The sequence below is a fragment of the Bradyrhizobium sp. 172 genome (assembly GCF_023101065.1).
In the GTDB taxonomy this organism is placed as follows: Bacteria; Pseudomonadota; Alphaproteobacteria; order Rhizobiales; family Xanthobacteraceae; genus Bradyrhizobium; species Bradyrhizobium canariense_D.
On the sequence record NZ_CP064701.1, the window covers coordinates 5,929,580 to 5,987,250 of the forward strand.

48 protein-coding genes (2 of these 48 running past the window's edge) are annotated in these 57,671 nt (G+C 65.0%); 22 read left to right on the forward strand and 26 right to left on the reverse strand.

Going from position 1 to position 57,671, the window contains the following annotated elements; all coding sequences use genetic code 11:
* From IVB07_RS28540 to IVB07_RS28560, 5 genes are all read left to right on the forward strand, one after another.
* On the forward strand, positions 1-248 hold the final stretch of the coding sequence (locus IVB07_RS28540) for a DNA-3-methyladenine glycosylase I (protein WP_085361347.1). The gene continues 379 nt to the left of window position 1, outside the view; only the last 248 of its 627 coding nucleotides appear in the window; its start codon lies beyond the left edge, outside the window; the stop codon is at positions 246-248.
* Positions 245-859 carry an HD family hydrolase gene (locus tag IVB07_RS28545; protein WP_247766780.1) on the forward strand — a complete coding sequence of 205 codons (615 nt, stop codon included), beginning with the start codon at positions 245-247 and terminating at the stop codon, positions 857-859. The genes IVB07_RS28540 and IVB07_RS28545 overlap by 4 nt, the downstream gene beginning before the upstream one ends.
* Before the next feature lie 144 nt (positions 860-1,003).
* Positions 1,004-1,510: a protein-tyrosine phosphatase family protein gene (locus tag IVB07_RS28550; protein ID WP_007607206.1), complete on the forward strand. Its 507-nt coding sequence runs from the start codon at positions 1,004-1,006 to the stop codon at positions 1,508-1,510.
* A 205-nt stretch (positions 1,511-1,715) separates the two neighbouring features.
* Entirely contained in the window at positions 1,716-2,684 is a 969-nt protein-coding gene (locus IVB07_RS28555) for an NAD regulator (protein WP_247363573.1), read from the forward strand.
* A 49-nt stretch (positions 2,685-2,733) separates the two neighbouring features.
* A complete protein-coding gene (locus tag IVB07_RS28560) occupies positions 2,734-5,442 on the forward strand; it encodes a DUF2339 domain-containing protein (protein ID WP_247363575.1) in 2,709 nt (902 codons plus the stop codon).
* A gap of 3 nt (positions 5,443-5,445) precedes the next feature.
* Here the strand turns inward: IVB07_RS28560 and IVB07_RS28565 are convergent, their stop codons facing one another.
* From IVB07_RS28565 to IVB07_RS28600, 8 genes are all read right to left on the reverse strand, one after another.
* Entirely contained in the window at positions 5,446-7,134 is a 1,689-nt protein-coding gene (locus IVB07_RS28565) for a methyl-accepting chemotaxis protein (protein ID WP_018458833.1), read from the reverse strand.
* 281 nt (positions 7,135-7,415) lie between these two features.
* Positions 7,416-9,386 carry a HAMP domain-containing methyl-accepting chemotaxis protein gene (locus tag IVB07_RS28570; protein WP_247766781.1) on the reverse strand — a complete coding sequence of 657 codons (1,971 nt, stop codon included), beginning with the start codon at positions 9,384-9,386 and terminating at the stop codon, positions 7,416-7,418.
* Between the two features lie 206 nt (positions 9,387-9,592).
* Positions 9,593-11,749, reverse strand: coding sequence for a methyl-accepting chemotaxis protein (locus IVB07_RS28575; protein WP_247374553.1), 2,157 nt, complete (start codon positions 11,747-11,749; stop codon positions 9,593-9,595).
* Between the two features lie 329 nt (positions 11,750-12,078).
* The gene (locus IVB07_RS28580) at positions 12,079-13,812 is read right to left on the reverse strand and encodes a HAMP domain-containing methyl-accepting chemotaxis protein (protein WP_240543332.1); all 1,734 of its coding nucleotides are present in this window, start codon (positions 13,810-13,812) and stop codon (positions 12,079-12,081) included.
* A gap of 206 nt (positions 13,813-14,018) precedes the next feature.
* A complete protein-coding gene (locus tag IVB07_RS28585) occupies positions 14,019-14,270 on the reverse strand; it encodes a hypothetical protein (RefSeq protein ID WP_007594936.1) in 252 nt (83 codons plus the stop codon).
* A gap of 159 nt (positions 14,271-14,429) precedes the next feature.
* A complete protein-coding gene (locus IVB07_RS28590; RefSeq protein ID WP_026233672.1) occupies positions 14,430-15,029 on the reverse strand; it encodes a hypothetical protein in 600 nt (199 codons plus the stop codon).
* A gap of 112 nt (positions 15,030-15,141) precedes the next feature.
* Positions 15,142-16,128, reverse strand: a complete 987-nt coding sequence (locus IVB07_RS28595; RefSeq protein ID WP_085352604.1) for an MDR family oxidoreductase — start codon at positions 16,126-16,128, stop codon at positions 15,142-15,144.
* A gap of 40 nt (positions 16,129-16,168) precedes the next feature.
* Complete coding sequence (locus IVB07_RS28600) at positions 16,169-17,422, reverse strand: MFS transporter (RefSeq protein WP_018458839.1); 1,254 nt, start codon at positions 17,420-17,422, stop codon at positions 16,169-16,171.
* Between the two features lie 327 nt (positions 17,423-17,749).
* Between IVB07_RS28600 and nadA the strand changes: the two genes are divergently transcribed.
* From nadA to nadC, 3 genes are read left to right on the forward strand one after another with little or no spacing between them, the layout of a single operon-like run.
* Positions 17,750-18,856, forward strand: a complete 1,107-nt coding sequence (gene nadA / locus IVB07_RS28605; protein WP_247766782.1) for a quinolinate synthase NadA — start codon at positions 17,750-17,752, stop codon at positions 18,854-18,856.
* Between the two features lie 9 nt (positions 18,857-18,865).
* On the forward strand, positions 18,866-20,467 hold the full coding sequence (locus IVB07_RS28610; protein WP_247766783.1) for an L-aspartate oxidase: 1,602 nt from the start codon (positions 18,866-18,868) through the stop codon (positions 20,465-20,467).
* A gap of 11 nt (positions 20,468-20,478) precedes the next feature.
* Positions 20,479-21,357 (forward strand): carboxylating nicotinate-nucleotide diphosphorylase, encoded by an 879-nt coding sequence (gene nadC / locus IVB07_RS28615; RefSeq protein ID WP_085352608.1) that lies wholly within the window; start codon positions 20,479-20,481, stop codon positions 21,355-21,357.
* 4 nt (positions 21,358-21,361) lie between these two features.
* On the opposite strand, the gene IVB07_RS28620 is transcribed toward nadC, so the two are convergent.
* The 3 genes from IVB07_RS28620 to IVB07_RS28630 all read right to left on the reverse strand — a co-directional run bounded on the left by IVB07_RS28620 (position 21,362) and on the right by IVB07_RS28630 (position 26,514).
* Positions 21,362-22,816 (reverse strand): cell wall hydrolase, encoded by a 1,455-nt coding sequence (locus IVB07_RS28620; protein WP_018454891.1) that lies wholly within the window; start codon positions 22,814-22,816, stop codon positions 21,362-21,364.
* Positions 22,817-23,295: 479 nt separating this feature from the next.
* On the reverse strand, positions 23,296-26,262 hold the full coding sequence (gene ppdK, locus IVB07_RS28625) for a pyruvate, phosphate dikinase (RefSeq protein ID WP_018454892.1): 2,967 nt from the start codon (positions 26,260-26,262) through the stop codon (positions 23,296-23,298).
* A gap of 96 nt (positions 26,263-26,358) precedes the next feature.
* The gene (locus IVB07_RS28630; RefSeq protein ID WP_007594951.1) at positions 26,359-26,514 is read right to left on the reverse strand and encodes a DUF3096 domain-containing protein; all 156 of its coding nucleotides are present in this window, start codon (positions 26,512-26,514) and stop codon (positions 26,359-26,361) included.
* Positions 26,515-26,735: 221 nt separating this feature from the next.
* Here IVB07_RS28630 and IVB07_RS28635 point away from each other — a divergent pair, with 221 nt between their 5' ends.
* On the forward strand, positions 26,736-27,089 hold the full coding sequence (locus tag IVB07_RS28635; protein ID WP_018454893.1) for a DUF1236 domain-containing protein: 354 nt from the start codon (positions 26,736-26,738) through the stop codon (positions 27,087-27,089).
* A gap of 267 nt (positions 27,090-27,356) precedes the next feature.
* On the opposite strand, the gene glyS is transcribed toward IVB07_RS28635, so the two are convergent.
* The 6 genes from glyS to IVB07_RS28665 form a co-directional block, all read right to left on the reverse strand.
* Positions 27,357-29,468, reverse strand: coding sequence for a glycine--tRNA ligase subunit beta (gene glyS, locus IVB07_RS28640; protein ID WP_026232838.1), 2,112 nt, complete (start codon positions 29,466-29,468; stop codon positions 27,357-27,359).
* Positions 29,468-30,403 (reverse strand): glycine--tRNA ligase subunit alpha, encoded by a 936-nt coding sequence (locus IVB07_RS28645; protein ID WP_085352612.1) that lies wholly within the window; start codon positions 30,401-30,403, stop codon positions 29,468-29,470. Before IVB07_RS28645 ends, glyS begins: the two co-directional genes overlap by 1 nt.
* A gap of 195 nt (positions 30,404-30,598) precedes the next feature.
* The gene (locus IVB07_RS28650) at positions 30,599-30,790 is read right to left on the reverse strand and encodes a hypothetical protein (protein WP_018454896.1); all 192 of its coding nucleotides are present in this window, start codon (positions 30,788-30,790) and stop codon (positions 30,599-30,601) included.
* 118 nt (positions 30,791-30,908) lie between these two features.
* Positions 30,909-31,817: a S49 family peptidase gene (locus IVB07_RS28655; RefSeq protein ID WP_018454897.1), complete on the reverse strand. Its 909-nt coding sequence runs from the start codon at positions 31,815-31,817 to the stop codon at positions 30,909-30,911.
* A gap of 211 nt (positions 31,818-32,028) precedes the next feature.
* On the reverse strand, positions 32,029-32,799 hold the full coding sequence (locus IVB07_RS28660; protein WP_204513854.1) for a methyltransferase: 771 nt from the start codon (positions 32,797-32,799) through the stop codon (positions 32,029-32,031).
* Entirely contained in the window at positions 32,792-33,019 is a 228-nt protein-coding gene (locus IVB07_RS28665) for a DUF2007 domain-containing protein (RefSeq protein WP_007607161.1), read from the reverse strand. Before IVB07_RS28665 ends, IVB07_RS28660 begins: the two co-directional genes overlap by 8 nt.
* Before the next feature lie 131 nt (positions 33,020-33,150).
* On the opposite strand from IVB07_RS28665, the gene IVB07_RS28670 reads away from it, so the two are divergent.
* The 5 genes from IVB07_RS28670 to IVB07_RS28690 all read left to right on the forward strand — a co-directional run bounded on the left by IVB07_RS28670 (position 33,151) and on the right by IVB07_RS28690 (position 37,917).
* A complete protein-coding gene (locus tag IVB07_RS28670; RefSeq protein ID WP_007594965.1) occupies positions 33,151-34,158 on the forward strand; it encodes a polyprenyl synthetase family protein in 1,008 nt (335 codons plus the stop codon).
* Positions 34,159-34,569: 411 nt separating this feature from the next.
* Positions 34,570-35,085 (forward strand): helix-turn-helix domain-containing protein, encoded by a 516-nt coding sequence (locus IVB07_RS28675; RefSeq protein ID WP_018454901.1) that lies wholly within the window; start codon positions 34,570-34,572, stop codon positions 35,083-35,085.
* A gap of 1 nt (position 35,086) precedes the next feature.
* Positions 35,087-36,343 carry a beta-ketoacyl-ACP synthase II gene (gene fabF, locus IVB07_RS28680; RefSeq protein ID WP_026232839.1) on the forward strand — a complete coding sequence of 419 codons (1,257 nt, stop codon included), beginning with the start codon at positions 35,087-35,089 and terminating at the stop codon, positions 36,341-36,343.
* Between the two features lie 58 nt (positions 36,344-36,401).
* A complete protein-coding gene (locus tag IVB07_RS28685; RefSeq protein ID WP_018454903.1) occupies positions 36,402-37,034 on the forward strand; it encodes a LysE family translocator in 633 nt (210 codons plus the stop codon).
* Positions 37,035-37,041: 7 nt separating this feature from the next.
* The gene (locus IVB07_RS28690; protein ID WP_039799260.1) at positions 37,042-37,917 is read left to right on the forward strand and encodes an alpha/beta hydrolase; all 876 of its coding nucleotides are present in this window, start codon (positions 37,042-37,044) and stop codon (positions 37,915-37,917) included.
* A gap of 27 nt (positions 37,918-37,944) precedes the next feature.
* On the opposite strand, the gene IVB07_RS28695 is transcribed toward IVB07_RS28690, so the two are convergent.
* From IVB07_RS28695 to IVB07_RS28705, 3 genes are all read right to left on the reverse strand, one after another.
* Positions 37,945-38,829: a 4-(cytidine 5'-diphospho)-2-C-methyl-D-erythritol kinase gene (locus IVB07_RS28695; RefSeq protein ID WP_018454905.1), complete on the reverse strand. Its 885-nt coding sequence runs from the start codon at positions 38,827-38,829 to the stop codon at positions 37,945-37,947.
* 28 nt (positions 38,830-38,857) lie between these two features.
* Entirely contained in the window at positions 38,858-40,660 is a 1,803-nt protein-coding gene (locus tag IVB07_RS28700; protein WP_026232840.1) for a tetratricopeptide repeat protein, read from the reverse strand.
* 331 nt (positions 40,661-40,991) lie between these two features.
* Entirely contained in the window at positions 40,992-42,653 is a 1,662-nt protein-coding gene (locus IVB07_RS28705; RefSeq protein WP_018454907.1) for an electron transfer flavoprotein-ubiquinone oxidoreductase, read from the reverse strand.
* Positions 42,654-42,788: 135 nt separating this feature from the next.
* On the opposite strand from IVB07_RS28705, the gene IVB07_RS28710 reads away from it, so the two are divergent.
* The gene (locus IVB07_RS28710) at positions 42,789-43,598 is read left to right on the forward strand and encodes a uracil-DNA glycosylase (RefSeq protein WP_018454908.1); all 810 of its coding nucleotides are present in this window, start codon (positions 42,789-42,791) and stop codon (positions 43,596-43,598) included.
* Positions 43,599-43,722: 124 nt separating this feature from the next.
* Here IVB07_RS28710 and IVB07_RS28715 read toward each other — a convergent pair whose 3' ends face one another.
* The 4 genes from IVB07_RS28715 to IVB07_RS28730 form a co-directional block, all read right to left on the reverse strand.
* Positions 43,723-45,231 carry a glycosyltransferase family 39 protein gene (locus IVB07_RS28715; RefSeq protein ID WP_018454909.1) on the reverse strand — a complete coding sequence of 503 codons (1,509 nt, stop codon included), beginning with the start codon at positions 45,229-45,231 and terminating at the stop codon, positions 43,723-43,725.
* 98 nt (positions 45,232-45,329) lie between these two features.
* Positions 45,330-46,187: a ribonuclease HII gene (locus tag IVB07_RS28720; RefSeq protein ID WP_026232841.1), complete on the reverse strand. Its 858-nt coding sequence runs from the start codon at positions 46,185-46,187 to the stop codon at positions 45,330-45,332.
* A 77-nt stretch (positions 46,188-46,264) separates the two neighbouring features.
* Entirely contained in the window at positions 46,265-46,720 is a 456-nt protein-coding gene (locus IVB07_RS28725; RefSeq protein ID WP_018454911.1) for a VOC family protein, read from the reverse strand.
* Between the two features lie 23 nt (positions 46,721-46,743).
* Positions 46,744-47,907, reverse strand: coding sequence for a PA0069 family radical SAM protein (locus tag IVB07_RS28730; RefSeq protein ID WP_247766784.1), 1,164 nt, complete (start codon positions 47,905-47,907; stop codon positions 46,744-46,746).
* 211 nt (positions 47,908-48,118) lie between these two features.
* On the opposite strand from IVB07_RS28730, the gene IVB07_RS28735 reads away from it, so the two are divergent.
* From IVB07_RS28735 to IVB07_RS28750, 4 genes are all read left to right on the forward strand, one after another.
* Positions 48,119-50,533 (forward strand): phosphoketolase family protein, encoded by a 2,415-nt coding sequence (locus IVB07_RS28735; protein WP_039799262.1) that lies wholly within the window; start codon positions 48,119-48,121, stop codon positions 50,531-50,533.
* Between the two features lie 8 nt (positions 50,534-50,541).
* A complete protein-coding gene (locus IVB07_RS28740) occupies positions 50,542-51,726 on the forward strand; it encodes an acetate/propionate family kinase (RefSeq protein WP_018454914.1) in 1,185 nt (394 codons plus the stop codon).
* 338 nt (positions 51,727-52,064) lie between these two features.
* On the forward strand, positions 52,065-52,640 hold the full coding sequence (locus IVB07_RS28745; protein WP_018454915.1) for a glycosyl transferase: 576 nt from the start codon (positions 52,065-52,067) through the stop codon (positions 52,638-52,640).
* Between the two features lie 63 nt (positions 52,641-52,703).
* Positions 52,704-53,630, forward strand: coding sequence for a helix-turn-helix domain-containing GNAT family N-acetyltransferase (locus IVB07_RS28750; RefSeq protein WP_018454916.1), 927 nt, complete (start codon positions 52,704-52,706; stop codon positions 53,628-53,630).
* A 244-nt stretch (positions 53,631-53,874) separates the two neighbouring features.
* Here IVB07_RS28750 and moaB read toward each other — a convergent pair whose 3' ends face one another.
* Together moaB and IVB07_RS28760 are read right to left on the reverse strand one after the other, a co-directional pair.
* On the reverse strand, positions 53,875-54,438 hold the full coding sequence (gene moaB / locus IVB07_RS28755; protein WP_018454917.1) for a molybdenum cofactor biosynthesis protein B: 564 nt from the start codon (positions 54,436-54,438) through the stop codon (positions 53,875-53,877).
* 134 nt (positions 54,439-54,572) lie between these two features.
* A complete protein-coding gene (locus IVB07_RS28760) occupies positions 54,573-55,508 on the reverse strand; it encodes a neutral zinc metallopeptidase (protein ID WP_018454918.1) in 936 nt (311 codons plus the stop codon).
* 400 nt (positions 55,509-55,908) lie between these two features.
* Here IVB07_RS28760 and IVB07_RS28765 point away from each other — a divergent pair, with 400 nt between their 5' ends.
* From IVB07_RS28765 to IVB07_RS28775, 3 genes are all read left to right on the forward strand, one after another.
* On the forward strand, positions 55,909-57,039 hold the full coding sequence (locus IVB07_RS28765; RefSeq protein ID WP_026232842.1) for a site-specific DNA-methyltransferase: 1,131 nt from the start codon (positions 55,909-55,911) through the stop codon (positions 57,037-57,039).
* A 121-nt stretch (positions 57,040-57,160) separates the two neighbouring features.
* Positions 57,161-57,487 carry a hypothetical protein gene (locus IVB07_RS28770; RefSeq protein WP_018454920.1) on the forward strand — a complete coding sequence of 109 codons (327 nt, stop codon included), beginning with the start codon at positions 57,161-57,163 and terminating at the stop codon, positions 57,485-57,487.
* Between the two features lie 132 nt (positions 57,488-57,619).
* Positions 57,620-57,671 carry the start of a glutathione S-transferase family protein gene (locus tag IVB07_RS28775; RefSeq protein ID WP_018454921.1) on the forward strand. 635 nt of this gene lie beyond the right edge of the window, so the window shows 52 of its 687 coding nt (coding positions 1-52); its start codon is at positions 57,620-57,622; its stop codon lies beyond the right edge, outside the window.

Consider the following 57,671-nt stretch of genomic DNA (forward strand, 5'->3'; position numbering starts at 1 on the left):
TGTGGGACTTCATGGACGGAAGGCCCAAGGTCAATCATTTCAAGACCACCGCGAGCGTGCCTGCCTCGACGCCGCTCTCCATGCAGATCTCCAAGGAGCTGGCCTCGCGCGGCTTCAAATTCGTCGGCCCGACCATCGTCTATGCCTTCATGGAGGCGACCGGCATGGTCAACGATCATCTCGTCGACTGCCATTGTCACGCGAGCTGCGGCAAGTCGCAGCGCAAGCCGCGCCTCAAGGCCAAATGAGCGCGAAGAAGACGGACCGCGGCGCCGACACCCGCGCCTGGCAACGCATGCTGTCGGGCCGGCGGCTCGATTTGCTCGATCCCTCCCCGCTCGATATCGAGATCGCCGACGTCGCGCATGGGCTGGCGCGTGTTGCCCGCTGGAACGGCCAGACCATCGGCGCACACATCTTCTCTGTCGCGCAGCATACGCTGCTGGTCGAAACCGTGATGCGGCACGAGAATCCCCGCGTGGATCAGCGCATGCGGCTTGCCGCGCTGCTGCATGACGCGCCCGAATATGTGATCGGCGACATGATCTCGCCGTTCAAGGCCGTGCTCGACGGTCATTACAAGGCGGTCGAGAAACGTCTGCTCGGCGCGATTCACATCCGCTTTGGCCTGCCGCCGGTACTGCCGGACGAGATCACGCTGGCGATCAAGGCCGCCGATCGCGGCGCGGCCTATCTGGAGGCAACGATGCTTGCCGGCTTCAGCGAGAGCGAGGCCAAGCGCCTGTTCGGCAAGGATCCCGGCCTGTCCGACAGCGTCCGGCGCGACTATCTCACCCCCTGGACGGCTGCCCGGGCCGAGAAGCAGTTTCTGGAGCGGTTTGGCGCCGTGTTTGCGTGATCGTTGTCGTGGGTTAGAGTCCTGCAGGGCGGGCAAAGGGGCCCTTGCCGCCCACTGTTTTGCGCAATGAGACGAAAGTGGTGGGTACGCTTCGCTTTGCCCACCCCGCCAACGCTCGCTATAATCTGCGGAAAAAGGTCCGCCATGATCCACGTCTGCTCCCTCGCCGCCCTTCCCGAAACCGTCCGCCTCACCAAGGCCAGCCACGTGCTGACCGTGATGGCCAATGTCGAACAGGTGGCGCGGCCGGTGTCGGTGCTGCCGGCCAACCATCTCAAGGTGTCGATGGACGACATCACCGAGGAGATGGACGGCTTCGTCGCGCCGTCGGAAACGCATATCGAGCAGGTGCTGAACTTCGTGCGCGGCTGGGACCGCGATGCGCCGCTGGTGGTGCATTGCTATGCCGGCATCAGCCGCTCCACCGCGAGCGCCTTTGCCGCCGTGTGCGCACTCAATCCGAATCGCGACGAGACCGAGATCGCGAAGAAGATCCGGGCGGCGTCCCCGATCGCCTCACCGAACCGCCGCATCGTCGGCCTTGCCGACCGTGCGCTGGGGCGCAACGGCCGCATGCTGCGCGCACTCGACGAGATGGGCCCGGGCGCGATGATGGTCGAGGGCCGCCCCTTCGTGATCGAGCTCGAATGACAGTTGCGCACCACAGCACAGGTGTGCCCCCTCTCCCGCTTGCGAGCAGAGCAATCGCATGCGAGCCTTTACGCAGACGCCTCCACATCGTCATGGCCGGGCTTGTCCCGGCCATCCACGACCTTTGCTGCGGCACGAAGAACGTGGATGCCCGGGACAAGCCCGGGCATGACCAGTTCACGGCCGCACCGGCGATCGCCATCGCATGAGCGAAAAGCTGCTGACGCCGATCGAGATCGGCCTGACCGCCGCGATCGTCGCGATCGAGGATCACGAACCGCTGATCCTCACCGCGCGCGACAGTGACGGCCTGGCCGGCCTGCCGTTCGGCCCGTTCGATGCGCCTAGCCATCGCACTTTCGAGATCGGGCTGCGGGCGTGGGTCGAGAAACAGACGGGCCTGCGGCTCGGCTATGTCGAGCAGCTCTACACGTTCGGCGATCGCGGCCGGCATGCCGAGGCTGGCGACACCGGCGCGCACATGGTGTCGATCGGCTATCTCGCACTGACGCGCGCCTTCGGCGGCGAACTGGCAGCCACGAGTGCGAGCTTCGCGCCGTGGTATCGCTTCCTGCCTTGGGAGGACTGGCGCGAGGGGCCGCCCGCGATCATCGCGGACGACATCATCCCGGCATTGACCGGCTGGGCCGAAGAGGAGACGCCGGAGACGACGCGCGCATTGCCGCGCAAGGATCGGATGCGGTTCTATTTCGGTCTCGACGGCGCGTCCTGGGACGAGGAGCGCGTGCTCGACCGCTACGAGCTCCTGTACGAGGCAGGGCTGGTCGAGGAAGCGCGGCGCGATGGTCGCCCTGCGGCATTAGCGCGCAAGGCGCTGTCCGCGCTCGGCACATCCATGCGCTTCGACCACCGCCGGATTCTTGCGACAGCGGTCGCGCGACTGCGTGCAAAACTGAAGTATCGTCCTGTGGTCTTTGAACTTTTGCCCGCCGAGTTCACACTTACCGAATTGCAGTATACGGTGGAGGCGATCTCCGGCCGACACCTGCACAAACAAAATTTCCGCCGCCTGGTCGAAATGGAAGCCCTGGTCGAACCGACCGGGGTGATGTCGACACAGACGGGCGGACGTCCGGCGGCGCTCTACCGCTTCCGTCGCGACGTGCTTCAGGAGCGACCCGCGCCGGGCTTGCGCGTACGCTCCCGGCGCTAACCCGAGATATGCGTGATCGGCCCCTGCCCGCCGGTTGCCTGGAGGCTTTATGTCTGACGGCCCGTTTGACGTCTTCGCGCTGATCATTGCGATCATCGCCTTCATCATCGCGATCAAGGCTTCCAGCCAGGCGGCTGAACTGCGACGACGGCTAAGCTCGCTCGAAGAGATGTTCCGCGCGCAACGGCCCGTGCAGCCGCCGCTGATCCCCGCAGATGTGTGGGCTGACGCGCCCCCCACAACTTCCGCAGCGCCGCCGCCGCTTGTGCCCCAAGCCGAAGCCAGAGCCGAGGCGCCGCCCCCGCTCGTCACCGAAGATATTTCACCGCCTCCGCTCGAAGCGAGCACCGAGGCCGACGCGACGCCGCCGCTGCCCGCACCCGCGCCCGGGTTCGAGGAACGGCTCGGCACGCGCTGGGTAGTCTGGATCGGCGGCCTGGCGCTCGCGCTCGGCGGCTTCTTCATGGTGCGCTATTCGATCGAGGCTGGCCTCCTTGGCCCCGGCGTGCGCGTGTTCCTTGGCGGCGTATTCGCGCTGGCGCTGCTGGGCGCCGGCGAATGGTCACGGCGCAAGGAGAGCATCTCCAACATCGCCGCGCTGCCGATCGCCAACATTCCCGCTATCCTCACCGCAGCCGGTACGGCGGTGGCATTTGCGACCATCTACGCGGCGTACGCGCTCTATGGCTTCCTCGTGCCCGCGACCGCCTTCGTGCTGCTCGGCCTCGTCGCGCTCGGCACGCTGGCTGCCGCGCTCCTGCACGGACCCGCGCTCGCCGGCCTCGGCGTGGTCGGCGCCTTCGTGACGCCGATCCTCGTCTCCAGCGACAAGCCGGACTATTGGGCGCTCTACATCTATCTCGCCATCGTCACCGCCGCGAGCTTCGGCCTTGCCCGTATCCGGCTGTGGCGTTGGCTTGCGGTCACGACAATCGCCTTCGCCGTGCTCTGGATCTTTCCGGGGCTCGATGCCGGCGACCTGCAGGTCGCGCCGCACGCTTTCCATGTGATCGCAGGGTTCGTTCTTGCCGCTCTTCTCGTGGTCTGCGGCTTCATGTTCGGCCCGACGATCGAGGACGGTGAGATCGAGCCGGTCTCGTCGGGCTCACTCGGTGCCTATCTGTTCGGCGCGATGTTGATCGTGCTGTCGAGCGCGCATGCGGATCTGGCGCTGATCGCCTTCACGCTGCTGGTCGGCGCGACGCTGCTGGTCGCCTGGCGCGCGCCTGCGGCGACCGGCGCACTCGGTGCCGCCGCCGCGACCGTCTTCGTCGTGTTCGCCGAATGGGCGGTGCGCGCCAATCCCGACATGCTCGTGCTGCCGAGCGGTCCCATGGCCGGCATCGCACCGACGGCGATCGATAGCGCGGTGACGCTGCATCTGGTGATGGCGGCGATCTTCGCCGCCGGCTTCGGCATCGCGGGCTTCCTCGCGCAGGGACGTTCGAACTCGGCGATCATTCCGGTGGTGTGGTCGGTCGCGGGGGTCGCGACGCCGATCGCGATCCTGGTCGCGCTCTACGCACGCATCGCGCATCTCGATCGCTCGATCCCGTTCGCCATCCTCGCGGTGCTGCTCGCCGCCGCCTTCGGCGCCGCCACCGAAGCGCTTGCGCGCCGCGAGACCCGGCCGGGCGCCATGATCTCCACGGCCTTGTTCGCGACCGGCACGCTCGGTGCGCTGGCGCTGGCGCTGACGTTTGCGCTGGAGAAGGGCTGGCTCACGATCGCACTGGCGCTGATGTCGCTCGGCACCGCCTGGATCTCGATGCAGCGGCCGATCCCGTTCCTGCGCTGGCTGGCCGCGATCTTCGCAGGCCTCGTCACCGCTCGGATCGGCTATGACCCGCGCATCGTCGGCGACGCCGTCGGAACCACGCCGATCTTCAACTGGCTGTTGTGGGGCTACGGCCTGCCGGCGGCATCGTTCTGGGCGGCGAGCCTGTTCCTGCGCCGCCGCGGCGACGACGCCCCGCTGCGCATGGTCGAGAGCGCCGCGATCCTGTTCACCGCGCTGCTCGCCTTCATGGAGATCCGCCATTTTGCGACCGGCGGCGACGTGACGTCGGCGCCGTCGCTGCTCGAATGCGCGCTCCAGGCCTGCGTGACGCTCGCCATGGCGATCGGGCTGGAGCGCCTGCGGCTGCGCAGCCGCAGCGTCGTGCACAATGTCGGCGCGGTGGTGCTCACGGTGATCGCCGGGCTCGTCAGCGTGTTCGGTCTCTTGATCCTGGAGAACCCGCTGCTGTGGCGCACCGACGTCGGCGGCGCCGTGTTCAACCTGCTGCTGCTCGGCTACGCGCTGCCGGCAGTGCTGATGCTGCTCTTGTCCTATGCCGTGGCCGGCGAACGCGGCAAGGCCTACGCCAACACGATTGCAGGCGGCGCGCTGCTGTTCGCGCTGATCTATGTCACGCTGGAGATCCGCCGCTTCCATCACGGCCCGATCCTCTCCTCCGGGGCGACGACGGGCGCCGAGCAATATACCTATTCGATCGGCTGGCTCGGCTTCGGCGTGGTGCTGCTCGGCGTCGGCATTCTCGTCAAGTCGGAGCGGGCGCGGCTGGCATCGGCCGTCGTGATCGCGTTGACGATCCTCAAGGCCTTCGTCATCGACATGTCGACGCTGACGGGCGTCTACCGCGCGCTATCGTTCATGTGCCTCGGCATCGTGCTGGTCGCGATCGGCTGGCTCTACCAGCGTATCCTGTTCCGGCGGCAGATCGCACCGCCGCCGGCTCCGCAGACGAGCACGTGAGCGTCAGGCCGCGCGAACCGATTCCAGGAACTGCGCGACCTCGACCTTGAGACGGGTGCTGTCGGTCGCCAGCGATTTCGCCGCCGACAATACCTCGGTCGAAGCCTCGCCGGTCTCGATCGCACCGCGCTGCACGTTGGTGATGTTCGACGAGACCTCCTGCGTGCCGACCGAGGCCTGCTGCACGTTACGCGAGATTTCCTGCGTGGCCGCGCCCTGCTCCTCGACGGCGGCGGCAATGGCCGCAGCCACCTCGGAGAGCCGCTCGATGGTGCCGCCGATCTCCTGGATGGCACTGACCGATTCCTGCGTCGCCGCCTGGATACCCGAGACCTGCGCCCCGATCTCACCGGTCGCTTTCGCGGTCTGCTCGGCCAGCGCCTTGACCTCGGAGGCGACGACCGCGAATCCGCGGCCCGCATCGCCGGCACGCGCGGCCTCGATGGTCGCGTTCAGCGCCAGCAGATTGGTCTGGCCCGCGATGGTGTTGATGAGCTCGACGACGTCGCCGATGCGGGACGCCGCCTGCGACAGCGCATTGACACGGTCGTTGGTCCGCGCCGCTTGCTCGACGGCCTCCGCCGCCATCCGCGCCGAATCCTGCACGCGGCGGCTGATCTCGGTGATGGAGGACGACAGCTCCTCCGAAGCGGATGCCACCGCCTGGACGTTGGTCGAGGCTTCCTCGGAGGCGGCTGCGACGACGGTCGCGAGTTCCTGTCCGCGCTGCGCGGTGTTGGTCAGCGTCGAGGCGGAGGCCTCGAGCTCGGTCGAGGCCGAGGAGACGGTCCCGACCACCTCGCCGATCATGGCTTCGAACTTGCGGGTGATGGCATCGACGCGGCGACCGCGTTCGATCTTGACTTCGGCGTCGCGCGCAGCGGCCTCGTCGGCGGCCTTCTTGGCGATCAGCGCCTCCTTGAAGATCTGCAGCGCATCTGCCATCGAACCGATTTCGGTCTTCTCGCCGCGATGCGGAACGTCGGCCGAGAGGTCGCCCTCGCCGAGGGACTGCATCGGGCGGATGATTGAGGCAATGCCGCGAGAAACGTCGCGCACGAGGTAATAGGCGGCGCCGATCGCGATCACGACCGAGAGCACGATGATGCCGACCAGCACGCGGAAGATCATGGCGTAGCTGTCGGCGGCCTGCTTCGTCTCAAGCTCGGCGCCCCGGTTGTTGAGTTCGATGCCCTTCTGAAGCAGGGGATCGGCGGCCTGGGCCATCTTCGCAACCTTGGTCTGCAGCAGCTCGTTGGCGTCGGCCGGGAAACGGCCAACGCCCTTGCGCGACAGTGCCATCACGTCCTGCACGCCGTTCAGATACTCGGCCCACGCCGTGCTCCATTGCCCATAGAGCGAGCGCTCCTCGGCCGAAGTGATCAGCGGCTCGTAGACCTTGCGGGTCTGGTCGATGCGCGCGCGCAGCGAGGCCAAGCGCTTCTCGGCGGCGTCCTTTCCCTCAACGCTGTCCTGCATCAGATGCAGACGGAGCGCGACGCGCAGCTCGTTGATGTCGGCGCGAAGCGAGCCGAGCGCGCGCACGCTGGGCAGCCAACTCTCCGCGATCTCGACCGTATGGGAATTGATGTTCTGCATGGTGCCGATCGCCGTCACGCCAACGCCGGCGAGCGAAAGGACCAGGACCGACAACACGGCCAGAAGCTTGAAGACGATCGACAATTTCGACATCACGACAAATCCCGATGTTACCTGGCAACGCGCAAATTGTCCGCGCCGCAAACCGCCACGAAGATGGCGAGACGGAGGTCAGTTCAACAATGCTGGCTGGTTCTTGTCCCGTGAGATTGCACACATAGTCGCAAGCAGGCGTTAACAGGGCCCTACGTAAAATTACGGGACAGCGCTGACGGTCGTTATTTCTCCTGCAACCAACTGTGCAGCTGCACAGCCACCTGATGCTGCGACGCGACCTGTCCACTTGCGACGCAATGTGCGGAAGGCGACGGCTGTCACGCCGCCCGTACCGAATCCAGGAAGCGCGCGACCTCGCTCTTCAGCCGATGGCTCTCCTGCGACAGCGATTGCGCAGCCGAATGCACCTGCGCCGAGGCCGCCCCGGTTTCGCCTGCGCCACGCTGGACATCGCCGATATTCGCCGAGACTTCGGAGGTGCCATTCGCGGCGTGCTGGATGTTGCGGGAGATCTCTTGCGTGGCGGCACCCTGTTCCTCGACCGCGGCGGCGATGGTTGACGAGATCTCCGACATCCGCGCGATGGTGTCGCCGATCTCCTTGATCGCACCGGCGGAATCTTCCGTCGCGGTCTGGATCGCGCCGATGTGCTGGCCGATCTCGCCCGTGGCCTTCGCAGTCTGCTCGGCGAGCGCCTTCACTTCGGAAGCGACCACGGCAAAGCCGCGGCCGGCCTCGCCGGCACGCGCCGCCTCGATCGTCGCGTTGAGCGCCAGCAGGTTGGTCTGGGCGGCGATGGTGTTGATCAGTTCGACCACGTCGCCGATGCGGGCGGCGGCCTTCGACAGTTCGGCGACGCGTGCATTGGTGCGCTGGGCCTGCCCGACCGCCACGTCGGCGACACGGGCCGATTCCTGCACCTGACGGCTGATCTCGGAGATCGAGGAGGTCATTTCCTCGCTCGCTGCAGACACCGACTGCACGTTCGCGGAGGCCTCTTCGGAGGCGGCCGCCACGACCGTGGCAAGCCCGTTGCCGCGCTCGGCAGCCTGCGTCAGCGTATTTGACGAGGCCTCCAGCTCGGTTGCCGCCGACGAAACAGTATCGATGATCTCGCCGACCGCGCCTTCGAAAGTATCGGCGAGCCGGTGCATGTCGGCCTTGCGCTGCTGGCGCCCGCGCGCCTCAGCTTCGACCTGCTCGGTGCGCAGCCGCTCGGCCTCCGCCATATTGGTCCTGAACACCTCGACGGCACCGGCCATCTCGCCGATCTCGTCTTTGCGCCCGATGCCCGGAACGGATATCGAAAGCTCGCCGCGCGCAAGCCGCGTCATCGCGCCGACCATGCCGGCAAGCGCCTTCGAGATCGAACGTCCCAGAAGGAAGCCCACCGCGGCGAGCACGACGACGGCAATGGCGAAGGCGACCATCATCCACATGCGCACGGCATCGCGGGTCGCAGCTTCCGCAACGTCGGCCTTCCTGTAGAGGTCTTCGACTGTGTTGCGCACCTCGATCATGCTCGGTTCTAACCCACGGAACGTTTTCATCATGCTGGCGTCGAGGGCCGCAGTTTGCTGCGCCGTCTCCACCCACGCCGTGAACTCGGATTGATATTTCTGCAGCTTGGCTGTGATGTCGTTCATCACTGCCGTAGGGATTGCGACGACCTCTATCGCCTTGGAGAATTCGACCGCGGCCTTCTTCATCTCGGCGATGTATTTTGGGTCGCGCCGCAGCATGAAGTCCTTCTCGTGCCGGCGCATCATCAGCATCCAGCTCGTGGACCTGGGATCGTCGATCTCCTTGAGCTTGGCCTCAATGTCGTGCACGGCGGCGCGGAGCGAGCCGGAGAGGCCCAGAGTCTCGTTTAAGCCGAGCCGGGTCTCCGCGGCCACCAATGCGCCGAAGTCCGACGCGTATCGCTTGAAGCCGTCCTGGGCCTGCTTCATCCGGTCGGACAGCGCGCCCAAGCCGCCGGCCGACATCAGCCGCTCCACCTCGTCGAAGTCGCGATTGATCGGCACGATCAATTCGGCATGTGCCTTGGCGTAGCTCTCGTTGCGGCGCTGCTGAAAGTTCTTCTCGTTGCGGCGGGCCTCCAGCATCTCGATCGAGAGCTGCTTGTCGAGGTCAGCGATCGCACGAGCGCGGTTGGCAATCTCGCGGGAGGCGTCCTGGGAGAGACTGCCGATCTCGTAGATCGCGCCGAAGGCGACGAGACCCAACAATCCGAACAGTCCGATCGCCATGACCTTATGGGTGAGACGAATGGAAGGGCCACTCATGGAATGTGCTCCAATACGATTGATACGCAATACGAGGAGGGCGACTCGGCACCCGGAATATTGCGGGGATCATGACTGCATCGGTTTTCCGGAAGGTTAACCGTGCGGCTCATCGCGCCGCGACATCCAACTGCGAACGCATGCGAACCACCGCGCGTCTTCGCGCGGCGGTTGTAGTCGATCGATGATTGGTGACGGCGACCGCGTCATGCTGCGCGCACGGTATCGAGGAAGTTGCCGACCTCGAGCTTGAGGCGGTTGCTGTCGCCAGAGAGCGACTGGGCCGCCGCCAGCACCTGCGACGACGCCGAGCCGGTCTCGTTCGCGCCGCGCTGCACATCGGTGATGTTGGCCGAGACCTGATGGGTGCCTTCCGCCGCCTGCTGCACGTTGCGGGAGATTTCCTGTGTCGCCGCGCCCTGCTCTTCCACGGCAGCCGCGATGGTAGAGGAAATCTCCGAGAGCTTCTCGATAGTGCCGCTGATGTCCTTGATTGCGCCGACCGAATGCTCGGTCGCGGTCTGGATGCTGGCGATCTGCTGCCCGATCTCGCCAGTGGCCTTTGCGGTCTGTTCGGCGAGTGCCTTGACCTCGGAGGCCACAACCGCAAAGCCGCGACCGGCTTCGCCGGCGCGCGCGGCCTCGATGGTCGCGTTGAGCGCCAGGAGATTGGTCTGACCCGCGATGGTGTTGATCAGTTCGACCACGTCGCCGATCCGCGTCGCCGCCCTGGACAATTTGCTGACGCGCTCAGTGGTGACACGCGCTTGGCCGACAGCTTCGTTGGCCACGCGGGCCGATTCCTGCACCTGCCTGCTGATCTCGGTGATAGAAGACGACAGCTCCTCGGTGGCCGACGCCACCGCTTGCACGTTGGTGGACGCCTCCTCGGAGGCCGCAGCAACCATGGTCGTGAGCTGCTGCCCTCGCTCCGCGGTCGATGTGAGGGTCGACGCCGAGGCTTCGAGCTCGGTCGCTGCCGAGGAGACGGTGTCGACGATCTCCCCGATCGCGGCTTCGAAGCCGTCGGCCAGCTTCCGCATCTCCGCCTTGCGCTGCTCGGCTGCCCGGCTCTCGGCCGCAGCGTGATCGCCGCGCATGCGTTCGACTTCGAGGCCGTTTTGCTTGAAGACTTCAACGGTCCGCGCCATCTCGCCGACCTCGTCACCTCGGCAGGTGCCAGGCACGACCGTCGTGAAGTCGCCATTGGCGAGCCCACGCATCGCAACCGAAATGGCTGAAAGCGGCTTGAGGATCCGGCCAAAGGTGATCCAGAAACTGAGGCCAGCGAGCATCACCGAGGCGCAGAGCAACACAACTGTGAAAACAAAATTACGAGTGCTGACCTCTGCCTGCATCGTGGCTTCGCGGTCAGCGGCCGCGCCAATGGCTTCACCGAGCTTCAGCACTGCATTGATGCCGGCGGTGGCCCGCGTGAAGTACTCGGGTCCCGTGATTCTGTAGTCCCCGCCTTCGCCACCGGCGAGCACAGTCACCCGCGTTTCACCGTAGGCACCAAAATAGGATTTCTCGACCTCCGTCATCGCCTCGCCGATCTGCAGGGCGAGGTCCGAACGCAGCCGCACCGGCAATACCGTGTCCCATGCGAGTTCGACCTTGGCCCGCAGCGCCGAAAGGCGCTCATAGCCCTCCATCCCGAGCTTCGCGCGCGCACCGACGACCCCAGCCAGCAGGGCCCGCTCCCTTCCAGCATTCTCGACCATCTGAGCTGTCAGATGTCGCAAGCCGATGAGCTGGGCCAGCCTTGCCACGGGCGGGCTGGTGAGTGTTTCGAGCGTCAGCCGCAAGCGGTTGCTCGCGACGTCGATCACCTCCGTAATCGTTGGCGCGAAGCCATCTACGAGGTCAGGCTCGCGTTCGACGCGCGAGCGCGACATTCCCGCGTCGGCTTTCTCACGCAGGAGACGCAGCGCCTCGAATTTCGTCGCTGCGTCCGCAATCTGTCTTTGCCCCGCCGTCATTTCGGAAATCGCGCTGATATCGAGGACGGCTTGGCGAAAGGCCTCGTCGGCCGTCGCGCGCGCCTTTGCGATTTCCGCACGGCGCTCGGCACTGACGACATCAGGAGACTTCAGCACGGCGTTGGTCAGCCCGCGTTCAATCGCCCAATGTCCTGCGCTGCGCAGCAGCAGTTGCGCAACTGCATTGACCTTCAGGAATGCCTCGGACTCTCGCCTCTTGAGGACGGCCTCATAGGCGATGAATCCGGCCGAGGCCAACCCAAGAACGACCAGGGCAGAGATGATGATCGGCAAGATCGTGCCGATCCGAACATGTCCGAGCCGACTCCACGCGCTGGCGGACTGAGTTCGGACCTGCTGATGATGAGCAGGGCTCAACATGGTACGTTTCCCCCAAAGGAAACACGCAGCCAAGTCCTTGCCGGCTGCATGGACGTTGATCGCCCTTGCCGGAGAATCTATTCCTTAGGGTTACTCATTCTGGTTAACGGGAGGGCTCGGAGAAATACTGAGATTTCAACCCAAACAGTTGAAATGGAAGAGATAATCTCGCCAGAAAGTTGTAAATTTCAGCTTGAGGTCGCCACTGTTTGCTTTTGCAGCCGACGTTCGCCGAAGTCATGCGCGAGACGTTCGCGGCGAAGATCAGGATGCAAAAACGCCCCGCCTGAGGAGGCAGGGCGTCTTCCGAACTGTCTGGAACGAGGTTCTTAGGCGGCGCGCACGGTGTCGAGGAACTTGCCGACCTCGAGCTTGAGGCGGTTGCTGTCGCCGGACAATGACCGCGCGGCTGCCAGCACCTGCGACGATGCCGAGCCGGTTTCGCCTGCACCGCGCTGCACGTCGGTGATGTTGGACGAGACCTGATGGGTGCCTTCGGCCGCCTGCTGCACGTTGCGCGAGATCTCCTGCGTCGCCGCGCCCTGCTCCTCGACGGCCGCCGCGATCGTGGACGATATCTCGGACAGCTTTTCAATGGTGTTGCTGATGGCGCTGATGGCGGCGACGGAGTCCTGCGTCGCGGCCTGAATGCCGGAAATCTGCTGGCCGATCTCGCCGGTCGCCTTCGCGGTCTGCTCGGCAAGCGCCTTCACTTCGGAAGCCACCACGGCAAAGCCGCGACCGGCCTCGCCGGCGCGTGCCGCCTCGATGGTGGCATTAAGCGCCAGCAGGTTGGTCTGGCCGGCGATGGTGTTGATCAGCTCGACCACGTCGCCAATGCGAGCCGCCGCCTTGGACAATTCTCCGACACGGTCGGTCGTGGTTCGGGCTTGGGTAACCGCCTCGCTCGCGACCCGCGCCGATTCCTGCACCTGGCGGCTAATCTCCGTAATTGAAGACGACAGCTCTTCCGTGGCCGACGCCACCGATTGCACGTTGGTCGACGCCTCCTCGGAGGCCGCAGCCACAACTATCGTCAGTTCCTGTGCCCGCTCCGCCGTCGAGGTCAACGTCGAGGCCGAAGCCTCGAGCTCCGTCGCGGCCGACGACACCGTATCGACGATCTCGCCGACGGCGCCTTCGAAACTATCAGCAAGCTTGCGCATATCGGCCTTGCGCTGCTCGGCCGCCACCTGGTCCTGCCGCATCTTGGCTTCCGCTTCCTGGCGCGCCTTCTGCTCCGACACGACCTTGAATTTCTCGACGGCCGCGGCGACACCGCCGACCTCGTCCTTGCGGCCGAGACCCGGCAGGACAACAGAGAAGTCACCACCAGCGAGCTTGTCCATGGCAACCGTGAGCGCGCGGATCGGCCGCGCGATGGTCAGGAAGGACATCAGCCACGAACCGATGAGGACGAGCACGGCGCACGCACCGACCACCATGCCGAGACGCTCGCTCACGGCCATCTCCTGGCTCGCGGCAGCGATTTCTTCATCGCTCTTGTGCTTGGCGAAATCGGCAATCTCGCTGGTCAAATTGTCCAGCTGTGTGGCAAGCGGCAGCGTCACCTCGCGGATCTGGCGCGCGCCTTCCTCGGAAATCTTGGCGGCGCGGACGGGGTCCGTGGCCGCAACCGCAATGGCCTCGCTGCGAACAGAGGCGTTCTGCTGCGCGCCCTTCAGGTAATCGGCCGACGTAGACTTGAGCTTCTCCATCCGCGCGCGGTTTTCCGGGGCGTGCGACAACCTGAGCATGGAATCGACAACGCCGTTCAGTGCTTTCGACCGCTCCAGCAGAAGCTCGCTCGCCTTTTGCAAGTCACCCTGATTGTTGGCGAGACGCATGTCCCGTACGGCGAGTTGCAAGCCGCGTATCCCAAGCTTGGCTTCGGTAGCCTCGCGCACCAATTCCTGCTGCGCAAGCGCGGCCTGGTTGGAATGCCGCACGTTGTTGTTGCCGATGACCTGGCTCGCGATCATGGCGCCGACGAGAACAACGCCGAACGCCGAAGCGAGCGCGAGCTTGGTACCGATTTGCAGATTCTGGATGAGTCTCGACATGAGGGCGTTTCCCGGGTTGCGCGGCCAAGTCATTGTCGGCCGCCCTCGGCGTTGATCGCCCTTGCCTAAAAACTGAGCTTCAGGTGTGGTGATCTGGTTAACGATCGCCCCCGGACAAATACCGGACTTATCGGAAAATCCCTTGAAAACGGCACGGTCCGCGCGCTTAACAGGTTAACCACACGCGGCGGTAGGATGCCCGATTTCTAGCCAGTGCGACCAAGGGCCTTTTGGCTCTCGCCAATCAAGCTGATCCGGAACACCGGCTCCTTGTTCTCGTCGAGCAGCTCCATGCGCCATTCGGCGTCCTGTTTCAGGCCGCGCGAGATGCCGCCGAGCAAATTGGCACAGACTTCGGTCATCTCGGTCCAGGCCGCGGCGCGGTCCTCGAACTCATATGGCTGGTCGGCAGCACCGGAATAGCGGCCCGTGCTGATACGGAAGAAGTACAGCGACATCGTTGAACCCTTTTATCGGGCCGCGCCCCCGGCCGTACCTAAACTGGGGCGCGAACAGCTACCAACGCATGAAAGCCGCCGTCCGTATGACTACGGCGCGGCGGCTTCGTGTCTGATGGCAGCTCTCAACGACAAAGTGCGCGGACGCGCGCAGCCAACTCACTGGGTCGAGCGGCGCAGCTCCAGCGGGGCGTCGTCCCTGGCGGGCTCCGATTTAACTTGCGGCTTCACCGGCTCGAGCCGGCTACTCTCGACGCGCGGGGTCTCGACACGCGCGGCGACTTCGGTGTTGGGCGTGCCGACCGAACCCGTGTGTTCCGAGGTGCGCAGCGAGCGCGGCCGCGCGACGGCCCGCGCCATCAGCATCTGGTTGCCGCCCTGGTGATGGAAGTCGCAATAGGCGAAGCCCATCCCCGATACCGAGCCGCGGAAACTGCGATCGTCGGTCTTTTCAAGGTTGAAACAGGGCTCGAACGGAATGCCCTTGATCGAGGCGCAGACGTTCTGGCCGCGGATCTGCAGCGTGTTGCCGGGCAGGCGGAGATGTTTCACCGGACCTGCACCCGAGAACTGCACTGCGCCAGCGGCGCCGAGGTCGTCCATGATGCGGCCAGCGCCGCGGGTGCCGTCAAAACAGGTGAAAGCAAACACCTTCCCGGCGACGAAGCGGCGCGCCTCATCGGCGTTCATGCTTCCAGCAATGGCCGGCGTAAGCGTCGCTACCGCCGTGACCGCCCCCAACACAATACGCGCAAGCATGCTCAACTCCGAACCAACCCCGCAGCGGGCTATGCCTTATCTCTTTACCTGCTGCTTACCATACTAACCATGGCGACATTGAAGCAGCATGGTTGGTAAAGTCTGAACGCCGTTAGACAATTTTTACAACGGTGCGACCGCGGACCTGGCCGGCGAGGATTTTCGCGCCCCACTCCGGAACTTCAGAAAGCGGAATTTCGTGAGTAATTTCAGCTAGTTTTGACCGGTCCAGATCGGACGCCAGGCGTTGCCAGGCAGCTTTCCGCGGCTCGATCGGGCACATCACGGAATCGATGCCGAGAAGGCACACCCCGCGCAAAATGAAGGGTGCGACGGAAGACGGCAGGTCCATGCCGGCAGCCAAGCCGCAGGCCGCGATCGCGCCGCCGTACTTCGTCATCGACAGCAGGTTTGCGAGCGTGGTCGAGCCGACGCTGTCGACGCCACCCGCCCAGCGCTCCTTGGCGATGGGCTTGGCGGCCGCCGACAATTCGTTGCGGTCGATCACCTCAGCCGCGCCGATCTCTTTCAGATAGTCCGCTTCGGACGCACGTCCGGTGGAGGCGATGACGTGATAGCCGAGCTTCGAGAGCACGGCGGTCGCAACCGAGCCGACGCCGCCTGCAGCCCCCGTCACCACGACCGGACCGCTGTTCGGCGACACTCCGTGCTTCTCCAGCGCCAGCACGGACAGCATCGCGGTGAAGCCGGCAGTGCCGATCGCCATGGCGTCGCGCGCCGATAGGCCCTGCGGAAGAGCGACCAGCCAGTCGCCTTTCACCCGCGCCTTCTCGGCATAGGCGCCAAGATGGGTCTCGCCCATGCCCCAGCCGGTGCAGACAACCTTATCGCCCGCCTTCCATTGCGGATGCGAGGACTGCTCGACGGTGCCGGCGAAGTCGATGCCGGCAATCATCGGGAAGCGGCGCACCACCGGCGCCTTGCCGGTGAGCGCAAGGCCGTCCTTGTAGTTCAACGTCGACCATTCCACGCGGACGGTGACGTCGCCCTCCATCAGTTCGGCTTCGTCGAACTGCGTGAGCTGCGCGGTGGTGCCCTTGTCCGCCTTGTCGATCCGGATCGCCTTGAACGTCGCCACAGCAAAACTCCCTGACTTGTTTCAGGGGATGTTTAGCCGATCAGGCAGGCTGCGCAACCGCCCGCTGGACCGGTTTCTCCACGATCGGAAGATTGATCAGCGCCGAGAGCACGCCGAACAGGATCGAGAGCCACCAGATCGGCGTGTAGGAACCGAACCGCTCAAACACGATGCCGCCGAGCCAGACGCCGAGGAAGCCGCCGACCTGATGGCTGACGAAGGCGAAGCCATAGAGCGTGGCGAACCAGCGCGTGCCGAACATGATCGCGACCAGTGCCGAGGTCGGTGGCACGGTCGACAGCCAGGTCAGGCCGGAGACCGCGCCGAACGCAATCGCCGAGAACGGCGTGATCGGAAACGAGATGAAGGCAAGCGTCGCAAGCGCGCGGGTGAAATAGATGGTCGAGAGGATGTAGCGCTTGGGCAGGCTGTTCTGGAGATAGCCGACGCTGAGCGATCCCATGATGTTGAACAGGCCGATCGCCGCGATCACCCAGCCGCCGATCTGCGTGGAGATGCCGCTATCGACCAGGAAGGCCGGCAGATGCACCGTGATGAAGGCAAGCTGGAAGCCGCAGGTGAAGAAGCCGAGCACCAGCAGCACGTAGGAGCGATGGCCGAAGGCTTCCGCGAGCGCTTTGGTGAAGGTCTGCTGGTCCGCAGGCGCCGCGTTTGCCGTGCTTGCGACCGGCGGCGTCGAGAGCGCCAGCGACAACGGAATGATCAGCAGCATTAGGAAGCCGAACACGGTGAGCGCCTGCTGCCAGCCGAAATTGTCGATCAGGGCCACACCGATCGGCGCGAACAGGAATTGCCCGAACGATCCCGCCGCAGTACCGGCGCCGAGCGCAAGGCCGCGCTTCTCGGCCGGCAAGAGCTTGGTGAAGGCCGAGAGCACCAGATTGAACGAGCAGCCGGCGAGACCGAAGCCGACCATGACACCAGCGCCGATGTTCAGTGACAGCGGCGTCGATGAGTAGCGCATCAGGAGCAAGCCCCCGGCATAGAGCAGAGCGCCGACGCACATCACCCGAAACAGGCCGAAGCGATCGGCGACCGCGCCGGCGACGGGCTGGCCCAGTCCCCACAGCAAATTCTGAAACGCGATCGCGAGGCCGAACACGTCGCGGCCCCAGGCATATTCATGGCTCATCGGCTGTACGAAGAAGCCCAGCGCCGAGCGCGGGCCGAACCCGAGCATCCCGATCGCGCAGCCGCAGAGAATGATGATCGCCGGCGTGCGCCAGGAGGAGGAACGGGAGACCGAACCGAGCTCACCCATCTGTATCGACATGCTGTTCCTCGTGCGTGGTCGCGGATTCGCAAATGGCGGCCGCGAGCCAGCTCGTTTAATGCATCTGCATGGAAACCCCAAGTCAAAAACGATTGCATTCCGCGAAGAGCTGGCGCGGGAGCATTGCATTTCCTCGCGGCCTCAGCCGACGCGCCGGGCGCGACTTAACGGAAACGTGTGCGGCAAGATCTGGCGGCTCCCAACACGACGTGTTATTTTATATTTGCTCATATCGAGCATATCGAATGATCCCCGGCCTGTCGGCCGGATTTCTCAGGCTTTATATATGCTCAAAATGAGTACAAATGACATGCACGGGAGGCTTGGATGCCGCTAACTGGAATTTACGGCCCCGACGACTTTGCCAACCGGCCGCAGGGCCACGTCATCACCCCGGCACAGGCCAAGCAGTCGCGAACCGGACCTTCGCTGCCGATGCCTTCACTGGAATGGACGCCGGAGGTCGAGCGAGCCACCGCACCGCTTTACGAGCGCGTGAAACGTGTCATCCCGCCGATCGAATGGCCGCTGATGGCCCCGACGATCAAGGCGATCAACGAGCTGAAGCAGGCCCGGGGCGCGGTGATCCTCGCGCACAATTACCAGACGCCGGAGATCTTCCACTGCGTCGCCGACATCGGCGGTGATTCGCTCCAGCTCGCGGTCGAAGCCACCAGGGTGAAGGCCGGCATCATCGTCCAGTGCGGCGTGCACTTCATGGCGGAGACGTCGAAACTGCTCAATCCGGACAAGACGGTGCTTATTCCTGATACGCGCGCCGGCTGCTCGCTCGCTGCCAGCATCACCGGCGCCGACGTCCGCCTGCTCCGCGAAAAATTCCCCGGCGTGCCTGTCGTTGCCTATGTCAACACCTCCGCGGAGGTGAAGGCCGAGGTCGATATCTGCTGCACCTCGTCGAACGCGGTGCAGGTGGTCGAAAGCCTCGGCGCACCAAGCGTGATCTTCCTGCCCGACCGCTATCTCGCCACTTACGTGGCCTCGAAGACCGACGTGAAGATCATTGCCTGGAAGGGCGCCTGCGAGGTGCACGAGCGTTTCACTGGCGCCGAGCTGCGCAGCTACCGCGAGGCCGATCCCTCCGTGCAGATCATCGCTCATCCCGAATGCCCGCCGGACGTGCTGGCCGAGGCCGACTTCACGGGCTCGACCGCGCACATGATCAACTGGGTGCGCGAGCGGCGGCCGCGACGGCTGGTGATGATCACGGAATGCTCGATGGCCGACAATGTGCGCGCCGAGCTGCCCGATGTGGAGATGCTGCGCCCCTGCAACATCTGCCCGCACATGAAGCGCATCACGCTCGCCAACATTCTGGAGAGCCTGCTGACGCTTCGCGAAGAAGTGACGATCGATCCCGCGCTCGCGGACCGCGCAAGGCGCTCGGTCGAGCGGATGATCAATTTGAAGAACTGAGATAAAGCCATGACAAACAACATCAACACCCTCCCCCGCTCCGACGACGTCGTCATCGTCGGCGGCGGCCTTGCCGGATTGTTCTGCGCGCTCAAGCTCGCGCCGCGGCCGGTAATATTGATCTCGGCGGCGCCGCTCGGACAGGGCGCGTCGTCCGCATGGGCGCAAGGCGGCATCGCCGCGGCAATGGCTGAAGGGGATACGCCGGAAGCGCACGCCGCGGACACGGTTGCAGTTGGCTGCGGCATCGTCGACGAAGCTGTCGCACTCGGGATCGCGCGCGAGGCCGCACCGCGGATTCACGACCTTCTCGCCTATGGCGTGCCGTTCGACCGCGATCTCGAAGGCAGGCTCGCAGTCGGGCGCGAGGCCGCACACTCGGCGCGGCGTATCGTACATGTGCGTGGCGATGGCGCGGGCGCCGCCATCATCGCGGCGCTGAGCGAAGCCGTGCGGCGCACGCCGTCGATCCGGCTGATCGAAGGTTTCGTCGCCGAAGCGCTGTTGACCGAGGACGGCGCGGTCGCCGGCCTACGATTGCGCGAAGCTGGCGACGCGGCAGCACAGCCGATCCTGCTCGCCGCGCGGATGGTGGTGCTCGCGACGGGCGGCATCGGCCATCTCTATGCCGTCACCACCAATCCGCGCGAGGCCAGCGGATCCGGCCTTGCGATCGCCGCACGCGCCGGCGGGGTGATTGCAGATCCCGAGTTCGTGCAATTTCACCCGACCGCCATCATGGTCGGTCGCGATCCCGCGCCGCTCGCCACCGAAGCGCTGCGCGGTGAAGGCGCGACGCTGATCAACGGCCGTGGCGAGCATTTCATGGCGGCGCGCCATCCGCTCGCCGAGCTCGCTCCGCGCGACATCGTGGCCCGCGGCGTGTTCGCGGAGATCTCGGCCGGGCGCGGCGCCTTTCTCGATGCGCGGCAAGCGCTGGGCGCACGTTTTGGCGACAGATTCCCGACGGTTCATGCAAGCTGCATGGCCGCTGGCATGGATCCCGCCACGCAGGCCATCCCGATCGCACCGGCGGCGCACTACCACATGGGCGGCATCGCCGTCGACCATCGCGGCCGCAGCTCGATCGACGGGCTGTGGGCCGGCGGCGAGGTGTCGTCCACCGGCGCGCATGGCGCGAACCGGCTTGCGTCGAATTCGCTGCTCGAGGCCGTGGTCTACGCCGCACGCATCGCCGATGACATCGCCGGCCGCACCAGCCCCTCGCCCGCCCGCCTTGCGGACGCGGCGACGCCGCGCGGCGGCGCACCGGATGCTGCGGCCGTGAAGCGGCTGCGGATGCTGATGAGCGCGCATGTCGGCGTGATCCGCGACGGTTACGGGCTTGCGGACGCGGTTCGCAGCTTCGCCGCGCTCGAACGAGAGGCCACGAGCATCGCGGTCCGCAACATGGCAACGGCAGCCCTGCTCGTGGCGGCGTCGGCCTGGAACCGGCGCGAGAGCCGCGGCGCGCATTTCCGCTCCGACCATGCCGCGGACGTACCCGCCCTCGCGCAGCGCACGATGACGACGCTCGCAGCAGTACGCGAGGTCGCGGACAGCCTGAGCGAACGCCCGACACCGCGCACCGCACAACCCATGATCGCCTGACGGAGTCTGCCATGATCACCCCGACCTCTCTGCTCTATCCCGACGCCTTTCTCTCCCCGCTCGCGATCGACGAGGCCGTGCTCCGCGCGCTCGATGAGGATCTCGGCCGCGCCGGCGACATTACCTCGCTTGCGACGATCCCCGAGGCAACGAAGGCGCAAGCGATCCTGGTCGCACGGCAGTCCGGCGTGATCGCCGGCTTGCCGCTGGCGCTCGCCACCTTGCAAAAGCTTTCGCCCGACATCGAGGTACGCGCACATGTTCGCGACGCCGCGCGCGTCGCCCGCGGGCAGCAGGTGCTGACGATCTCGGGGCCGGCACGCGCCATCCTCACGGCGGAGCGGACCGCGCTGAATTTCGTCGGCCGGCTGTCGGGCGTCGCGACGCTCACGGCGGACTACGTTGCGCGCGCCGAGGGCACCCGGATGAGAATCTGCTGCACGCGAAAGACCACGCCCGGGCTGCGCGCCTTGGAGAAATACGCGGTACGCTGCGGCGGCGGCTTCAATCACCGCTTCGGGCTCGACGACGCGATCCTGATCAAGGACAACCACATCGCGGTCGCCGGCGGCATCCGTCCCGTGCTGGAGCGCGCCCGCGCCCAGGCCGGCCATCTCGTCAAGATCGAGATCGAGGTCGACACGCTTCCGCAGTTGCGCGAGGTGCTCGACACCGGCCTTGCCGACGCCGTGCTGCTCGACAACATGGATATTGCGACGCTGCGCGAAGCCGTCAGGCTCAACGAGGGACGCCTCAAGCTGGAGGCATCCGGCGGTGTCACCCTGGACTCGATCCCAGCCATCGCTGCGACCGGCGTCGACTACGCCTCATCCGGCGCGCTGACGCATTCGGCGCCAAATTTCGACTGCGCGCTGGATATCGAGGCGTGAGGCGCTACCGCCGCTCGGTCGCGCCCATCTCGGCGGAGCTCTTGGCTTGCTGAGTGAGCTCGGCGGAGAGCGCGGCGGTCTGCGCCGGGGTGCCCCAGCTCGGCTCTTCGCTGCCATCGCCCCAGGCGCGTGGGCGATAGAAGGTGTGGACGCCGGTCTTGTACATCTTCTTCATCTCGGCGACCCAGGACGGGCGCACCCAATAGGCGTGGTAGTGCGTGGACTTGCCGACCTCGGGCAGCCAGATCTGGCCGTCGAGCATGGCCTTCGAGATCTTTTTCGCACGGTCCCACATCTCGGGCTCGCGGATCACGTCGGCATTGTTGTCGCAGGCAAAGGTGAACTGGCAAGCGAGATGGCGGTGCTTGTTCTGATAGACGGCGCCGCACACAGTGTCCGGGTATTTGCCGGAGAACACGCGGTTCATCACCACCTGCGCAACCGCCATCTGACCGCGCACGGCCTCGCCGCGGGACTCGAAATAGACGGCCTCCGCGAGGCATTTTTCGGACTTCGCGCGCGACTTGTCGTCGAGCGCGAGCCGTTCCGCCGGCGATCTGGCGCGCTGATTGTCGACGTTGACCTCACCCTTCGGCGCGACGCTCTCGCCGCTTTCGATATCCTTCGCAATATCCTCCGACGGCGGCGATAGCGACGCCGTCACCTTCATGTCGGGGTCGGGCATCACGATCAGCGGCTCCGCACCGGGTTGCCAGCTCTCGATGCTCTCGACGTTGCCTCCGAGCGAGGAGCTGCCGAAGAACAGGCTCGAGGTCTTGACCCGGAACGGATCGCGCGGCGGTGCAGCCGGAATGGTGGCCTGCTTCAGCGCTTCGAGCGGCTGGAGCGCGAGCGAGCGCGCAGCGTCGCTGGCTTGTGGCGCATTGGTGTATTGCGGCAGCGGCGGCGCACGCAGCGCCTCCGCGAGTTCGGGATCCAGCGCGGCCGCGGATTCCGGCGACATCGCCTGCGGCAGCGCGACGGTCTTGGCGCCGAACACCGAGCTGTTCGACGTCGCGGGATCCTCCTGCGTCGGCGCTGCCGTCGGCGCGCCCGCTTCGGGAGCCTGCGTCGGTGTGACCGTTGCGAGGCGGTCACCCTTCATGGAGCGATCGACCTTGGGAAAATCGGCGGCCTGGTAGCGGGGCGGCGCCTGCAGCGCCGGATTGCGGCTGATCGCGCCGGTGACGTCGCGGCCGTCGAGGCTCGCGAGACGAACCATCGCGCTCTGCGGAGCCGAAGTGCCGATCGGCCGGGAAAAACTGTAAGTGGCCAGTTGTATGGAGGACGCAGCAGAGAAAACCTGCTTCTGCCAACGCTCCGCGACGCCGGGTTGGCGCGCCAGCAGCGAGGCAATGTCCTGATAGCCGGTCTCTCTCGGCATCAATGCGAAGATGCAGAGACCGATGCCGAAGGACGCGAACCGCGCGCCCTTCGGATGGGTACGCAACAAAAACATCGATACGCTCACGCTACGCTTACGCTAGAAAAATCGAGCCGCAGTACATCCGTGCAATTCGATCTTTATCGTGAGTATCTAATTTAGGTTGCTGGGGCGTTAATCGGCGTTGAGCATGCGGCACACGCAAGCAATCGCAGGTGTTTTCACGGGGCGATGATGCGCCTTGGTAAATGCGCCCTCACGCGAAGGGGTAAACAACTGGTCAACGCGAATGGTGAAGGAACTCTTGCGCGCACGTGTCATTACGGGACGCGCGCGGTTCCATCGCCACTTCGACCACAGCCGCCATGCCCGCGAAGGCGGCCCATCCAGTACGCCGCGGCTCCTTCCCTATCACGTCACCGCCTCTGGAATACTGGATCGCCCGCTTACGCGGGCGATGACACTGAATGTGTGGCAAGAACGTCGCCTCAAAAGAAAGAGGCGGGGTTTTGGCCCCGCCTCTTTCGCTCTCAACATTCAACTCGCCGCTTACCTTACGCTTGGCTCGCGATCGCCTTGCCGAGCGCGGCTTGCGCGGCGGCGAGGCGGGCGATCGGGACGCGGTAGGGCGAGCAGGAGACGTAGTCGAGGCCGATCGCGTGACAGAAGGCGACGGAGGCGGGATCGCCGCCGTGCTCGCCGCAGATGCCGACCTTGAGCGAGGGGCGCGTCTTGCGACCGCGTGCGACGCCGATCTTGACGAGCTCGCCGACGCCTTCCTGGTCGAGCGCGACAAAGGGATCGATCGGCAGGATGCCCTTGGACACGTAGGTGCCGAGGAAGCTTGCGGCATCGTCACGGCTGATGCCGTACGTCGTCTGCGTGAGGTCGTTGGTACCGAATGAGAAGAACTCGGCGCTCTCCGCGATCTCGGCCGCGAGCAGGCAGGCGCGCGGCAGCTCGATCATTGTGCCGACCTGATAGGTCAGCTTGGTGTTGGTGTCGCGCATCACCGCCTTCGCGGTGGAATCGATGCGCGCCTTGACGAGGTCGAGCTCCATCTTGGTGGCGATCAGCGGCACCATCACCTCGAGGCCGACGGCCTTGCCGGTGCGCTTCTCGGCCTCGACCGCCGCTTCGAAGATCGCACGTGCCTGCATCTCGGCGATCTCGGGATAGGCTATCGCGATACGGCAGCCGCGGAAGCCGAGCATCGGATTGAACTCCGACAGCTCCCGCGCGCGGTCGGCCAGGCGCCGCGGGTCGGTGTTCATGGCGCGCGCCACTTCCTCGACCTCGGCATGGGTGTGCGGCAGGAACTCGTGCAGCGGCGGATCAAGCAAGCGGATCGTGACGGGCAGGCCCTTCATGATCTCGAACAACTCGACGAAGTCGGCGCGCTGCATCGGCAGCAGTTTTGCCAGCGCAGCGCGGCGCGACTGCTCGTCCTCGGAGAGGATCATCTCGCGCACCGTGCGGATGCGCGTCTCCTCGAAGAACATGTGCTCGGTACGGCAGAGGCCGATGCCTTCCGCGCCGAACTTGATCGCAGTGTGCGCGTCCTCCGGCGTGTCGGCGTTGACGCGCACGCCGATCTTGCGGACCTGGTCGGCCCATTTCATCAGCGTGCCGAACTCGCCGGACAGCTCGGGCTCGATCATCGGCATGCGGCCGGCGAGCACCTGGCCGAGCGAGCCGTCGATGGTGATGACGTCGCCGGTCTTGAAGGTGCGTGAGCCGATGCTCATGGTGCCGCGGCCGTAATCGACGCGGATGGTGCCGCAGCCGGAGACGCAGGGCTTGCCCATGCCGCGCGCGACGACCGCAGCATGCGAGGTCATGCCGCCGCGGGTGGTCAAGATGCCTTCGGCGGCGTGCATGCCGTGGATGTCTTCGGGGCTGGTCTCGATCCGGACCAGAATCACCTTGCGTCCGTCGGCCTGAAGCTTGGCCGCTTCGTCCGAGGAGAACACGATCTCGCCGGAGGCCGCACCCGGCGAGGCCGGCAGGCCGGTCGCGATCACGTCGCGCTTGGCGTTGGGGTCGATGGTCGGATGCAGCAGCTGGTCGAGCGAGGCGGGGTCGATCCGCGTCACCGCTTCCTTCTTGGTGATCAGGCCTTCATTGGCGAGTTCGACCGCGATGCGCAGCGCCGCCTTGGCAGTACGCTTGCCGCCGCGGGTCTGGAGCATCCAGAGCTTGCCCTGCTCGACCGTGAACTCCATGTCCTGCATGTCGCGGTAGTGCTTCTCGAGCAGCGTGTAGATCCGCGTCAGCTCCTTGAACGCCTCCGGCATCGCCGATTCCATCGACGCCTTGTCGGAGCCGGAGTCCTTGCGCGCTTCCTCGGTGATGTCCTGGGGCGTGCGGATGCCCGCGACCACGTCCTCGCCTTGCGCGTTGATCAGGAACTCGCCGTAGAGCTTGCTCTCGCCGGTCGAGGGATTGCGCGTGAAGGCAACGCCGGTCGCCGAGGTCTCGCCCATGTTGCCGAACACCATGGCCTGCACGTTGACCGCGGTGCCCCAGGATTCCGGAATGTCGTGCAGCCTGCGGTAGGTCACCGCGCGGGCGTTCATCCAGGATGAAAACACCGCGCCAATCGCGCCCCAGAGCTGGTCGTGCGGATCCTGCGGAAAATCCTTGCCGGTTTCGCGCGCGACCGCGTCCTTGTACTTGCCGACCAGATCGACCCAGTCGTCGGCGGTGAGATCCGTGTCGAGCGTGTAGCCCTGGCTGTCCTTGAAGGTGTCGAGGATTTCCTCGAAATGATGATGCTCGAACCCGAGCACCACGTCCGAATACATGGTGATGAAGCGGCGATAGCTGTCATAAGCGAAGCGGCGATCGCCTGACAGTTCCGACAGCGCTTCCACGGTCTCGTCATTGAGGCCGAGATTGAGCACGGTATCCATCATGCCCGGCATCGAGGCGCGGCCGCCGGAGCGCACGGAAACGAGCAGCGGATTCCTGGAATCGCCGAAGATCTTGCCGGTCAACTTGCCGACATGGTCGAGCGCCTTCTCAACCTGCGACTTCAATTCCTTCGGGTAGGATTTGTCATGCGCGTAGAAATAGGTGCAGACCGAGGTCGGGATGGTGAAGCCCGGAGGCACCGGCAGGCCGAGATTGGCCATCTCGGCGAGGTTGGCGCCCTTGCCGCCGAGCAAATCGCGCATCTCCGCTTTGCCCTCGGCCTTGCCGTCCCCAAAGGTGAACACCCACCTGCCGGCCTTGGCCGCAACAGGCGCAGCCTTGGTTGAAGCAGTCTTGCTCGGTACCGGCTTCGCGGCGACCTTCGGTGCAACCGGCTTCGTCGGTGCCTTTGCAACAGCCTTGGAAACCGACTTGGCGGCGGGCTTCACAGCCGGCTTGGCCACCGGCTTGGCAGCGCCCTTGGCCATGGGCTTCGGGACGCGCTTGGCAAGTGACTTGCGGGCCGCCGGCGCGGCTTTCGCCTTGGTCGAGGACTTTGATTTCGCTGGCATTTTCGCTGGAGTTTTCGAGGCGGCTTTGGCCATAGCTTGCACACAACCTGCGAGAGGAATGGGTAATTGCGCGCCTTACACCACTTTGGGCAGGTCCGCGCAAGTCGAAGAGTTCCCTAGAATGAAGGCCTAGAGATGGAGCCACTTCAACAATCCGAGCCCGATCGCACCATTTATGATGAGAAAAATCGCGACGATCAGGTTCAGGAGGCGCGGCATGATCAGGATGAGCACACCCGCAAGCAGCGACAGGATCGGCGAGATGTGGGCGACGGTGATGTGCATGAATTTTCTTTCCGTGGGTGGGGCGAATCGCGGCGGGATCATAGCGGACTGGGTTCCGCGGGTAGAGACGCACCGGGGGCGCGCGAGTTCCCGGCTTCGCGAAAACTGCCCGAAAATGCCGCGAATGCGGCGGGCGTTTTCCGGAACATCGCGGAGACGCATGCATTGGCAACCGGTCGCGCCAGTGGCGCTTCCCGAAAACCTTCTCGAAGGAGTTGCCCATGCGGAACAGGATTCTTGCTCTTGCAGCGCTCGCGGCCTCGATCGGCTCGCCCCTTGCGGCGCAGGCGCAAAGCAGCGTCACCGTGGGACGCGCGCCCGTCGTCGTCGAGAGCGGCCCGACCATTGCGGTCGAGCAGCGGCCGGCTTTCCGCGACTATGTCGTCGAACAACGCGTGCCGGCTTTCCGCATTCCGGATCGCGTGGTGGTCGGTGCCACCCTACCTGAAAGCGGTGTCACCTATTATGACGTGCCGCAACGTTTCGGCGCCACCACCTATCGCTACACCGTCGTGAACGGCGAGACCGTGCTGGTCGAGCCGCGCTCGCGGCGCATCGTCGAGGTGATGGACTAGCGTCTTCAGGGATCGACTAGGTGTCCGGCGCGTCACATCAATCAGGCTGACGCGAGCAGTATAGTCGGACATCAGGCCCCGCCCGGTCCTCCCCCCGCCGGGCGGGGCTTTTGTGTGGGCACTCTTCGCGCACAGCAATTGCGGCCACCAACTGCGTCGTCATGGCCGGGCTTGTCCCGGCCATCCACGCGTCTCCACGAGCGAAGAAGAACGTGGATGCCCGGGACAAGCCCGGGCATGACGGTGTCCAGTTGCGCCAAGACGCGCTCAATCCTGGATCTTCGAGAAATCCGCCACCGCACGCGTGGCGCTGCGGATCTCGTTGAGCAGTTTTAGCCGGTTCTCACGCACCTTCGCATCCTCGTCGTTGACGCGAACTTTCTCGAAGAACGCATCGACCGGCGGACGCAGCTTGGCCATCGCACTCATCGCGGCAGCGAAGTCTTCCCCGGCGACGGCGGCACGGGCTTCGGCCGTCACTTCATCGATCGCGCGGGCCAGCGCCTTCTCCTCGCTGAGAGCGTAGAGCGAGGCATCGGGTGCGCCGTCGAATAAGCGCTTATCCTTCTTCTCCTCGATCGAGAGAATGTTGCTGGCGCGCTTGGTGCCTGCCAGCAGATTCTTGCCGTCGTCGGTATCGAGGAATTTTCCGAGTGCTTCGACGCGGCGGACGACCGCCACTATTGGATGCCCTTGCACCAACGAACCAGCGTTGAGAACCGCATCGACGAGATCGTAACGCGCCTTCTGATCTCGCAATTGGACCTTAAGCCGGTCTTCGAAAAAGACCATCAGATCATCAAGCTTTTCTGCAACTTCCAAGTATTGTTTGTCGTACGAGCGCTCTAAGTGCCCCCAAGCGAGTTCTCGCAAACTAATCTTAGTCTGATTTTCGAGCACAATCCTGATCACGCCCAGCGCCGCGCGGCGCAGCGCATACGGATCCTTCGATCCCGTCGGCTTTTCGTCGATCGCCCAGAAGCCGACAAGCGTGTCGAGCTTGTCCGCGAGCGCGACTGCGACGCTGACCGGATCGGTCGGCACGCGATCGGCAGGCCCTTGCGGCTTATAGTGCTCCTCGCAGGCGGCAGCGACGGAGGCGTCCTCGCCCTGGGCCAGCGCGTAGTACTTGCCCATCAGGCCCTGCACCTCGGGGAATTCGCCGACGACTTCGGTCAGCAAATCCGCCTTCGCCAGATGCGCGGCGCGCGTCGCCTTGGCGACATCGGCGCCGACGAGCGGCGCGATCTCTGCGGCGAGACGCTCGATGCGCTTGATGCGCGCAGCCTGGGTGCCGAGCTTCTCGTGGAACACGATCTGCTCGAACTTCGGCAGCCGGTCTTCCAGCTTGGTCTTCAGGTCCGTCTCATAGAAGAATTTTGCATCCGACAAACGCGGACGGATCACGCGCTCGTTGCCGGCGACGATGGTCTTGCCGCCGTCGGGCGCCTCGATGTTGGCGGTGAGTACGAACTTGTTGGTCAGCTTGCCCGTCTTGGGATCTTTGACGACGAAGCACTTCTGGTTGTTGCGGATGGTGGCGCGGATCACCTCGTCGGGGATCGCGAGATACTCCGCTTCGAACGATCCCATCATGACGACGGGCCATTCGACGAGACCCGAAACCTCATCGAGCAGCACCTGATCCTCGACCAGTTCGAACCCTTGCGCAAAGGTCACCTCCTTGGCGTCGGCAAAGATGATGTCCTTGCGCGCCTGCGGATCGAGGATGACTTTTGCGGCCTTCAGCTTCGCTTCGTAGTCCTCGAAGCGGCGCACGGAAATCGCGCTAGGAGCCATGAAGCGGTGACCGTAAGTGGTCTGGCCGGCCTCGATGCCGTCCACCGAGAATTTGACGACATCGGGCTCTTCGGTCTCGAGCCCGAACGTCGCGGTGATCGCGTGCAGCGGACGCACCCAGCTCAGCGAGCCCGGCTTGCCGGAGCGCGCGCCCCAGCGCATCGATTTCGGCCAAGGGAAAGTGCGGATGATCACGGGGAGGATTTCCGCGAGCACGTCGATGGCGTCGCGGCCGGGCTTCTCGATCAGCGCGATGTAGAAGTCGCCCTTCGGATCGCGCTGGATCTTGGCCTCGTCCAGCGACGTCAAACCCGTCGCTTTCAGAAAACCCTGCACGGCCGCGTCGGCCGCACCGATCTTCGGTCCGCGGCGTTCGGTCTTCAGGTCAGGCTGGCGCGCAGGGATGCCGTGCACGGTAAGCGCAAGGCGGCGCGGCGTCGCGAACGCCTTCGCGCCTTCGTAGACGAGACCCTCGGCGACGAGCTTGTCGGTGACCATGCGGCGCAGATCGTCCGCCGCCTTGGCCTGCATGCGCGCGGGGATTTCTTCCGAGAAAAGTTCAAGCAAAAGATCGGGCATCAGGTCGCTCCGCCCGCTTCAGTATGTATCCAGGCCTCGCCGCAAGCTTTTGCCAGTTCGCGCACGCGAAGAATGTAGCTCTGCCGCTCCGTCACGGAGATCACGCCGCGCGCGTCGAGCAGGTTGAACACATGGCTTGCCTTGATGCACTGGTCATAGGCCGGAAGCGACATCAGATGCGCCTCGCGCTTGCCATCTTTCCAACCCGCATCGAGGTATTTCCGGCAGACGGCTTCCGCCATCTTGAACTGCTCGAACAGCATCGCGGTGTCGGCCACTTCGAAATTGTGCTTCGAATATTCCCGCTCGGCCTGCAGGAAGACGTCGCCATAGGTGACCTTGGCGTCGCCGTCGCGGCCGTTGAAGTTGAGGTCGTAGACCCGGTCGACGCCCTGCACGTACATCGCGAGGCGCTCGAGCCCGTAGGTGAGCTCGCCGGCGACCGGCGCGCATTCGACACCCGCGACCTGCTGGAAATAGGTGAACTGGCTGACTTCCATGCCGTCGCACCAGCACTCCCAGCCGAGGCCCCAGGCGCCTAGCGTCGGGCTCTCCCAATCGTCCTCGACGAAGCGAATGTCGTGCACGGCGGAATCGATGCCGATCGCGGCGAGCGACTGCAGGTACAGCTCCTGAAGGTTCGGCGGCGACGGCTTCATGATCACCTGGAACTGGTAGTAGTGCTGCAGCCGGTTCGGATTCTCGCCGTAGCGGCCGTCCTTGGGCCGCCGCGAGGGCTGCACATAGGCCGCATTCCAGGGCTTTGGCCCGAGCGCGCGCAGCGTGGTCGCCGGATGGAAGGTGCCCGCACCCATCTCCATGTCGTAGGGCTGCAGGATCACGCAGCCCTGCTCGGCCCAGAACCGCTGGAGCGCGAGGATAAAGCCCTGGAACGAGCGTTCCGGGCGCATATGGGCGGGCAAGGAGGCGTCCATCGTCAGATCGGGCTCTCGCGGGGGGTTGAATCGCGCGGGACCGTATCGACGGCAAGGGTGGGAATCAAGGTGAAGGGGGTTGATTCGGGCCTAGTTCTCCGTCATGCCCGGGCTTGTCCCGGGCATCCACGTTCTTCGTGCGGTGAGACAAGGCGTGGATGGCCGGGACAAGTCCGGCCATGACGACTGCAGCAGCTAACCCGGCCGATAGGCTCCGGTGACGGGATCCTGCTTCAGCGTCTGGACGGCCCCCATATGGGCGGCCTCGGCGACGCGCGAGAGGCGCATCTCCTCCAGCTCCTGGTTGATCCCGACGGCGGTCTTGTAGGCCCAGCGGACCACGGCAAGCCCGCCCAGGACGCCCGCGAATGCGACGAACGGCGGCATCGGTCATTCCTTGTTCACAATGCTCAGCCCCCACGCGCATTCTTGCGCAGACCGGGCCGCGCGGCAATTGGCACGGCTTCAAGTCTCCTTGGGGCCAAATGGCGCGGAGGGGCGCCGTCTAGAACCCGAATTTCGCCCAGATCGCGCGGGTCTCGACCGCCGAGATCAGGTCGTCCGGCAGGCTGGCCATTGATTCCATGGCCGAAAGCTGCCCCGCGCCGGGCGATTTCCGGCCCAAAAGGCCGGAGAGCAGACCGGTCGGCTGGGCTATCACGGGGGTGAGAACCTTCTCGCCATAGCGGGCACGAAGAGTTGAGCGGAGATCGCCGATGCTGTCGGCGAGCCCCAGCGTGATCGAACTCTCGCCGGCCCAGTATTCGCCCGTGAACAGGGTGTCGTCGGAGCCCTTCAACCGCGCGCCGCGGCTCTCCTTCACCAGCGCGATGAAGATCTGGTGGATCTCGCGCTGGAGCGCCTTGAGCTTGGCGACGTCGTCGGGGTTTTCAGGGAGAAACGGATCGAGCATCGCCTTGTGCGCGCCGGCGGTGTAGAGGCGCCGCTCGATGCCGAGCCGCTTGATCGCCTCCTGGAAACCAAAACTGCCGCCGACGACGCCGATCGAGCCGAGGATCGAGGACGGATCGCAGATGATCTCGTCGCCGGCGCACGCGATCATGTAGCCGCCGGAGGCCGCGACGTCCTCGACGAACACCAGCACCGGCAGCTTCTTCTCCGCCGCGAGCTGCTTGATGCGCAGGTAGATCTGGCGCGACTGCACCGGCGAGCCGCCGGGCGAATTGATCACCAGCGCCACCGCCTTGGCGTTGCGCGTCGAAAACGCCCGCTCCAGAACCCGCGAAACCGTCGCGAGCGTCATGCCCGGGCGCAGCGGCGTCACTGCGCCGATCACACCGGACAGCCGGACCACCGGCACCACGGCCGTGCCGGGACGGAAGCGCGCCGGCAGATATTGCATGAGCTTGTCGGCCAGGCCGGAACTCTCACGATCGTTCAATTTTTCGGCCATGCCATTACCTCTGATTAACCGTTTCTTATCACGCGACTGTCATTGGAAGGGCCCGGAACGTGTTTTGCAGAAAACCCGTTGAGAGGCTGCAATGGGCCAGCGGAGAACACCATGAAAATCTATCTGCTGATGCTGCTGATCGGTGCGCTGTTCATGGCGATCCGCCTGACGACTCCGCAAGAGCAGCAGTCGGAATCGCTTCCGCAATAGCTCAGCACGGTTCCACCAGGGGTAGAACCGCCCTTCCCTCCAGAATATCCATCACCTCTTTTTTCGACACGCGTGACTCCTCGTTGAGCATGAGGCCCGGCAACAATCGCGCCGGGGCCCTGCCGCCCTTGACCGCGCGCACCAGCACGCGGATCGCGGGCCGCCCGGCTTCACCGTGAACCGGCAGAATCGCGAGACTGCCGAAGCCGCGCGACAGCGCCGCCAAAACCTCAGCGATCCCATCTGCGCGCCAAATCAATGTCAGCGCGCCATGCGATCGGAGGATGCGCCGCGCCGCATGCACCCAGGCATTCAGCGTCTCATCCGTCGCCACATGCGCGATCTGGCGCGCCTGATCGGGCGAACCGCGATGGCGAGCGGGATCGTTGAAGGGCGGGTTCATCAGCACGACGTCGACGCTGTCGGGCGCGAGCCCGCTCGCTGCGAAGGCCTGCGCGTCCGCGGTGACGTCGAGCACGATCGTCTCGGCGGCAATCGCATTCGCGGCCGCATTGGCGCGCGCAAGCTCCGCCAGCTCCGGATCGATCTCGAGCAGGCCGAGCCTGATCCCGGCGACGCGCCGAGCCAACGCAAGGCCCGCCGTGCCGATGCCGGCGCCGAGATCGACGACACGGTCGCCCGCCCTCGCCTCCGTCGCCGCCGCGAGCAGAATGGCGTCGTGCCCGGCGCGATGGCCAGACCGCTTCTGCTTCAGCCGCAATTGCCCGCCGAGAAAGGCGTCCTCGGTGAGGTCTGTCAGTGCTTCACTCATCGCCGCGCAGTTCGTGGCTGAGGCCGGCCTCGGTCAGAAGCTGCCGGGCCTCGATGGCGTCGTCCTCGTGGACCAGGATCCGCCGCGGCAAAATGCCGAGCGAGCCCTCAATGATGCTCATGTTCTGGTCCAGCACCAGATGATGGATGTTGGCGCCGTCGAGCAGCGCGCCGATCGCCGACACCAGCACCATATCGTTGGTCCGAACCAGTTCTCGCAAAACACAGCCTCCTGCCTGACGGGGACTAAGCGCCAAATGTCAATGGTTCCACGGCCCTTGCCGCATCCCCGTCCAGTTTCTATTGTCTTTCCATCAGAATAGCCCTTCCGGGGCAAATATTGGAGACCGGCGTGGCCGTCATCGTACCTTTCGAAACTCCCGGCGCGTCGATCGAAGAGCTGGTTGCCCTTGTCGCCGGTGACATGGAGCGCGTCAACGCCACGATCCTGTCGCGGACCGGTTCGGACGTGACCATGATCCCGGAGGTCGCCAACCATTTGATCTCCTCCGGGGGCAAGCGCCTGCGGCCGATGCTGACGTTGGCCATGGCCAACCTCGCCGGCTACACCGGCGACGGCCATATCAAACTCGCCGCCAGCGTCGAGTTCATGCATACCGCCACGCTGCTCCATGACGACGTCGTCGACGAGAGCGAGATGCGCCGCGGCAAGCTGTCGGCGCGCATGCTCTGGGGCAATGAGGCGAGCGTGCTGGTCGGCGACTTCCTGCTCGGCCAGGCCTTCCGCATGATGGTCGAGGTCGGCTCGCTCCGCGCGCTCGACATTCTCTCCGCGGCCGCCGCCACCATCGCCGAGGGCGAGGTGATGCAGCTTGCCGCCGCCAAGAACACCGCAACCACCGAAGACGAATATCTCGCCGTAATCCGCGGCAAGACCGCCGAGCTGTTCGCGGCCGCCTGCGAGGTCGGGCCCGTGATCGCCAACCGCCCGAAGGCGGAGCAGACCGCCTGCCGCTCGGTCGGCATGAATCTCGGCATCGCCTTCCAGCTCGTCGACGACGTGCTCGACTATGGCGGCAAGAGCGCCAAGCTCGGCAAGAACACCGGCGACGATTTCCGCGAGGGCAAGATCACGCTGCCCGTCGTGCTCGCCTTCCGCCGCGGCAACGACACCGAGCGCGCCTTCTGGATCCGCGCGCTGGAGCGCGGTGAGATCGGCGACACCGACCTCGACCACGCCATCGGGTTGATGAACAAGCATCGCGCGCTCGAAGACACGCGCAGCCGCGCCCAGCACTACGGCGCCATGGCCGTGGACGCGCTGGCGCTGTTCCCGTCCTCGCCGATGAAGAGCGCGCTGGAGCAGGTCGTGGCGTTCTGCCTGGCTCGGTCGCATTAGCTACCTGCATCCTTAGCGCTTGCTGGTAGCCACACCCTCAGTGTCGTCCCGGCGAAGGCCGGGACCCATTACCCCGGTCAGCGTTGTCTTAGCGCCTGTGGCAACCATCGTGCACCACAACAACAGTCGTGGCTATTGGGTCCCGGCCTTCGCCGGGACGACATCGTTGAGATACGCGCCACCACCGCATTAACAGCGTCATTGCGAGCGCAGCGAAGCAATCCAGGTTCTTCCCGCAAAGGGACTCTTGATTGTTTCGCTTCGCTCGCAATGACGAGCTAGGTGTGCGAGGGCCGCCTTCCAACTTGCATTCAAATCCTGTGCGCCATCTTGCGGCACACCTCCGTCGGAGTGTTCCAACGGTTCGCCTACTAACTTGCATTTTGCAAGCCACTCTCCTACCTTCCCCTCATGCAGCCCAAATCCCCCTCCATTCAGGAATGTCCGGTCGGCCGCGCTGTGGAGACGGTCGGCGAATGGTGGAGCATTTTGATCCTGCGGGATGCATTCCAGGGCGCAACGAGGTTCGACGAATTTTCGCAAAGCCTCGGGATCGCGCCGAACATCCTGTCGCGGCGGTTGGCCCATCTCACCGAAAGCGGCATGTTCGTCCGTCGCCGCTACAATGAACGGCCGCCGCGCTACGAATATGTGCTGACGGACAAGGCCCGGGACTTCTTCCCCGTGGTCGCAACCCTGCTCGCTTGGGGCAACAAGCATCTCGCACCGATGGGCGAAGCGATCCTGCTCGCGAACCGGCACGATTGTCGTCCGTTCAATCCGGTCGTGGTCGATGCCGCCGACATGCAGCCGATCACGCTCACCAATGCGGTCGTCGTCGCAGGCCCCCGCGCCAGCCGTGTCATGCGTAAACGGCTGACCTCGCTCAAAGCCATGAACCCGGCCGTCGCGCCGGCTGGAGACTGACATGCGTCGTATCGTCGTGACGGGAATGGGCGCGGTGTCGCCGCTTGGCTGCGGTGTCGAACTTTCGTGGCGCCGGCTGCTGGCCGGCCAAAGCGGGCTGCGCCCGCTGCCGGAATGGTCGCAGGCGCTGCCCGCACGTATTGCCGGCCTCGTGCCCGACAAGGCCGATGACGCAGAGGGCGGCTTCGATCCCGCGCAGGCCGCCGCGCCGAAAGACCAGCGCAAGATGGACCGCTTCATCCTGTTCGCGCTGCTCGCCACCGCGGAAGCGGTTGCGCAGGCCGGTTGGACGCCGCAGGACGCGGCGGCGCAGGAACGAACTGCGACGATCATCGCCTCCGGCGTCGGCGGTTTTCCGGCAATGGCGGAGGCGGTGCGCATCACCGAACAGCGCGGCCCGCGCCGGCTGTCGCCGTTCACGATCCCCTCCTTCCTCGCCAATCTCGCCGCCGGCCACGTCTCGATCAAATACGGCTACAAGGGAGCGCTGGGCACACCGGTCACGGCCTGCGCTGCCGGCGTTCAGGCGATCGGCGATGCCGCGCGCATGATCCGCGCGGGCGAGACTGATGTGGCGATCTGCGGCGGCGCGGAAGCCTGCATCGACATCGTCAGCCTCGGCGGCTTTGCCGCGGCCCGCGCACTGTCGAGCGGATTCAATGACGCCCGCGCCTCGCGCCCGTTCGATCGCGACCGCGACGGTTTTGTCATGGGCGAAGGCGCCGGCATCCTGGTGATCGAGGAGCTGGAGCATGCATTGGCGCGCGGCGCGAGGCCGATCGCGGAGATCGTCGGATACGGTACGACCGCGGACGCCTATCACATGACATCGGGTCCGCCTGACGGCGACGGCGCCCGGCGCGCCATGGAGATCGCGCTCCGGCAGGCCAAGCTTGCGCCCGCGGATTTACAGCACCTGAATGCGCATGCGACCTCGACGCCGGCCGGCGACGAGAGCGAGCTTGGCGCGATCGCGGCGCTGTTCGGCCGCCACCGCGGCATCGCGGTGAGCGCGACCAAATCGGCCACCGGGCATCTGCTCGGCGCCGCCGGTGGCCTCGAAGCGGTCTTCACCGTGCTCGCCCTGCGCGACCAGATCGCGCCGCCGACGCTCAATCTCGAAAACCCTGATCCCGCCGCTGACGGCATCGACATCGTCGCCGGTGTGGCGCGACCGATGCCGATGCAGCACGCGATCTCGAACGGGTTCGGCTTCGGCGGGGTGAATGCCAGCGTGATCTTCCGCCGGATGGGCTGAACGACGGGCCTTAGTCGACGGGCCTTGCAATCGCGGCAAGCATCGCTACCAAAGCAGGATGATCAACACGAATTTCTGGCTGTTCCTGGCCGCCGCTTGTCTCATCGCCGCCGTTCCCGGCCCCGGCATTTTCTACGTCGCGGCACGGACCCTATCGGAAGGGCGCGGCAGCGGTTTTGCATCGACCGCGGGCACCGCGCTCGGCGGGCTGGTTCATGTGGTCGCGGGCAGCTTCGGCATCTCCGCGATCATTCTTGCCAGCGCCGAGCTGTTTGCCGCCGTGAAATTCGTCGGCGCACTTTATCTCGTCTGGCTCGGCATCAGGACTTTTCGCAGCGCCAGCCGCGCGCCGTCATTCGACAGCAAGCCCGTCGGCGACAAGCGCGCCTTTCGCGACGGCGTGCTGGTCGAGGCGCTGAACCCGAAGACCGCCGCCTTCTTCCTCGCCTTCATTCCGCAGTTCCTTGACCCGGCGGGATCGAACCCGACACTGCAATTCATCACGTTGGGCGCGCTCTCGGTGACGCTGAACACGCTCGCCGATATCGTGGTGGTGCTGATGGCCTCCGCGACACGTACGCAGTTGATCGGACGCCCGCATCTGATGCGACGTCTCACCCAGGGCTCCGGCGTCTTCATCGCAGGGCTCGGCCTGTCGCTCGCACTGGCGCGGCGGCCCGTGAATGGATAGCGCCACCATGCCCGCCCCGCAAAGCCGCATTTACGAGTCTCACGGCCTGCGGCTGCACTATGCCGACTGGGGCAACGACGGCGCGCCGGTCGCCATCCTGGTTCACGGCGGCCGCGATCACTGCCGGAGCTGGGACGTCATCGCCCGGTCGCTGCAGCCGCATTTTCACGTGCTCGCACCGGACCTGCGCGGTCACGGCGATTCCGACTGGACCAGGGGCGGCAGCTACGCGCTGACGGAGTATGTGTACGATCTGGCCCAGCTCGTCCGTGCCATCGCGGCGCCTCAAGTCACTCTCATCGGCCATTCTATGGGCGGCATGGTCAGCCTGATCTTTACAGGGGCATTCCCCGAACAGGTCTCGAAGCTGGTCGTGCTCGACGGCGTGACGATGTTGCCGGATACACCAAAACCGCCGGTGCATGAGCGGATCGGCAAGTGGGTCGGTCAGCTCGACAAGTTGCACGACCGCGCACCGCGCCGCTATTCGACCCTCGAAGACGCGGCGGCGCAGATGGTCCTTCACAACAAGCGGCTGTCTCGCGAGCTCGCGCTGCATCTCGCCACCCACGGCGCGCGGCAGAACGAGGACGGCACCTATAGCTGGAAGTTCGATCCCTACCAGCGCGCCTCTGCGCCGCACCGGCTCTGGCCGGACGATCACATCGCGCTGTGGTCGCGCATCACCTGTCCGACGCTGCTCTTGAATGCCGGCGAAAGCTTTCTGGCTGGCGCGAGGGCCGCGGGGCTGGAGCGCTACTTTCCGCAGGCGCGCGTCGAGACCATTGCAGGGGCCGGACACTGGCTGCAGCATGACAAGCCGCAGGAGGTGTTGGGTGAGATCCGGCGGTTTCTCGGGCTTGGCGAGGACGCTGCGGGCTAGCTCCGCAACATCCGCGTCATTGCAGATCTAGCTCAGCGTTCCCGAGTGCACCCACCAGCCGGAATGATCCCTGCGGATATTCTCGGCGGCGGCATGCGCCTCGGCAGATGCGCCATAGATCGCAAAGCACGTCGCCCCCGAGCCGGACATGCGGGCGAGCTTGACGCCGGCGGAGCCACGCAAGGCTTCCAGCACGTCGCCAATCACCGGCTTGATGCGCATCGCAGGCGCTTCGAGATCATTGGCGACGGTCTCGAGAGTATCGATCCAGTCGGCGATGGAGGCGCCCTCGCCTGGCCAGGCCGGGCCGTCGAAGACGGACGTGGCGCCGACCAGGAGTTCGCCGTTGCGCAGGCCCAGCTCCTGGAACACGTCCTTTGTCGCGACCGGCACGCGTGGATTGACCATCACGCAGGGCATGCTCGGCAGCATCAAGGGCAGCAGCTGCTCGCCGACACCGGTCATGTCGCAGGCGCGCGAGAACAGACACACCGGCACGTCGGCGCCGGTCGCAAGCGCAACCTTCTGGAGGCGGGCGTCGTCGAGCGACAGATCGTTGAGGCGCGCCAGCAACCGCAGCGCCGCCGCGGCGTCGGCCGAGCCGCCGCCGATGCCGGCGGCGACCGGGAGCACCTTGTCGAGCGCGAAGGCGCCCAGCTTCAGGTTCGGGACGGCTTCGGCCAGGAGCTTGGCCGCCTTGAACACGAGGTTGTCGGCCATATTGCCGCAGGCCGCGGCGAGCGGCCCCGTCGTGGTGAGCTTCAGCTCGCCGCCGGGCTCCAGCGTGAGCCGGTCGGCGCAGTCGGCAAAGGCGACCACGCTTTCGAGATCATGATAGCCGTCGGCACGACGGCCGACCACGCGAAGGCTCAGATTGACCTTCGCGCGCCCTTCTTCAATCAACGCCGGCATTGACGACACGCCCCCAACTTCAACTCACTCAGCCGCCCTTGCCGTCGTCCTTCTTCTTCTCCTTCTCCGCCTGCGCAGCCGAGGAGTTCGAATTGTCGTCGGTCATACCGTTTGCAATCTTGGCCTCGATCTTCGGAAGCTCATCCGCTTCGGGCTTGAGATCGCGGGCGTGGGCCCACTGGAACTTGGCTTCCAGCGTGCGGCCGACGCGCCAATAGGCGTCGCCAAGGTGATCGTTGATAGTGGGATCCTCGGGCTTGAGATCAATGGCGCGCTCGAGGTTCTTCACCGCGTCCTCGTAATTGCCGATGCGGTAATAGGCCCAGCCAAGGGAGTCGACGATGTAGCCGTCATCCGGGCGCTGCTCGACTGCCCGCTTGATCATCTTCATGCCTTCGTCGAGATTGATGCCCTGGTCGATCCAGGAATAGCCGAGATAGTTGAGGACGTGCGGCTGGTCGGGTTGCAGCTCGAGCGCCTTCTTCATGTCGGCTTCGGCCTTGCCCCACTGCTTGGAGCGCTCCTCGCAGATGCCGCGATAATAATACCAGACGCTGTTGGCCTTATCGTTGCCGGCCGGCAGCACGTCGACGCCTTGCGAATAGGTCGCGCCGCATTCGCCGAACTTCTTGCGGCCGCGCTCGATGTTGCCGAGCGCCATGATGGCTTCGAGATCCTTGGGATCCTCAGTGGTGACGCCCTTGAGGATCTTGATCGCCTCGTCGGTGCGGTCGGCGGAATCCAGATCGATGGCGAGCTGGATTTGGGCGTTGCGCTTGAGTGGAGAGGACGACGGCACCCGCTCGTAGACCTTGATCGCCATCTGCGGCCGCTTCACCGATTCATAGAGATCGGCGAGCGAGAGCAGCGCCAGGGGATGGGTGGGCTGCAGGTAGAGCGAGAGCTGGAGGTAGACCAGCGCCAGATCCTCGCCGCCGCGGCGGGTCAGTGTGGCGCCGATGCCGTAGAGTGCTTCTGCGGCGCCGGCTTGCGCGCTATCGACCAGCGGCGGCATCTTCTTGCCGGCCTTGGTGTCGCGCAACCCTTCCACGATCAGCGGATGGCGGGCGAGCTTCTTGTCGAAAGCCTGGTAGACCGTGGTCGCGGCGGCCGAGTCCTTGTTGCGAGATAGCCAGCGCGCATAGGCCTCGGTGACACGCAACATGGAATCGTCGAGCTTGTAGGCACGCTCGAACCGGGTGCCAGCGTCTTTCTCCTTGCCGGCGAGTTCGAGGATCATGCCGGCATGGAGATCCTTGAACAGCGGATACCATTCAGGACCGGCCAGCTTGTCGATGGTGGCGACGCCGCCCTTGGCATCCCCCGCACCATAGGCGGCCCAGCCCGACAGCAGCGTGGCGACGAGATCGGTGATCGGACCGCGGATCGACTGGTTGATGTTGGTCTGCGCGGTCGCGTACTTCTTGAACTTGAGATCGTGCACGCCAACGACGAGCCGTGCAACGCGGTTGGTCTTGTCGATGGTCAGGATGCGCTCGGCGAGCTTGACAGCCTCGTCGATGTCACCGTCGGCGACCGAGGAGATGAAGGCGCGGTCGAGCAGCTCGTTGTTCTTGGGGTCGGTGCGCAGGGCCGAGCGATAGAATGCAGCGGCGGAGGCCGCGTCGCGCTCGACGCTGGCGTGGCGGGCGGCGAGATAGCTGCCGGAGGTGGTCAGCGCCTTCAGATCGTTTCGGGTCGGAAACTGCGCCGCCGTGTCGGACGGATGGTCCGGCGTCTGCGCCCGGACCGCGCCGGGGACCGTCGCCATCGCTGAGCCCATGAGGGCAATGGCGGCAACAGTCCAACGGTTGAAACGATTTGAAAGCATCGGGGCTCGCCTTGAGTTGGTAGTGCCTGGGTTTGCAGAAGGCCGTATCGCAAGCGAACGCGGCCGGTGGCATGGGGACCCGGAACCGTCAGGCCGACAATGCCGCTTTTGGCGCTTCACCGCAAGGATTCGGGCCGGGCGATCCCCTCCGCACGGCACAAATCGGCCAAGTGACCCGTCAAGAGCGCCCCAAGACGCCGCCAGTATGGCCTTATCGTGACCACGGGGACCGCGGCCGGGTTCTCACGCGAACGTGCGTCACAGGGCGAAGATCACGCAACTCTGGTCACATTGGCCTCGGTCACATGGATCGTGACTTGCTGACCCCAGCCTACATGGCCTCGTAGTTCGGACCGCCGCCGCCCTCCGGGGGAACCCAGGTGATGTTGCCGTTGGGGTCCTTCACGTCGCAGGTTTTGCAGTGAACGCAGTTCTGGGCATTGATCTGGAAGCGCGGGCCCGAACCTTCCTCGATCCACTCATAGACGCCGGCCGGGCAATAGCGATTCGAGGGACCGGCAAACACGTCGTGCTCGGAGGTCTTCTGGAGGTTCATGTCCGTGACCTTGAGATGGACCGGCTGGTCCTCCTCATGATTGGTATTGGACAGGAACACCGACGAGAGCTTGTCGAAGGAAATCTTGCCGTCCGGCTTCGGGTAGGTTCTCGGCGCGTGGGTCTTGGCCGGATCGAGCGTCGCGCGATCGGGCTTCGCGTGCGACTGGGTGCCAAATAGCGAGCCGCCGAACAGCGTGTTGCACCACATGTCGAAGATGCCGAGCCCGGCGCCGATGAAGGTGCCGAACTTCGACAACAACGGCTTGGCATTGCGGACAGGATAGAGGTCCTTACCGACGACGGAATCGCGCCAACCGTTCTCGTATTCGACCAGCTCATCATTGGCGCGGCCCGCAGCGAGAGCCACGTTAACATGTTCGGCCGCGAGCATGCCGGTGCCCATGGCATTGTGCACGCCCTTGATCCGGGGCACGTTGACGAAGCCGGCCGCGCAGCCGATTAGCGCACCGCCCGGGAAGCTCAGCCGCGGCACCGACTGGTACCCGCCTTCGGTGATGGCGCGCGCGCCGTAAGCCAGCCGCTTGCCGCCTTCAAGCGTCGCGCGGACGGCCGGATGGTTCTTGACGCGCTGGAATTCGTCGAATGGCGACAAATAGGGGTCGTTGTAGTTGAGATGAACGACGAAACCGATCGACACCAGGTTCTCGTCATAATGGTAGAAGAACAGGCCGCCGCCGGTGTTGTTGTTCAAGGGCCAGCCAACCGCGTGCTGCACGAGGCCCTTCTGATGCTTGGCCGGATCGATCTGCCAGACTTCCTTGAGCCCGATGCCAAATTTCGGCGGCTCACTTTTGGTGTCGAGCGCGTATTTCGAGATCAGCTGCTTGGTCAGGCTGCCGCGCGCACCTTCGGCGAACAGCGTGTACTTGCCGAGCAATTCCATGCCACGGGTAAAGGAGTCCTTCGGCTTGCCGTCCCGGCCGATCCCCATGTCGCCGGTGGCGATGCCGCGCACCGCGCCATTGTCGTCATAGAGCACTTCGGCCGCGGCAAAACCGGGATAGATCTCGACGCCTAGCGCTTCCGCTTTGCGCGCCAGCCAGCGGCAGACATTGCCGAGCGAGCCGATATAGCAGTGATGATTGTCCATCAGCGGCGGCATGATGAAGTTCGGCAGCTTGATCGCGCTGGTCTCGGTGAACCAGAAGAAGCGGTCGTCCTTGACCTGCGTCTTGAGCGGACAATCGGAATCCTCGCGCCAGTCCGGGATCAGCTTGTCGAGCCCGGCCGGATCGATCACGGCGCCGGAGAGAATATGCGCACCGACCTCGGAGCCCTTCTCCACCACCACGACATTGAGATCGGCATTGATCTGCTTCAGCCGGATCGCCGCAGCCAGGCCCGAGGGACCGGCGCCGACGATGACGACGTCGAATTCCATGGATTCGCGCGGGGGAAGTTCTTCGGTGCTCATCTGATCTCAGCCCTTGAGACGGTCCTTGGTCGATTGCGCCCTCTTGTTTCCGATTTTTCCGGGTAGGACAACCTCGGAAATGCGTTTCGCCGGGGTGCAAGGCGCCCCAAACTGGACTAATAGTCAGACTTTCCGATGATCCCAGAACCCGCACCCACGGTCCGAGAGCTGCTCGCCTTCTATCTGGAGGCCGGAGTCGATTGCACGCTCGCGGAGGAACCGATCGACCGCCTGGCGGAATTGGATGTTCCACCTCCGGCCCCGCGCGCGCCACCTCCAGTCGAGGCCCCACGGCCGGTCGCCGCGCCCGCGGTGATGCGCGGCGAGGCGGCACCTGCGCCCGACATCGCGATCGCCTCGGCGCGCGAGGCCGCACGCACCGCGCCAAGCTTGGAGGCGCTGCGCGAGCTGATGCAGAGCTTTGACGGCTGCGCGCTGAAGCACACGGCGACACGTTTGGTTTTCGCCGACGGCAATCCGCAGGCACGCATCATGTTCGTCGGCGAGGCACCGGGCCGCGACGAGGACATCGAGGGGCTGCCCTTCGTCGGGCGCAGCGGCAAGCTGCTCGATTTGATGATAGGAGCCATAGGCCTCAACCGCACCACGGCCTACATCGCCAACGTGATTCCCTGGCGGCCGCCCGGCAACCGCACGCCGACGCCGCAGGAGACGCAAATCTGCCTGCCGTTCATCCAGCGCCAGATCGAGCTGGTGAATCCGGAGGTGCTGGTGACACTCGGCAATCCCTCGACGCAGACGCTGCTGTCGACCCGCGAAGGCATCATGCGTACCCGCGGCCGCTGGTTCGACTACGAGACGGGCGGGCGCACCATTCGCGCGCTGCCGACCTTCCATCCCGCCTATCTGTTGCGCTCGCCGTCGTACAAGCGGCTGGCCTGGCAGGATCTGCGCGCGATCGCGAAGGTGCTGGCGGAGGCGTGAGGGGCCGTACAGCCTTTCGCCGTCATTGCGGGCGCAGCGAAGCAATCCAGAATCTTTCCGCGGAGGGGCTGTGGATTGCTTCGTCGCAAGGGCTCCTCGCAATGACCACCGAAAGAGCGAGCAACTAAGTCCCCTTCGGCCGCACGATGGCCCAGCCGATGCGCAGGAGTTGCTGGCGTCCGGTCACCAGCCATTCGAAGGCGCGCGGGACTTCCGGCACGATGCCGGGAAAGCGCGCGAGGATGTCCGGCGGCGGCGTGCCGGCGGTATCGGAAGCGCGCCAGACCACGACGCCGCCGGTCTCGCTGAATTTGGCCTGATTGATCCAGGGTGTACGCGCGGGCTCGGCATCGATGAAGAGATGCGGCCGGCCGGAATGCAGCGTGATCAAGCTCGCAAGCTGGGTCTCGCCGGCGACCGCGCGCAGGCGATGATTGGTGCGGCGGGCAAAGCTCTCGTCGAAGAAGTCCGAAATCGCGCGGGCCGGCATCGAGGTCGCGATCTCGTTGGCACCGGTCCACGGCAGCAGCAGGACGGCGAGCACGACGCCGATTGCGGGCGCCACGACGGCAGCCGCCCAGACCATCCGCAGCATCCTCGCGCGGCGCATCGCGATGAGATCGCCGGCCCCCACGACCACGGCAAGCCCCGACAACACCAGCACGACGCCGGCGCCGCCGACGACGGCGTCGAGGCCCAGCAGGCCGGAGATCAGCACCGCGCCGAGCGCCGGCGCCAGCGCGAAGAAATAGACGAAATTACGTGCGAGCGGCTCGACCGGCGGGCGGTAGATGATCGGCGCCTCCTCGCTCTTGGGCACGAACAGGCCGGTGTTGAGGACGGTCAGCGCCGGGATCGCCGCCGCACCGAGCAGGAGCCCCCCGAGCAGCCAGGCCGCGTGCAGCGCACGGGCATTGAGCTGGGCGACCTCAGGCAGGGCCGGCAGGACGAGCGCCTCGGCGCGCGTCAGCCAGACGGCATAGGGCAATGCCAGCACGGCGACGACCACCAGCGCAAACAGCGGGTCGAAGGCACGCAACGTGCGGCGGCCGTCCGCGGTTGCGAGCGCGAAGACGACGATCAGCAGCAGCAGGAAGATCGCAGCCGGCGTCGTCAACAGCAAGAGGCCGGCCTCGATCGACCAGGCAAACCAGGCGTTGCCGCGGCGCTGTCCGATGATCTGCCAGGAATGCAGCAGCAGCAGCGCCCAGAGCGGTCGCGCCAGCACCAGAGGGCCGAAGTCGAGTGTGGGCGAGGAGAAGGCCAGCAGCGTCATGGTCAGCAGCACGGCCAGCACTGCCTGCTGGGGGCCGACCACCGCGCGGGACAGATGATAGAGCGTGATCAACGTCGCGATCCCGCAGAGTTCGGCCAGCACGTAGACACCGAACAGGTGGCCGCCGGCAGCGCGATAGGCGATGTCGGCGAGCCAGACCGGCAAGGGCGGCCCGAGATCGGTGCCGACCTGGTATTCGCGGCCGAAGGCCAGCAGGGTCGCGAGACTGCCGGGCGGGCTGCGATAAAACACGAGCGCCACGAACAGCCACATCGCGGCCTGGAGCAGCACGGCGATCCAGACGATCAGCCGCGGCCGCGCGCGAATGAGCTCGATGACCAGGGAGGTAAACCGCATGTAACGTCCGAAAGATGCAGCCAACCCGTGAAGCCGGCCCTATTCGCTCACGACTGTTTTGATAAAGGGCGTGACGCGTCGTGGCAACTGAGTCTCGTCTAGAGATTTGCCGACGCGTCGACTTCCAGGCTCGCGTCCACCTGCAGCTGGATCTCGGTCACCGCAAACAGATCCTGCGCCGGCTCGACCGTCCAGGGCATGTGCTTGGCGCGTGCGGCGGCGACGGGGGCGAAGAAGCTGCGGTGGTGGACGGTGGGACCGAGGCGGTTGAGCGCGTCGAGGTGCTCGGGCACGGCGTAGCCCTTATGCTGCTCGAAACCGTAGCCGGGACAGTCCTGCGCCAACGCGCACATCAGGCGGTCCCGCGTTACCTTGGCGATGATCGAGGCCGCTGCGATCGACAGGACGATGCCGTCGCCGCCGATCACGGCCTCGCAATCGCATTCCGTGTCGAGCCGGTCGCGGCCGTCGACGAAGACGTGCCGCGGCTGCTGGGGCAGCGCCACCACGGCGCGCTTCAGCGCCCACAGCGAGGCGCGCAGGATGTTGTCGCGGTCGATGCGGGAGCGCGAGGCGACGGCCACCGAGACCTGGGCGGTCGCGCAGATCTTGCCGAACAGCCTTTCGCGCTCCTCGGCCGTCAGGCGCTTGGAATCGTCGATGCCGCGCGGGATGCGGTCGGGATCGAGAATCACCGCCGCCGCCACCACCGGACCGGCCAGTGGCCCCCGGCCCGCCTCATCGCAGCCCGCTACCGGCCAAACGCCGCACTTGATCAGCGCGCGCTCACGGCGGAAGCTTGGGGCAACGATGATGGCGCTCTTTGTGCCGGCCAGCGCCTTGGCGATTTTTTTGGGCGCAGCTTTCTTGTTCTCAGGCGCAGCCTTCTCGTTCTTAGGCGCAGCCTTTTTGGGCGCGCCTTTGGCCGGCTTCTTGGCGGATTGATCCCGAATCATGGCCGGGATCGTGCGCAAGCGGCATGGCCTGCGCAATCGGGAACCTCGAACAATTCCCGTTATTCAAGCCAGCCGCCCTATTCCGCCAGATGCACCCGCCGGTCCTCGCCGACGTCGATGCCGGGCGCGACCACGACCTCCCAGGGATGGCCGTCAGGATCGGCGAAATAGCCGGAATAGCCGCCGTAGTCGGTCTCATGTGCTGCCTTCAGCAACGCGGCTCCCTTGCTGACGGCGAAGACCAGCACCGCATCCACCTCCTCACGCGCGCGGCAATTCCAGGCGAGCGTCATGCCGCGGAACGTCGATGGCCTCGGATGATCAGGCAATTTGGCGTCGACCGCGAGTTGATCCCAGGGAAACAACGCGAGCACCGGACCGCCGGTGTCATAGAACGCAACGGTCTCGCCGGTTACCTTGAGCCGGCGCGAGAAACCGAGCGCGTCGTAAAAGGCAATGCTGGCGCGGATGTCGTTCACGCCCAGCGTGATGACGGTCAGCCGCGGGATAGGAGCTGGCGGTTCCTTACTCATAGACGCCTCTCTCACTTCGTCCCTCAGAACAGGCTGAGCTGATCGCCGTTCCGCTTCGGCTTGGCAAAATGATCCGTCGTCAGCTTGGCGCGCCGTTTGTTCAGCCCGACCCTGTCGCAAGCGATCTCGAAGCGGCGGCCGATGGTCCAGGCCATCGGGCCGGTGCCCTTCATGCGCTCGCCCCATTTCGCATCGTAGTCACGGCCGCCGCGCATGTCGCGGATCAGCGTGAAGACGTGGCGATACCGGTCCGGATAGTTCGCCATCAGCCATTCCCGAAAGAGATCGCGCACCTCGAGCGGCAACCGCAGCAACACGTAGGAGGCCTCCTTGACGCCGGCATGGGCGGCGGCATCCAGGATGCGCTCGATCTCGGAATCGTTCAGCGCGGGGATCACGGGCGCGACCATGACGGTGGTCGGAATGCCAGCCTCGGAAAGCTGCTTCAGTGCCTCCAGCCGCTTCGGCGGCGTGGACGCCCGCGGCTCCATGGTGCGCGCTAGTTTCGGATCGAGCGAGGTCACGGAGATCCCGACCTTGGCGAGGTTGCGTTTGGCCATTCGCGCGAGAATGTCGATGTCGCGCACGACCAGCGCCGACTTGGTGACGATCCCGACGGGATGGCCGGCGCGCTCCAGCACCTCCAGAATGCCGCGCATGATTTTGCGCTCGCGCTCGATCGGCTGATAGGGATCGGTGTTGGTGCCGATCGCGATCATCCGCGGCTCGTAGCCCGGCGCCGCAAGCTCCTTCTCGAGCAACGCCGGCGCCTCGGGCTTCACGAACAGCTTCGACTCAAAGTCGAGCCCCGGCGACAGGCCGAGATAGGCATGCGTCGGCCGCGCGAAGCAATAGACGCAGCCGTGCTCGCAACCGCGGTAGGGATTGATCGAACGATCGAAGCCGATGTCGGGAGATTCGTTGCGGGTGATCACCTTGCGCGAGGTGTCGATCCCGACCGTGGTCTTGAACGGGGGCAGTTCTTCAAGGCTCTGCCAGCCATCGTCGAATGCGACGCGCGCCTCGGCCTCAAACCGGCCGCTGGCGTTGGACTGCGCGCCCCGGCCTCGCCTGCGCTGGCGGTCGATGGCGACCGCCAGCTCAGGGAAGTCAGAAGGCGCACCCGCCGGCTCGGAGGGCGCCGTGACCGGCGGGTGCTTGAGAGCATGAGAGGATGCTGGACTCATGAAGCCAAGATAGCATGTCAAAGGAACAAATCAAGAACACAAACAAAAAACGTGAAAACAACCCCATGCACAGTAGAGCTGCCCAAATTTCGGGCGGGGGTTTTTGATTTCACGCAACACCAGCGTGACCACGATTCCGTTTGATCACGGGAGGGATCGATCGTCGCGGAACATGGTTGATGACGATCGTTGGGTGAAGGTCGGCAAGAACATGACAAATCAACAACAATTGGCCGCAGCGAGCAGCAACCTCGAACTGCTCGACCGCTATTGGCGCGCCGCGAACTATCTCTCCGTCGGGCAAATCTATCTCCTCGACAATCCGCTGCTGCGCGAGCCCTTACGGCCCGAGCACATCAAGCCGCGTTTGCTCGGCCATTGGGGCACGACGCCCGGTTTGAACTTCATTTATGCCCATCTCAACCGCGTCATCCGCGCGCTGGACCTGAACGTGATCTATGTCTGCGGTCCCGGGCACGGCGGCCCCGGCATGGTCGCCAACACCTATCTCGAAGGCAGCTACAGCGAGCTCTATCCCGATATCGCGCGCGATACCGAGGGGTTGCGCAAGCTGTTCAGGCAATTCTCCTTCCCCGGCGGCATCCCGAGTCACGCGGCGCCGGAAACGCCGGGCTCGATCCACGAAGGCGGTGAGCTCGGTTACGCGCTGGTGCATGCCTATGGCGCGGCCTTCGACAATCCCGACCTGATCGTCGCCTGTGTCGTCGGTGACGGCGAGGCCGAGACCGGCCCGCTCGCCGCGTCCTGGCACTCCAACAAATTCCTCAATCCTGCGCATGACGGCGCGGTGCTGCCGATCCTGCATCTCAACGGTTACAAGATTGCCAATCCGACCGTGCTCGGCCGGATGCGCGACGACGAGATCCGCGATCTCTTCCGCGGGCTCGGCCACGAGCCGCTGTTCGTCGAGGGCGACGATCCCAAATTGATGCACCGGGCCATGGCAGACGCGCTCGACGTCGCGCTCGTCAGCATCCGGTCGATCCAGCAGCACGCCCGCGACGGCCGCAAGAGCGTCGAACGCCCGCGCTGGCCGATGATCGTGCTGCGCAGCCCGAAGGGCTGGACCGGCCCCAAGGAAGTCGACGGCAAGAAGGTGGAGGGCTTTTGGCGGGCGCATCAGGTGCCCGTCGCGAACTGTCGCGAGAACCCGGCGCATCTGAAGATTCTCGAAGACTGGATGCGCAGCTACGAGCCGGAAAAGCTGTTCGACGCGAACGGCGCGCTCATTGCCGAGCTCCAGGCGCTCGCGCCCGAAGCCAATCGCCGCATGGGCGCCAATCCGCACGCCAATGGCGGCCTTCTGAAGAAGGAGCTGAAGCTGCCGGACTTCCGCAGTTTCGCCGTCGAAGTAGCGCAGCCGGGCGGCGTCGTGGCGGAGGCAACCCGCGAGCTCGGGAAATTCCTGCGCGACGTCATCCGCCTCAACGCCGATGCCCGCAACTTCCGCATCATGGGCCCGGACGAGACTGCGTCGAACCGGCTCGATGCGGTGTTCGAGGCCACCGAACGCGTCTGGATGGAGCCGACAAAACCTTACGACGTGCATCTCGCCCAGGACGGACGCGTGATGGAAGTCCTGAGCGAGCATCTCTGCCAGGGCTGGTTAGAGGGTTACCTGCTCACGGGCCGGCACGGCTTCTTCTCCTGCTACGAGGCGTTCATCCACATCGTGGATTCCATGTTCAACCAGCACGCCAAATGGCTGAAGGTGACCCGGCATCTGCCGTGGCGGCGACCGATCGCCTCGCTCAACTATCTGCTCACCTCGCATGTCTGGCGTCAGGACCACAACGGCTTCAGCCATCAGGATCCCGGTTTCGTCGATCTCGTCGCCAACAAGAAGGCCGACATCGTCCGCATCTACTTCCCGCCGGATGCCAACACGCTGCTGTGGATCGCCGATCACTGCCTGCGCACCTATGACCGCATCAACGTCATCGTCGCTGGCAAGCAGCCGGCGCCGCAATGGCTGTCGATGCAGGAGGCAGCCACGCATTGCGCCGCCGGCATCGGCATCTGGAGCTGGGCCGGCACGGAAGATGCGAATGGCGAGCCCGATGTCGTGATGGCCTGCGCCGGCGACGTGCCGACACTGGAAACGCTCGCTGCCGTCGACCTGCTGCGCAAGGCGCTGCCCGAGCTGAAGATCCGCGTCGTCAACGTCGTCGACCTCATGACGCTGCAACCCAGGGAGCAGCACCCGCACGGCTTGTCCGACCGCGACTTCGACGGCCTGTTCACGCGCGACAAGCCGGTGATCTTCGCCTATCACGGCTATCCTTATCTGATCCACCGGTTGACCTATAATCGCACCAACCACGCCGGCATGCACGTCCGCGGCTTTGCCGAGGAAGGCACCACGACGACGCCGTTCGACATGGTCGTGCTCAACGAGCTCGACCGCTATCACCTCGCGATCGAGGCGATCGAGCGCGTGCCGGGGCTCGCGACCAGGGCGGCGCAGGTGAAGCAGCAATTCCGCGACAAGCTGATCGAGCATTCGCGCTATGTGCGCGAATACGGCGAGGACATGCCGGAAATCCAGGAATGGGTCTGGCAGAACAGCGCCGGCGGCAACACGCCGGCAGAGGCAGGCGACTGAGGGGAGCCATGTCGAACACGGTTCTCGTTCTCAACTCGGGATCGTCGAGCATCAAATTCGGCCTGTTCGATATCTCGGCGGCCGAGCCCGCCCTGCTCTGCAAGGGCCTGCTTGACGAGCACGAGACGAAGCCGCGGCTCGTCGTGAAGAGTCCCGCGGGCGAAGACCTGTTCGAGAAACGGAGGGAAGCATCGGATGCGGCCAGCGATCATCTGTTCGCCGACGTGCTCGGCTTCATCGAGGATCGTTTCGGCGACCATCGCTTGCGCGCCGTCGGCCATCGCGTCGTCCATGGCGGTCCGGACTATTCCGCTCCGGTCGAGCTGACGGAGGATGTCACCGCAAAGCTGCAAGCGCTGACGCCGCTGGCGCCCCTGCACCAGCCGCGCTGCCTGGCTCCGGTCCGCACTATCACGGCGATCAGGCCCGACCTGACGCAGATCGCCTGCTTCGATACCGCTTTCCACCACGGCATTGCGCCGCCCGCCAGCCGCTTCGCCATTCCGCGACGTTATGAAGAGCGCGGCATCCGGCGCTACGGATTTCATGGCCTCTCGTTCGAATATGTCGCGGGACGGCTCGCCCGAATCGCGCCGCAGCTCGTGGCGAAGCGCACTGTGATCGCGCATCTCGGCAACGGCGCGAGCCTGTGCGGCTTGCGCGACGGCCGCAGCATCGACACCACGATGGGACTGACGCCGCTCGACGGGCTGGTGATGGGCACGCGCTGCGGCAGGCTCGACCCGGGCGTGCTGCTCTATCTGCAACAGCACGAGAAGATGTCGGTCGAAGATGTCCAGCACCTGCTCTACCACGAATCGGGCCTGCTCGGCGTCTCCGGCATCGCGTCGGATATGCGCATGCTGCTTGCGAGCCGCGAAGCTGCGGCGCGGGAGGCGGTCGAGCTCTTCACCTTCCGCGCCGCGCAGGAGGTGGCGGCGATGGCGACAACGCTTGCAGGGCTAGACTGCCTGGTCTTCACCGGCGGCATCGGCGAGCATGCCAGCGAAATCCGCAGCGCGATCGGTGAGCGTCTCGACTGGCTCGGCGTGCGCATCGATGCCGCTGCGAATGATGCGGCGCGCGAGCGCATCAACGATGGCGATAGCGCAGTCGATGTCTTCGTCATTCCAACGAATGAGGAACTGATGATTGCACGACATTGTGCGGCGGTGCTGCGAACAGCGAGTTGACCGGCGTTCATTCGAAGCCCTCGTCAGCAGCGTGGTTGCACGTTTTCCCGTCCTCGCGCTCGTCCGCTATCGCATCCTCCTCTTGCATGATCGCGAACGGCCGGCGCGCCGCGCAATATTGCGGCTCACCTCCGGATTAATACGGACAGGACAGGCTGGGGCGACACATTCGGCAATATCGCCGCCCCGTACGGGACATATTTGGATGCGAGGGCTGCAGCGGTTTACCATCGTCTGCCGAGGCGCGGCCGGAAAGTTGCACTCGGCAGCGCCATGTTTTATGACGCCCTCATAATGAGCTACGCTTCTCCCGAAGTGTGGACAGTGAAGCTTCCATCATGCTGAGCGTCATCATTCCGACCGAAGGCGTCGAGCAGACGGCCGTCGCAACTCTGGCCGCGCTGGTACCCGGTGCCGCCGCAGGCGTCATCCGGGAAGTGCTCCTGGTCGACGGCACCCGCAATGGCGTCATCGAGCGCGTTGCCGACGTCGCGGGCTGCCGTTTCATCGGCTTCGAAGGATCCACTCAAGGCGCCGCGCTCGCCGCCGGCGCACTCCAGGCCCGTTCGTCCTGGCTGATGTTCCTGCCCGCGGGCGCCGTGCTGGAAACCGGCTGGATCGAGGAAACCACCCAGTTCATCCAGTCCGTCTCGACCAGCGGCCGGGATCGTGCGGCCGTCTTCCGCTATGCGCGCTCGCCCTACGCCGATGCCGGCTTCCGCCACATCCTCCGGGCCCTGATGCGCAAGCTCGTCGGTCCCTTCGGCGATCAGGGACTTTTGATCGCGCGTGATCACTACGACCGCATTGGCGGCTACCCGCCCCAAGCCCGCCACTCCGAGGCACGGCTGCTCCGGCGGCTCGGCCGCTCGTCGCGGATCTTGCTGCGCAGCCGGATCGTCATGGTCGGCTGAGGCACGTCGATACTTGCCAAGGTCAAATAATTATTTGACAATGGCAAATATCGGAGGTGACCCATGTCGTTCAATCCTACCGACGACCACATCGCAGCGGTCCGCGCCTTCAACCGCTTCTACACCCGCAAGCTTGGCGTGCTCGACCAGCACCTTGGCAAGAGCCCGTTCTCGCTCAGCGAGGCCCGCGTGCTCTACGAGCTCGCGCAACGGGACGACCTTGCCGCCAAGGAGATCGGCAACGAGCTTGGCCTCGACCCCGGCTATCTCAGCCGGATCGTGCAAAGCTTCGACGAAAAGGGCCTGATCACCCGCAGGGCCCTGCCCGCGGATCGCAGGCAATACCAGCTCAGCCTCACCGCCAAGGGGCGCCAGGCCTTTGCCAAGCTGAACCTGGGCTCGCAAAATGAGGTCGCCGCAATGCTGGCTCAGCTTTCGACCAGCGATGCAACGCGGCTCACGCAGGCTATGGCGACCATCGAGGCCGTGCTGGAGCATCGAAGCCACCCCGCGGCTTTCATGCTGCGCAGCCATCGCGTCGGCGACATGGGCTGGGTCATCTCCCGGCAGGCCGCCGCCTATGCGGCCGACTACAACTGGGATATCAGCTACGAGGCCCTGGTCGCCGAGATCTGCGCACAGTTCATCAAGAACTATGACGCCGCCCGCGAGCACTGCTGGATTGCGGAAGTGGGCGGAGAGCCGGTCGGCTCTATCTTTCTGGTCAAGGCCACGGACCAGATCGCCAAGCTGCGCCTGTTGCAGGTGGAAAAGAAAGCGCGGGGACTCGGTGTCGGCCGCGCGCTGGTCGACCAATGCATCCAGGGTGCGCGCGAGAGGGGCTACAGCAAGATGACGCTGTGGACGCAAAGCATCCTGGTCGCCGCGCGTGGCATCTATCAAAGCGCAGGCTTCAAGCTCGTGAAGAGCGAGCCGCATCACAGCTTCGGGCAGGATCTGCTTGGGGAAACGTGGGAGCGGGATCTGTAGAACTCTCGCAACGAGCGAGAGGCGCATGTATGCGCCCTCGCCCCTTGTGGGAGAGGGCAGCGATGCTGCCAGACGCACACTCACTAGGGCGAGGGGTATGTCTCCGAGCACTCCGTGCCGATAGATACCCAAGCTTCGCTTCGGCATTCTTTAAGGACGGGCGGCCGAAGGCGGCCTATGCCACCTTCCCCGCATCCGCCTTCGCTAAAGCTTCGGCCGACATGAGCGGAGAAGAAATGTCCAACTACACCGTCGCGCCCTGGGCCTTCGGCCGGCGCAGATGCTCGTCCAGCCGTGGCATGATCTCGACGAAATTGCAGGGGCGGGTGCGGTAGTCGAGTTGGGCTTTGAGAATGCCGTCCCAGCCGTCGCGGCAGGCACCGGGCGAACCTGGGAGGCAGAAGATGTAGGTTGCGCCCGCGACGCCGGCCGTGGCGCGGCTCTGGATCGTCGACGTTCCGATCTTGGCGTGGCTCAGCATGTGGAATGAGATCGAGAAACCGTCCATGCGCTTCTCGAACAAGGGCTCGATCGCCTCCGGCGTGACGTCGCGCCCGGTGAAACCGGTGCCGCCGGTGGTGATGACGACGTCGACACCTGCGTCCGCAATCCAGCGGCGGATGACGGTGCGGATCGCCTCGACGTCATCGGTGACGATCTCGCGCGCGGCGAGATGATGGCCGGCAGCGGTGAGACGGTCGGCCAGGGTCTGGCCGGATTTATCATCCGCCAGCGCGCGCGTGTCCGACACGGTGAGCACCGCGATGTTGAGCGGGACGAACTGTTTTGTTTCGTCGATGGAGGTCATTGCAACGCACCTTCTTCACAGACCACTGACGTCATCCTGAGGTGCGCGCTCTTGCGCCCTCGAAGGATGGGCCACGGGCTCGCCATCCTTCGAGGCTCGCCAATTGGCGAGCACCTCAGGATGACGGATAACCCCTACTGTCCGCCCCCAAACGTGTTGCAGGCCTGGACGGTGCCCTGCTGGTAGCCGGTCATGAACCATTGTTTGCGTTGCGCCGCCGAGCCGTGGGTGAAGGAATCGGGCACGACGCGGCCTGTGGACTGGCGCTGCAGCGTGTCGTCGCCGATCGCGCTCGCCGTGGTGAGTGCGGCGTCGATGTCGCCCGGCTCCAGGAAGTTCGGCCGCTTCTTCGCCTCGCGATTGACCCAGACACCGGACAGGCAGTCGGCCTGCAATTCGACCTTCACCTGCAGCGCATTGGCCTCCGCCTTGCTGCCGGCCTGCTGCTGCAGCCGCGTCACGCGCGGAATGATGCCGAGCAGGTTCTGGATGTGATGGCCGGCCTCATGGGCGATGATGTAGGCGGTGGTGAAGTTACAGGCCGACTTGCCGGAGCAGCCGCGAAAACGCGTCTCGACCTCTCGGAAGAAACCGGTGTCGAGGAAGATGGTCCTGTCGGGCGGACAATAGAACGGTCCCATCGCCGACTCCGCCCGGCCGCAGCGCCCGCCATTGGTGACGTTGCGGAACAGCACGACCTTTGGACCGGTAAAGGACTGGCCGGAGGCCTGGAAGATCTCGCTCCAGCGATCGTCGATCTCGCCGAGGATGCCGGAGATCATGCTGCCCATCTCGTCTGTCGGCGCGCCGCGCTTGCCGTTGGACGACGATTGGCGATCGGTCTGGTAGGACGGCGCCTGGCCGCCGCCGGTGAGTATCTCGGCGCCGCCGATCAGGATGCGCGGATCGATGCCGAAGGCGTAGCCGACCAGGCCGAGCACGATGATGGTACCGATCCCAAGCCCGCCGCCGCCCATGGGGAGGCCGAACCCGCCTCCTCCACCGCCGCCGCCACCATCGTCGCGACGATCCTCGATGTCGTCGCTGCGGCGGAAATCATCGTAGCGCATGGCGGCTTCCCTCGGTCCTAGCTCAATTCGGCGCGAAAGCGCGAAAGCTCAACGCGCCACATACGTTTCCGTTGCGTTAATCAATATCCCGCTCGGCAATTATTGCCTAGTGCGACAGCATGGCAATGCCAGCAATTTTTTCCGGGCATCGAGCAATTTTTTCCGAGAGGAATTTTGAGTCTTTTTGCGCTCCGATCACAGCCGCAACGCGAAGAAACGCGAAATACACTGCAAAACATGGAGAATGCGCGGAGCGAGCCGCGTGCAAGGCGCGATGTGAGGGCTGTTCACGAAAGCCACGGGTTAAGTCGATTTTTACTTTGCCGCTTCAATGTAACGGTCAGTCGGTTGTTTGGTCCCGCGTCGCCGACAGCGTCGCCTGAGTCAGAGTTCTTGAGTCATGGTAGAGTCGCGTCGCGGGGCGTCTGCAAAGGCGCCCCGCACAAATTTTGAGTCTCCTTCGCACAGCATCGTCCTCGGCGATTGCGTCGCCGAGATGTCGAAGCTTCAGGCTGGTTCGGTCGACCTGGTGTTCGCCGATCCACCCTACAATCTCCAGCTTAAGGGCGATCTCAAGCGCCCCGACGAATCTCATGTCGATGCGGTCGACGACGACTGGGACAAGTTCGATTCGTTCTCCGCCTATGACGATTTCACCCGCGCCTGGCTGCTCGCCGCCCGCCGCGCGATGAAGCCGTCGGCGACGATCTGGGTGATCGGCTCCTATCACAACATCTTCCGCGTCGGCGCGATCATGCAGGACCTCGGCTTCTGGCTGCTGAACGACATCGTCTGGCGCAAGACCAACCCGATGCCGAATTTCCGCGGCCGCCGCTTCACCAATGCGCACGAGACCATGATCTGGGCCGCGCGGGACGAGAAGGCCAAGGGCTACACGTTCAACTACGAGGCGCTGAAGGCCGCCAACGAGGACGTGCAGGCACGGTCCGACTGGCTGATCCCGCTTTGCACCGGCGAGGAGCGCCTCAAGGGCGCCGACGGCAAGAAAGTGCACCCGACGCAGAAACCGGAAGGCCTGCTGGCGCGCGTGCTGCTGTCGTCCTCCAAACCCGGCGATCTCGTGATCGATCCCTTCAATGGCACCGGCACCACCGGCGCGGTCGCAAAGCGCCTCGGCCGCTCCTATATCGGCTTCGAGCGCAACAAGACCTATGCGAAAGCGGCCGAAGCGCGCATCGCCGCGATCGAGCCGCTTCCGGAGGCAAGCCTCGCCCCGTTCATGACGGCGCGCGAAGCGCCGCGTGTGGCGTTCTCCGAGCTGATCGAGCGTGGCATGATCATGCCCGGCACCAAGCTGTTCGACGCGAAGAAGAAACTCGGCGCGCTGGTGCGTGCCGACGGCGCCATCATGTTCGGCGACAAGGTCGGCTCCATCCACCGCATGGGCGCAGTGGCGCAGGGCGCGCAAGCCTGCAACGGCTGGACCTTCTGGCACATCGAGACCAAGAAGGGCCTTAAGCTGATCGACGAGCTGCGCGCCGAGATCCGCGCCGGCATGGCGGCGGGGTAGCCTTCCTTTCGTCGTCCCGGAGCGCGCCTCCTGGCGCGGCCCCGGAATGACGAGACTGGTTGAATACAGCGGCCGGCGGGACTAGATTGACCGCCTACGCCCCGTCTTGATCGGTCGAGCCATGCGACGACAGTCCGAGACATTGCTGCTGGTGCCGCTGCTGCCGATCTTTCTGGTCGGCATGTTTCCGATGTTCCTGATCGCGCTGCTGGGATTTTTCGGCCTCGCCTTGTTCGGCGTGCTCGTGGTCTGTGTCGGGCTCGCCAGCAGCAACGAGGCCCACGACAGCTTCAATCACGACGTCATCGTTCACGGCTACGCGCGCGGATCGGAGCGCGCGGCGCGGGCCTCCGACATGCATATCGCTACCCGGCTCGGGTTGCGCCTGGAGGTCGTGGGCGCGGCCATGGTCATTACGGCGGCGATCGGCCTTTGTTACGCCGGCTGATCTGCGTGACGCGCAGACGCCGCCCGGCAAACTCGCCGGTTGCCCTCCCCGATAAGGTTCAGGCAAGACAAGGCCGCTTGCGGACATGTTGCTGACTCCACTCTCAGCCAACAAACACAGGGGAGATGCCCGATGCTCAAATTCTATTTCAACGGTTCGCCGAACCCGACCAAGGTCGCGCTTT

What these genes read in the sequence shown, in the direction of transcription:
- IVB07_RS28545 (WP_247766780.1), top strand. Translation starts at nt 245, where the DNA reads ATGAGCGCGAAGAAGACGGACCGCGGCGCCGACACCCGCGCCTGGCAA.
- IVB07_RS28550 (WP_007607206.1), top strand. Translation starts at nt 1,004, where the DNA reads ATGATCCACGTCTGCTCCCTCGCCGCCCTTCCCGAAACCGTCCGCCTC.
- IVB07_RS28555 (WP_247363573.1), top strand. Translation starts at nt 1,716, where the DNA reads ATGAGCGAAAAGCTGCTGACGCCGATCGAGATCGGCCTGACCGCCGCG.
- IVB07_RS28560 (WP_247363575.1), top strand. Translation starts at nt 2,734, where the DNA reads ATGTCTGACGGCCCGTTTGACGTCTTCGCGCTGATCATTGCGATCATC.
- IVB07_RS28565 (WP_018458833.1), bottom strand. Translation starts at nt 7,134, where the DNA reads ATGTCGAAATTGTCGATCGTCTTCAAGCTTCTGGCCGTGTTGTCGGTC.
- IVB07_RS28570 (WP_247766781.1), bottom strand. Translation starts at nt 9,386, where the DNA reads ATGAGTGGCCCTTCCATTCGTCTCACCCATAAGGTCATGGCGATCGGA.
- IVB07_RS28575 (WP_247374553.1), bottom strand. Translation starts at nt 11,749, where the DNA reads ATGTTGAGCCCTGCTCATCATCAGCAGGTCCGAACTCAGTCCGCCAGC.
- IVB07_RS28580 (WP_240543332.1), bottom strand. Translation starts at nt 13,812, where the DNA reads ATGTCGAGACTCATCCAGAATCTGCAAATCGGTACCAAGCTCGCGCTC.
- IVB07_RS28585 (WP_007594936.1), bottom strand. Translation starts at nt 14,270, where the DNA reads ATGTCGCTGTACTTCTTCCGTATCAGCACGGGCCGCTATTCCGGTGCT.
- IVB07_RS28590 (WP_026233672.1), bottom strand. Translation starts at nt 15,029, where the DNA reads ATGCTTGCGCGTATTGTGTTGGGGGCGGTCACGGCGGTAGCGACGCTT.
- IVB07_RS28600 (WP_018458839.1), bottom strand. Translation starts at nt 17,422, where the DNA reads ATGTCGATACAGATGGGTGAGCTCGGTTCGGTCTCCCGTTCCTCCTCC.
- nadA (WP_247766782.1), top strand. Translation starts at nt 17,750, where the DNA reads ATGCCGCTAACTGGAATTTACGGCCCCGACGACTTTGCCAACCGGCCG.
- IVB07_RS28610 (WP_247766783.1), top strand. Translation starts at nt 18,866, where the DNA reads ATGACAAACAACATCAACACCCTCCCCCGCTCCGACGACGTCGTCATC.
- nadC (WP_085352608.1), top strand. Translation starts at nt 20,479, where the DNA reads ATGATCACCCCGACCTCTCTGCTCTATCCCGACGCCTTTCTCTCCCCG.
- IVB07_RS28620 (WP_018454891.1), bottom strand. Translation starts at nt 22,816, where the DNA reads ATGTTTTTGTTGCGTACCCATCCGAAGGGCGCGCGGTTCGCGTCCTTC.
- ppdK (WP_018454892.1), bottom strand. Translation starts at nt 26,262, where the DNA reads ATGGCCAAAGCCGCCTCGAAAACTCCAGCGAAAATGCCAGCGAAATCA.
- IVB07_RS28630 (WP_007594951.1), bottom strand. Translation starts at nt 26,514, where the DNA reads ATGCACATCACCGTCGCCCACATCTCGCCGATCCTGTCGCTGCTTGCG.
- IVB07_RS28635 (WP_018454893.1), top strand. Translation starts at nt 26,736, where the DNA reads ATGCGGAACAGGATTCTTGCTCTTGCAGCGCTCGCGGCCTCGATCGGC.
- glyS (WP_026232838.1), bottom strand. Translation starts at nt 29,468, where the DNA reads ATGCCCGATCTTTTGCTTGAACTTTTCTCGGAAGAAATCCCCGCGCGC.
- IVB07_RS28645 (WP_085352612.1), bottom strand. Translation starts at nt 30,403, where the DNA reads ATGGACGCCTCCTTGCCCGCCCATATGCGCCCGGAACGCTCGTTCCAG.
- IVB07_RS28650 (WP_018454896.1), bottom strand. Translation starts at nt 30,790, where the DNA reads ATGCCGCCGTTCGTCGCATTCGCGGGCGTCCTGGGCGGGCTTGCCGTG.
- IVB07_RS28655 (WP_018454897.1), bottom strand. Translation starts at nt 31,817, where the DNA reads ATGGCCGAAAAATTGAACGATCGTGAGAGTTCCGGCCTGGCCGACAAG.
- IVB07_RS28660 (WP_204513854.1), bottom strand. Translation starts at nt 32,799, where the DNA reads ATGAGTGAAGCACTGACAGACCTCACCGAGGACGCCTTTCTCGGCGGG.
- IVB07_RS28675 (WP_018454901.1), top strand. Translation starts at nt 34,570, where the DNA reads ATGCAGCCCAAATCCCCCTCCATTCAGGAATGTCCGGTCGGCCGCGCT.
- fabF (WP_026232839.1), top strand. Translation starts at nt 35,087, where the DNA reads ATGCGTCGTATCGTCGTGACGGGAATGGGCGCGGTGTCGCCGCTTGGC.
- IVB07_RS28685 (WP_018454903.1), top strand. Translation starts at nt 36,402, where the DNA reads ATGATCAACACGAATTTCTGGCTGTTCCTGGCCGCCGCTTGTCTCATC.
- IVB07_RS28690 (WP_039799260.1), top strand. Translation starts at nt 37,042, where the DNA reads ATGCCCGCCCCGCAAAGCCGCATTTACGAGTCTCACGGCCTGCGGCTG.
- IVB07_RS28695 (WP_018454905.1), bottom strand. Translation starts at nt 38,829, where the DNA reads ATGCCGGCGTTGATTGAAGAAGGGCGCGCGAAGGTCAATCTGAGCCTT.
- IVB07_RS28700 (WP_026232840.1), bottom strand. Translation starts at nt 40,660, where the DNA reads ATGCTTTCAAATCGTTTCAACCGTTGGACTGTTGCCGCCATTGCCCTC.
- IVB07_RS28705 (WP_018454907.1), bottom strand. Translation starts at nt 42,653, where the DNA reads ATGAGCACCGAAGAACTTCCCCCGCGCGAATCCATGGAATTCGACGTC.
- IVB07_RS28710 (WP_018454908.1), top strand. Translation starts at nt 42,789, where the DNA reads ATGATCCCAGAACCCGCACCCACGGTCCGAGAGCTGCTCGCCTTCTAT.
- IVB07_RS28715 (WP_018454909.1), bottom strand. Translation starts at nt 45,231, where the DNA reads ATGCGGTTTACCTCCCTGGTCATCGAGCTCATTCGCGCGCGGCCGCGG.
- IVB07_RS28720 (WP_026232841.1), bottom strand. Translation starts at nt 46,187, where the DNA reads ATGATTCGGGATCAATCCGCCAAGAAGCCGGCCAAAGGCGCGCCCAAA.
- IVB07_RS28725 (WP_018454911.1), bottom strand. Translation starts at nt 46,720, where the DNA reads ATGAGTAAGGAACCGCCAGCTCCTATCCCGCGGCTGACCGTCATCACG.
- IVB07_RS28730 (WP_247766784.1), bottom strand. Translation starts at nt 47,907, where the DNA reads ATGAGTCCAGCATCCTCTCATGCTCTCAAGCACCCGCCGGTCACGGCG.
- IVB07_RS28735 (WP_039799262.1), top strand. Translation starts at nt 48,119, where the DNA reads ATGACAAATCAACAACAATTGGCCGCAGCGAGCAGCAACCTCGAACTG.
- IVB07_RS28740 (WP_018454914.1), top strand. Translation starts at nt 50,542, where the DNA reads ATGTCGAACACGGTTCTCGTTCTCAACTCGGGATCGTCGAGCATCAAA.
- IVB07_RS28745 (WP_018454915.1), top strand. Translation starts at nt 52,065, where the DNA reads ATGCTGAGCGTCATCATTCCGACCGAAGGCGTCGAGCAGACGGCCGTC.
- IVB07_RS28750 (WP_018454916.1), top strand. Translation starts at nt 52,704, where the DNA reads ATGTCGTTCAATCCTACCGACGACCACATCGCAGCGGTCCGCGCCTTC.
- moaB (WP_018454917.1), bottom strand. Translation starts at nt 54,438, where the DNA reads ATGACCTCCATCGACGAAACAAAACAGTTCGTCCCGCTCAACATCGCG.
- IVB07_RS28760 (WP_018454918.1), bottom strand. Translation starts at nt 55,508, where the DNA reads ATGCGCTACGATGATTTCCGCCGCAGCGACGACATCGAGGATCGTCGC.
- IVB07_RS28765 (WP_026232842.1), top strand. Translation starts at nt 55,909, where the DNA reads ATGGTAGAGTCGCGTCGCGGGGCGTCTGCAAAGGCGCCCCGCACAAAT.
- IVB07_RS28770 (WP_018454920.1), top strand. Translation starts at nt 57,161, where the DNA reads ATGCGACGACAGTCCGAGACATTGCTGCTGGTGCCGCTGCTGCCGATC.